Genomic DNA, 57,671 nt, shown 5'->3' on the forward strand with positions numbered 1-57,671 from the left:
CCATTTGGCGGGGCCCACAACTTTTTAAGTTCCCGCCGGCGGCCTGACGCGGGCGGGTCCGCGGCTGCGGGCCCGCGGCTGCACGGCCTGCCTCCGGCGGGCCCGCTTAGCGGCGGGCCGCCGTGGCAATGACCGTCACTGCGCGTTCCACTGCGTAAACGGGGTCCTTGGCGGCCCCCTTGACCTGTGCATCCGCCTCGGCCAAGACCTTGATGGCAGTGACCAGGGCCGGACCCGTCCAGTTCCCGGCGTCGCGGCGGGCGGCGTCAACCTGCCAGGGCGCCATGCCCAAGTCGCGGGCCAACTGGGCCGAGCTCCCGCGCGCTGAAAAGACCTTCGCCACTTGGCGGACCTTCATGGCGAGGGCCGCGACGAGGGGAACGGGATCCACGCCCGTGGCCAGGGCATGGCGCAGGGTGGACAGCGCCACTGGACCATTTCCGGCCAGCGCCGCATCGGCCACCCGAAAAGCCGTCGCTTCCACCCGTCCGCCGTAGTATTTATCCACATCGTCACTGGTGACCATGCCTGTGGTGTCGGAAATCAGCTGCGCGCAGGCGGCTGCAAGCTCTGAAAGGTTTGCCCCCACCGCCGCGACCAGGGCCCGCACGGCCACGGCGTCAATGCGCCGCCTGTGCAGGGTGAATTCGGCGCTGACGAACTGCGCCTTCTCGGCGTCCTTCTTCAGCGGCTGGCATTCAACCCGGGGGGCACCAGCGGCCTTGAGGGCATCGAGCAGCTTTTTCCCCCGCACACCCCCGGCATGACTGAGCAGCACGGTGGTCTCAGGCGCTGGATCCTTCAGATAGGCCAGGGCATCGAGCAGGAACTCATCATTCATGCCGGCGAGCCCGGAGACCTCTATGAGTTTGGGTTCGCTGAACAGGGAGGGGCTGGAAATCATGCCCAGCTGCCCGGCCGTGTAGTGTGCGGCATCCAAGGTGGTGAGTTCCAGCTCGGCATTTTGCGCCCGCAACTTGCGGCGCACCTCGTCCGCGGCGCGGCTGGCTAAAAACTCCTCCGGCCCGAACAACAGCACCACCGGCGCCACCGGAGCATCGCGCCAATTGGCTTCCGGCGCGGATCGCGGTGCCGGCGTCACTGGCCTGTGCCTGTCCCTGGATTCTTCACGCACTCCACTTTGCCATCCGCTCCCGCTATTTCCCAAGCTGCCCCCGTGCCGGCGGGTTTCTATGAACTCAACACCGCAAGGCTCCACCAGGCGGTGACGGCCGCGGCGGCGCCGGCCAGCAGGCCCCAGCCGTGCCGGCGCCACCGCGGCGGCAGCAGTGCCGACACCCGCCCGGCAACCGCCAAGGCGCGTTGTCGGTCCACCGCCGCCGCCAACGCCACCACCACGGCTGCCTGCCAGAGGGCCATCAGGGCGACCCCCTGCAGCCCTTCCGGCCAAGGCAGGCTCGATCCCGGCCACGCCGCCATGGTCCGGGCCACGGCGGACACCCACCACGAACCGGTGCCGGCCACTGCCGCGCAAAGGCCTCCCAGAGGCGGAATCACCACTGCCACTGCCAACCCCAGCGTTCCCACCGTGGTGACCAGCACCACCACCGGAGCGGCCAACATGTTTGCCGGCAGGGTGTAGGGCGTGAACCTTGCCTGCAGCAGGACAATGACGGGGGCGCAAAACAGCTGTGCCGCCAAGGGAATGGCCACGGCCTGCGCCAACCACAACGGCAGCCACACCGCAAGCCACCGCACGCAGCGCCTGCCCAGCAAATGCAGTCCCAGCGTGGCCAGCACGGACAAAATGAAGGCAAAGTCGGTGGCCAGCCACGGATCGATCAGTAAAAGCAGCACCACCACCACCGCCAAGAGGGCACCCACCCGCTTGGGCCGTCCGCTCAACAATGCCATGGCACCAATGGATCCCATCACTGCCGCCCGCAGCACGCTGGGGTCCGGTCCCACCACCAGCACGAATATGCCCAGACCCGCCAGGGATGCGGCAAAGGCCGCCCACCGGGGCGCCCGAATGGTGCGTAGCAGCAGCAGCAAGGACGCCAGCACCAGTGTGCAGTTGGCGCCGGAGACCGCCGTGAGGTGGGTGAGCCCCACCGTTTTCATGGATTCGTTCAGTGCCGGGGCAAGACCTTTGCGCTCCCCCATCACCATCCCCGGCAAAAGGCCCGCCACATCCGCATTGTGTGCGCCCCATACCCCCTGCACGGCTGCAAGCCAGGCAGCACGCACCGCCAGCACCGCCTGTTGCGTGCCCCGTGCCGTGGACACAACATTTTGCGGCACGGTTGCCGGATGCAGCGTGCCGGCGGCGGCACCCGCAGCAGCTTTGACGCTGCCGGCGGTGGTGGCCCTGTCCCCTGCCCGCAGCCCGGCCCATGCAGCATCGGCCACCACGGAGACGTCCTGGCTGCCTTGCACGGCGTGCCCGTCAACGGTGGCTTGGACTATTGCGGCGGTGAAGCGCACCTGCTGCTCCAGCTGTCCCGGTTCCGCGCTGCCGGCCCCCAGGAGGCGTGGGGCGTCCGTCAGTTCCAACACCAGCACCAGTGGCTGACCGCGCGCAAGGGCCTGTGCCAAGGGTGCGGTGGTGGAATTGAGGGTCCGGATTCCGGAGCTGAGCAGAACCGCACCCAGGCAGAGTGCGGCGAGCGCAATGGTTGGAGCCGACGCAGCCAGCGTTTCCCGCGCCTTGCCCCAGCGCCGCCGTCCCCCGCGGTGGAGCATGCGGCCTTGATGGGGACGACGCCGGCCTGCACGGCCGCCTTGGTGGTGCCGGTGCGCATTCAGGCCAGTGAAAAGCAGGCAGCCAAGCAGGGCTGCAGTGCCCCACCACAGGGCCGCAGCGCCGTCGGTGGGCCGGCCAACCACCAGCACTGCCGAGCCCCAGGTGGCTGCTGCCGCGGGCAGCAGCCGGATGTCCGGGCGCTGCCTCCGGGCTTGGTCCACGGCCTGTGCGCCGGGCCTGCCCAGGCGGGCAACCACAGCAGATGAGGTGGAGCGCGCATGCCCGCGCAGGATCCGCCGCAGGGATCCCGGCCCTCCCTGCTGCGGTTCACCCTGCCGGGGCCTTGTCGGTGCGCCCACGGCTGAGCGCGTATAGCGTGCCCAGTCAGGCTCTGGTCCCCTCATGGGACAGCCACCAGTTCCCGCAGCCCCGCCAGCAGTTTAGTGCCAATGCCCGGCACGGCCTGCAGCCCGTCCACAGCCGTGAAGGGCCCGTTGTCGGTGCGCCACTGCACAATGCGTTGGGCCAGGACAGGTCCCAGGCCGGGAAGCTCCTCCAGCGCCGCGGCTGTTGCTGTATTGAGGTTCAGCGGCGGGGCCGCTCCGCTGCCTGGGGCTCCCGGCGCACCTTTAGTGCCGGCACCGGGTGCAGCTGCCGCGCCGGCTGGCGGCTGTCCGCTTCCGGGCCCGGTCCCCCCGGCCGCCGCCTGCTCCACAGTGGGAATGAAGATTTGGGTGCCGTCGCCCAGTTCCGCAGCCAGATTCAAGGCGGCCAGTTCCGCTGTGGGCAGGGCGCCGCCGGCCTTCTCCACCGCTTCAAAGACGCGGCTGCCCGCGGGCAGCAGGAAAACACCGGGGGCTGCCACGGCGCCGGCCACATGGACCACCAGGATTCCGCCGCTGCCGGCCGTGGGAACCGCGCTGCCGGAGTCAGTTGCCGTGGCACCGCTGGTGGCTTCGCCCAGGGAACCATTGCCGGCAGTGCCGCTGGCCAGGGGCGGCACCGCCACCGCGCGCGCGGAGCCCAGCTGCTGGTAGGCCCCCTGCACTCCTGCCGATTCCACCCACAACACTCCCAAGGCGGCGGCAGCCATGGCGAGGATGACCACCACTGCACGCAGCGGAACCAGCCAGCGAAGTCCCCTCCCGCCCGCATCAGGCCCGCCCGTGCCCGGTTCCGCAAAATCCTGCGCCGTGGCGCCACGCCGTCCGTGCCGGCTGGCTTCCGCATCCTCGGCTCGGAAGCTGTCCCAGCCGCTGTCCCACCCCTTGCTGCCCATAGCGCGAGGCTAGGGCAGCGCGCTGGGCCGATCCACCCCTTCAGCCCAGGCTGTGTCCGTTCAGGGCGCCGGCGTCTGCTGTGGGGGAACCACGGCCGGGGGAACCGCCGGCGGGACCAGTTCCTCCGCCACGACCACCACCAGCACGCCCAACCCCGCATGCGCGGCAAGCACCGCGGGCAGGCGGGTCAACGTGGCTCCGGCGAGTCCCGGCGCCTGGCGTTGGAGTGCCAGGCCCAGCTCCCTGGCCTGCGGTTCATTGCCAAAGTGGTGGATGCTCAGCTGCGCCGCTGCCGCGCCACGGCCGGCAATGTCCGCCAGGACCAGTTCCTGCAGCCGTCCGATGGCCTTGGGGGCGCTGCGCACCTTTTCCAGGGGCACCACGGTGCCGTCGCGGATGCCCAAAATCGGTTTCAGGTCCAAAAAGGTGCCCAGCCAGGAGGAGGCCATGCTGATCCGGCCGCCCTTGCGCAATTGTTCGAGACTGGGGACATAGAAATAGATTCTGGTGGCATCGGCGCCTGCGCGGGCGGCTGCCAGCACCTCCGCCACGTCCCCGCCGCAGGCGGCACTGGCCACCGCCGATTGCACCCCCCGCCCCTGTCCCATGCCCACGGTTTGGGTATCCAGCACATGCACCGGAAGCGGGGCGCGGGCGGCGGCGACCTGGGCCGCTTCATGGGTCCCGGAAAGCTTGCAGGAGATGTGCACCGACACCACGGCCTCGTACCCTGCCGCGGCCGCCGCCCGGTAGGCGCTGTCAAACTGGCCCGGGGAGGGCCGGGACGTGCTCACGGCCGTCCCCGCCGCCAAGGCCAGGGAAATGTGGGACTCGAGTTCGGCGTCGTCCTCGGCATAGACATTGCCGCCAATGATGACTGGCATGGACACCACCGCCAGCAGGTGGTTCCGGCTGAACTCCTCCAGCCATGCCGCCGGCAGGGCTGCAGCGGAATCCGTCACGATGGCCACCTTGGGCACCGGCGCGCCGGCGCTGCCAAGAGTGCGCTGCGCCAGCTTGGGGCGCAGCCGCAACACCTGCGCCCGCAGCCAGGCGCGTCCTGCGGCTGATTCGCTCATGTGCCTCTTCCTTCCGCCAAGGTGTTGGCCCGCAAAGGCCATGGGCCCTGGAATTGTCTGGTTCACGCCAAAAAAGTGCCCTCCCGCCCTGGGGGGTGGGAAGGCACTTTTACACGTCTTGGTCCTTAGGCGGGAACTATATTGACCAGCTTAGGGGCACGCACAATGATTGTGCGGATTTCCGCGCCGTCCAGTGCCCGCACCACTGCTTCCGAGGCCAGGGCAAGCTCGCGCAGTTCCTGCTCACTGATCCCGGGGGACACTTCCAGACGGTCCTTGACCTTGCCCTTGACCTGCACCACCGCCGTGACGCTTTGCTTCACCAGCAGGGCTTCATCAACGGCCGGGAAGCCGGCATTGGCCACCGAGGCCGGATGCCCCAGCGCCTGCCACATGTCCTCGGCCGTGTACGGGGCAAAAAGGCTCAGGATGATGGCCACGGCTTCGGCGGCCTCCCGCACGGCGGGGTCGGCCGGACCTGCACCGGAGTCAATGACCTTGCGGGTGGCATTGACCAGCTCCATGAGCTTGGCCACCACCACATTGAACTTGTGGCTCTCCAGCAGTGCCTTGCCCTCATGCACCGTGCGGTGGGTCAGCGCCCGCAGGGCCGCATCACCGGTGCGGGGGTCGGTGCCCGCTGCACTGGCCACATCATTGCCCAGGCGCCAGGCGCGGGCCAGGAACTTGGCCGAGCCCGAGGGTGAAACGTCAGCCCAGTCGACATCGTCCTCCGGGGGGCCGGCAAAGACCATGGTGAGGCGCACGGCGTCGACCCCGTACTTGTCCAGCTGCTGGCCCAGGTCCACGCCATTGCCCAGGGACTTGCTCATGGCCTTGCCGCCATTGAGCACCTGGCCCTGGTTCAGCAGCGCGCTGAAGGGCTCGGTGGCGTCCAGCAGGCCCATGTCGTGGATGACCTTGGTGAAGAAGCGCGCGTAGAGCAGGTGCAGGATGGCGTGCTCAACACCGCCGACGTACTGCCCCACCGGCATCCAGTCGTTGACCTTGGCCGGGTCGAAGGGGCCGTCGGTGTAGTCCGGCGAGGTGAAGCGCAGGAAGTACCAGGACGAATCCACAAAGGTGTCCATGGTGTCGGTGTCCCGCTTGGCGGCGCCCCCACAAGTGGGGCAGGGAACATTGACCCATTCGGCCGCGGCTGCCAGCGGTGAGGTGCCCTTGGGTGAGAGCGCCTCGCCCCGGAGGTTCTCAGGCAGGCGCACGGGGAGCTGATCATCAGGGACCGCCACCTCACCACAGTGGGCGCAGTGGATGATGGGGATGGGGGTGCCCCAGAAACGCTGGCGGGACAACAGCCAGTCACGCAGGCGGAAGTTCACGAACTTCTTTCCCGTGCCCAGCTTTTCCAGCACCGCAATGGCGGCCGGGATGCCCTCGGCCTTGGACAAACCGTTGAGTTCCCCGGAGTTGATCAAGGTGCCCTCGCCGGTGGAGGCGATGCCGGATTCCGCCGGATCCTCCATCCCGGTGTCCAGCACCGCACGGACCGGCAGCCCAAAGGCCTTCGCAAAGTCCAGGTCGCGCTGGTCGTGGGCAGGGACGGCCATGATGGCGCCGGTGCCGTAGTCGGCCAGCACGTAGTCGGCGGCCCAGACGGGCAACTTTTCGCCCGTGAGCGGGTTGATGGCGTACCGGCCGGTGAACACGCCGCTCTTGGGGCGTTCGGTGGACTGGCGTTCAATGTCGCTCAGGGCCTTGACCTGTTCGCGGTACTCGCTCAGCGCCTCGGCGTGTTCGGCGGTGACCAGGTCCAGGGCCAGGGGGGCATCGGCTGCGACCACGAAGAAGGTGGCACCGTACAGGGTGTCCGGGCGGGTGGTGAAGACCGTCAGTTCCTGCTCCGGCTTCCCCTCCCCCGCCGCTTCAATGACGAAGGAGACGTGGGCGCCCTCGGAGCGGCCAATCCAGTTCTTTTGCATGGCCAGCACGCGGTCGGGCCACTGGCCCTTCAACGCATCCATGTCATCCAGGAGGCGGTCGGCGTAGTCGGTGATCTTGAAATACCACTGGTTCAGGGACTTTTTGGTCACCACCGTGCCGCAGCGCTCGCAGGCGCCGCCCACCACCTGCTCGTTGGCCAGCACGGTCTGGTCCTTGGGGCACCAGTTGACGGGGGAGTTTTTCCGGTACGCCAGGCCGCGCTCGTGGAAGCGCTTGAACAGCCACTGCGTCCACCGGTAGTACTCCGGGTCCGAGGTCTGCAGGCGGCGGGACCAGTCCACGGAAATGGCGTAACGCTTAAAGGACGCCGCCTGGGTGTCAATGTTGGTGTAGGTCCACTCGCTGGGGTGCGCGTCACGCTTGATGGCGGCGTTTTCCGCGGGCAGGCCAAAGGAGTCCCAACCGATCGGGTGGAGCACGTCGTAGCCCAGCTGGCGCCAGTACCGGGAGACCACATCCCCCATGGCGAAGGCCTCGGCATGGCCCATGTGCAGGTCCCCGGAGGGGTAGGGGAACATGTCCAGCACGTAGCGGCGTTCCCGGGAGCCGTCGTCGGCCGGGGTGAAGACCTTCAGCTCATCCCAAATGGCCGGCCACTTGGCCTCCATCGAGGCGAAACTGTGGACGAGCTCTTCGCTGCCCTCGTCACGGGGGGATTGCACGCTCACGTACCCTGCCTTTTCATTCATCTTTGTACTTCCTGCATCCATGGACCCCGCACACACGAAAGCCCCTTGACTCGGCAAGGAGCACACCGCTTGGGGTCTGCGGCCAACCAAGGTGTGGGGGCTTGCACATCCCCCCCACTTTAGCGCACTTGCAGGACGACGGCGGAAGCCGCAGCTGGTGGCATGCGGTGGCTTCCGCCGTCGTCCCGGCCAGGGGCGTGGTGCCTACAGCACGTCCTCGTCCACCCAGTCCATGGACTTGGTGACGGCCTTTTTCCACAAACGCATTTGGCGTTCGCGCTCGGCCGGCTCCATGGTGGGTTCCCACCGCTTGTCCTCGGACCAGTTGCTGGACAGCTCGCCCAGGTCCTTCCAGAAGCCCACGGCCAGGCCGGCGGCATAGGCTGCACCCAGGGCAGTGGTTTCAATGACCTTGGGACGGATCACCGGAACACCCAAAATGTCGGCCTGGAACTGCATGAGCGCCTCATTGGCAACCATGCCGCCGTCCACCTTCAACTCCGTCAGGTCCACGCCGGAGTCCGCGTTGACGGCGTCGAGCACCTCGCGGGTCTGGAAGGCGGTGGCTTCCAGCGCCGCCCGGGCAATGTGGTTCTTGTTGGCAAAGCGGGTCAGGCCCACAATGGCGCCGCGGGCGTCGGAGCGCCAATGGGGGGCGAACAAGCCCGAGAACGCCGGCACAATGTACACCCCGCCGTTGTCCTCCACGGCCGCTGCGAGCTGCTCCACCTCGGGGGCGGAGCTGATCATGCCAATGTTGTCGCGCAGCCACTGGATGAGGGAGCCGGTGACGGCAATGGAACCTTCCAGAGCGTAGTGCGGCGCGGCGTCGCCGAGCTTGTAGCCGACAGTGGTGAGCAGCCCGTTCTTGGAATGCACAATTTCTTCACCGGTGTTGAAGATCAGGAAACAGCCCGTGCCATAGGTGTTCTTCGCCTCGCCCTGGTTGAAGGCCGCCTGGCCAAAGGTCGCCGCCTGCTGGTCACCCAGGATCCCGGCCACCGGCACCTCGCGCAGCAGCTGGCTGCCGTGCACATGGCCGTAGACCTCGGAGGAGGACTTGATTTCGGGCATCATGGACTTGGGCACCCCAAAAATGTCCAGGATGTTCTCGTCCCACTGCAGGGTCTTCAAATCCATGAACAAGGTGCGGGAGGCGTTGGTGACGTCGGTGACGTGTACGCCGCCGTCGGTGCCGCCGGTGAGGTTCCACAGCACCCAGCTGTCGGTGTTGCCGAAGAGGAGGTCGCCCGCCTCGGCCTTTTCACGCGCGCCGTCAACATTGTCCAGGATCCACTTGATCTTGGTTCCGGAGAAGTAGGTTGCCAACGGCAGGCCCACCACCGACTTGAAACGGTCGGCACCGCCGTCGGCGGCCAGCTCGTCGACGATTTTTTGCGTGCGGGTGTCCTGCCACACAATGGCGTTGTACACCGGTAAACCGGTGTTTTTGTCCCAGACCACTGCGGTTTCACGCTGGTTGGTGATGCCCACGCCCACAATGTCGTGCCGGGTGAGGTTCGCCTGGGCCAGGGCGGTGCCAATGACCTCGCGGGTGTTGCGCCAAATTTCGACGGCGTCGTGCTCCACCCAGCCGGCCTTGGGGAAAATCTGCTCGTGCTCGAGTTGTCCGGTGGAAACTATGGCACCTTCATGGTCGAAGACAATGGCACGGCTGCTGGTGGTTCCCTGGTCAATGGCAATAACGTACTGAGACATCTTTGTATCCTTTGCTTGAACTTTTGCGGAGACTGTCGGAATTAGGCGGCAACGGCCAGAAGGTCGGGAAGCCACGCTGTCATGTATCCGCCCAGTGCTCCACCAATCAGCGGTCCCACCACGGGAACCCAGGCGTAGCTCCAGTCGCTGGAACCCTTGCCCTTGATGGGCAGCAGGGCGTGTGCAATGCGCGGTCCCAGGTCACGGGCCGGGTTGATGGCGTAGCCGGTGGGGCCACCGAGCGAAGCACCAATACCAACAACCAACAGGGCCACGGGGAGCGGGCCAAGACCTGCCACGCCGCCGCCGAAGTGCAGGATCACAAAGACCAGCACAAAGGTGCCCACAATTTCAGTGACGGTGTTCCAGCCGTAGCTGCGAATGGCGGGACCGGTGGAGAAGACGCCCAATTTCGTGGCGGCGTCGGGCTCGGCGTCGAAGTGCTGCTTGTACGCCAGCCAGCACACCACGGCACCGATGATGGCGCCCAGCATTTCAGCGCCGAAGTACACCATGGTGGAGGCAAAGCTTACTTCCACTCCGGGCGCATATTCCGCCGCGCCGCTGCTCAGGATGCCGACGGTGACGGCAGGGTTGAGGTGCGCGCCGCTCCTGGCGGCGACAAACACACCTGCCATGACTGCCAGGCCCCAGCCCCAGTTGACCATTAGCGTGCCGCCGGCATTGCCCTTGGTGCCCTTCAAGGCAACGTTGGCGACGACGCCGCAACCCAGCAGGGTGAGCAGCATGGTTCCCATCACTTCGGACAGGAACACGATTTCAAGAGACATCTTTGACTCCTTCTGTTTTTAGTTGTGTGCTTACAAACGCGCCTTGGGGCGCGTTCGACTTGAGCCCCTTTGCCCCCGGGGCCTAGGCAGTCAAGCTTTGTACCTGGACGCCGTGAAAGCGTTCCAGAATCCTGGTGGCCAGGGAGATCTCCTCCGCCACCTTGTCCTCGTTCCAGCCCAGCGGTCCTGCCAGGGCGGCAGCGGTCTCGGCCATGAGTTCGGTGCTGACCAGGCCGCGGAAGGCCAGGGAGGTGCGGCGGATGAACACATCGATGAGGTGCCCAATCTGCTCGTGGGCGGCCATGAACTCCACTTCGCGGTCGCTGAGCTCAGGGGTGGAGGAAAAGACCGTGTCCGTTCCCTGCGCCAGGAAGGCGAGCACATCAGTTGCCCGTGTTCCGTACCGGGTGAGCAGGACCTCGGCGCGGGCCGCATCGACGGACGCGGCGGTGTGCGCGGCAATCCAGGCTTTCACGCCGGCTTCGGTGGTGGGGAAGTCAGCGCCGCCGCCAATGGGCAGCTTAGCCGTGGAGGTCTTGCGTGCAGTGCCCAAAATGGCCAGCACGTCATTGCTCAGGTGCTCCGAGAGGGCCCGGAAGGTGGTCCACTTTCCGCCCACCAGACTCAGCACCGGCACCTTGGCCCCGGCAATGTCCATGTCCGCGCGCTCAATGCGGTAGTCCCGGGAGACAAAGCCCGGCGCGGTTTCATCGTGCCGCGGCAGGGGGCGCACCCCGGCGAAGCTGTAGACAATGTCATCACGGGTCACCAGCACGTTGGGGAAGACGTGCCCGACAAGATCAAAGAAGTAGTCAATTTCCTCCTCCGTGCAGATGGCGTCCTCGGTCATGTCGGCGTCGACGTCGGTGGTGCCCACCAGGACCCGGTCCCCCATGGGGTAGATCAGGACGATGCGGCCGTCGGTGTGCTCAAAGAAGATTTCCCGGCCGTTGCAGGCTGCCAGCAGCTCGGGATGGTCAAGGACAATGTGCGAGCCCTTGGTACCACCCATGAACCGGCTGCCGGCCCCCATGGCCGTGTTGGTCACATCCACCCAAGCCCCGGTGGTGTTGACGATGACGTCGGCGGTGAAGGTGGACTTCTCGCCCGTGAGCTGGTCGGTGAGTTCGACGCCGTCGTCCGTCACCGCCGTCACGGCCATGTAGTTGGTGGCGCGTGCCTGCGCCACGGCGGCGGTTGCATCCGCTGCCGCGCCGGCTTTTTGGCCGTCCTGCAGGACATCGAGGGTGAGGCGTTCGGGGTTGTGCACGGAGGCGTCATAGTAGGTGGCTGCATACTTCAGGTTCGAAGGAAGCTGCGGGAGCTCGGCGAGCGCCTTCTTGCGGCCCTTGAAGTCGTGGCGGGGCACGGTGCCGCCATCGCGGGAAAAGGCGTCGTAAAGGGTCAGGCCAATTTTGATCAGGAACGCGCCGCGCTCCTGGGGCTTGCCCTGCTTGTGCGTCAGGAAACGGATGGGGGCGCTGAGTATCCCCGAGAAGGTGCTGAAGATGGGGATGGTGGTCTGCAGCGGCTTGACGTAGTGGGGGGCAATCTTCATCAAGCCGTTGCGCTCCACCACCGATTCCTTGACCAGGCGGAACTCACCGTTTTCCAGGTAGCGGATGCCGCCATGGATCATGTGCGACGACGCGCCGGAGGCACCTTGGCAGTAGTCGCCACGTTCCACCAGGGCCACGTCAACACCTTGCAGGGCAAGGTCGCGGAAGGTGCCGACGCCGTTGATGCCGCCACCGATGATCAGGACCTTGGCGTGCGGACGTTCACGCAATGCCGCCGCCTGGGTGCGCACCACCGGCTGCAAGCCTTGGGATTGATCGTTTACGCCGGTGTTGCTGGGGATGCTCACTTTGACCTCTTTCGAGTCCAGTTGATTGCGTATGACACGCCTGTTCCCACTATTGTTTAAATAATTGGAAAATATAGTCAACACAGCTGCACAGATGTGCAGAAAGGGCGCAGATCACATGCCCGCAAAGCGGACCAAACAGCAGGATGCCCTGCGGGCTGCACAAATGTACTACTTGCAGGATCAGACCATGGATGCCATTGCGCGTGAACTGCGCACCTCCCGTTCCACCGTTTCGCGGCTGCTGTCCACGGCCCGTGAGACGGGACTGGTTCAAATTCAAATCAAGACGCCCTCGGACCGCGCCCCGGAACTGGAACGGCTCATCCGCCTGCGGTACGGCGTGGAGGTTCATGTGGTGCCCATCTCCGATGAACTCAATGAGGTGGAGGTCTTGGAACGCGTCAGCATGCAGGCGGCCCGCACCATTGGCCCGCTGGTGGATTCCAATGCGGTGGTGGGTGTGGCATGGGGCTCCACCGTGAGCACCGTCAGCCGCCACCTCACCCGCAAAGTCACCCACGGAACCACCATTGTCCAGCTCAATGGGGCCGGCAACACGCAGACCTCGGGCATTGCCTACGCCTCGGAGATCATCCGCCGCTTTGGCACCGCCTATGGGGCAAAGGTGGAACAGTTTCCCGTCCCGGCGTTCTTTGACCACGCCGAGACCAAAACAGCCATGTGGCACGAACGCAGCGTCAGGCGGATCCTTGACCTTCAGGACCGCATGACCATAGCCATTTTTGGTGTGGGATCCATTGATGCGGAAATACCCAGCCACGTCTATACCGGCGGTTACCTGGATGCGGCCGACATTGAGGGCCTGGAAGCCAGTGGCGTGGCGGGGGACGTGGCCACAGTCTTTTTCCGCAGTGATGGCAGCGACGACGGGATTGCGCTGAACGCACGCTCCAGCGGCCCCCGGCTGTCAAGCCTGCGCAAGGTCCGGCGTCGTATTTGCGTGGTGTCCGGGCAGCGGAAGATCAAAGGCCTGCGGGGAGCGCTGGCCGCCGGCTTGGCCACGGATTTGATTTTGGATGAAATTACGGCGCGGGAACTGGTGGCCCAGCACGGCCACGCCCCGGATGCCATCGGTGGATTCTTCAACGGCCTGGACAAAATTCAGGGCCTTGACGACATGCCCGGCCACCGGACGCACAGTGGCGGCGGATAGTGGCGGCGGTCCACGGCGGCGGTCCACGGCGGCGGTCAGCGGCCACAATGGGTAAAGTCAAAGGCATGCAACGATCCCCCCAGCACACTTTAAACAATGGCGCCGCCATCGACGTCCTCGGCTACGGCGTCTACAAGGTCCCGGCCGATGACTGCGAGGATCTGGTGTCCACAGCCATCGACGCGGGCTACCGGACCATTGACACTGCAGCCCTTTACGCCAATGAGGCCGGGGTGGGACGGGCCGTGCGCGCCGCCGAGGCCCGCGGCATTGCCCGCAATGACGTGTTTGTGACTTCCAAGGTCTGGAACACCGATCAGGGTTACGACGCAACGCTGGCAGCCTTTGATGCCAGCATGGCCGAACTGGGACTGGAATATCTGGATTTGTACCTCATCCACTGGCCTTGTCCGGAACGCAATTTGTTCATCCCCAGCTACAAGGCGCTGGAAACCCTCTACCACGAGGGCCGCGTGCGCGCCATTGGTGTGAGCAACTTTGAAGAGCCGCACCTGCAGCAGCTCCTCGCCGCCACCGACGTGGTGCCTGCTGTAAACCAGGTGGAGCTGCACCCCTGGCTGCCGCAAACCCGCCTGCGGCAGGTCCATGCCGAGCTGGGCATTGCCACGCAGGCGTGGAGCCCGCTGGGGCGGGGCGCCATTCTCACCGAACCGGCCCTCGTTTCACTTGCCGACGGCCTCGGGTGTTCAGTGGCCCAGCTGGTGTTGCGCTGGCATGTTCAATCCGGTCACCTGGCCATCCCCAAGGCCAGTTCCGCCGGGCGCATTCAGGAGAACCTGGACATTTTCTCCTTCACCCTCAGCGAAGACCAAATGAAGGCCATTGACGCCCTGGACAGTGATCGGCGCTCCGGCTCGCATCCGAACCAGGTGAACTGATTTGCTGTTCCGAAAATCTCCGACGGCGCCCGGCGCGGCCATTGCAGTTGATCTGGTAGAACGCGTGCATCAACGCAGCGCCACGGTGGACGGCGCGGCGGTGCAGTACTGGGAGTATGCGCCCGGGCCTGCCGGGGTGCCTGAGGGGCCCGGGGCGCCCGGGGCTGCCGGGGTGCGCACCATTGTCATGGTTCACGGTTTCCGTGGTGATCACCACGGCCTGGAGCGCGTGGTGGAGCTGCTGCCACAGCACCGGATCATCATGCCCGATCTGCCCGGTTTTGGTATCTCCGCCGCCTTCCCAAACTCCCCTCATGACATTTGCAGCTACAGCAGCTTTCTTGGCGGCTTTTTGGCCACCTTGCAGCTGGGACCCGAAACGGTGCTGCTGGGCCATTCCTTTGGCTCCATTGTGGCCAGCCACTTTGTGGCAGCCAACCCGAAACGGGTACATCCGCTGGTGCTGGTCAACCCCATTGCCTCACCGGCGCTGGAGGGCCCCAAGGGTGTCATGACAAAGCTGGCTGTTTTTTACTACTGGGCGGCGGCCAAACTGCCCGAACGTCTGGGACAGTCATTGTTGCGCAGCAAGGCTATTGTGCACATCATGAGCCTGACCATGGCAAAAACCCGCGAGCCGGCGCTGTTGTCGTTCATTCACGGCCAACACCATGCCTACTTCAGTGCCTTCGCCAACCGGGACATGCTCTTGGAAGCCTTTGAAGCTTCAGTGGCAGGCACCGTGCGTGAAGTCGCTGCGGAATTGGATTTGCCCACCCTGCTCATTGCCGGGGCCGAGGATGAAATCGCCACCTTGCCACAGCAGCACAAGCTGCTGACGCTCCTGCCGCAGGGGGAACTGGTGGTGGTTGAACGGGTGGGGCATTTGATCCATTATGAAACCCCGCAGCGTGCCGCCGAGGCCATCCTGGATTTTCTTGAAAGGCATCCCGCCCCGTGAATCAAGCCAAGTCCCCAGAAAAATTAAAGATAATCATGGACGCCCGCTTTACCCGCATGGACCACCATGACGGGATCAGCCGGTACGGCGCGAGCCTCATTGCCGCCGTCGCCCGTTTGGCGCAGGTGACCATGCTCATTCATGACGAACGGCAGTTGGCCCTGCTGCCCGAGCTGCCCTGGGTAAAGATTAATTCACCCTTGTCCCCCCTGGAGCCCCTGGTGTCCCGGCACGTGAACAAACTGGGTGCCGATCTCGTGTTTTGCCCCATGCAGACCATGGGAAGTTGGGGGCGGAAGTACCCGCTGGTGCTGACCCTGCATGATCTTATTTATTATGAGCACCCCACTCCCCCGGGCTTTTTGCCGGTGCCCGTGCGGGTGCTGTGGCGGCTCTATCACAAGGCATACTGGCCGCAGCGGTTCTTGTTGAACCGTGCAGACACTGTGGCCACCATCAGCCACACCACGCTTGGACTCATGCGCCAGCACCGTTTGACCAGCAGGCCCATCAGGATTGTGGGCAATGCACCCCAAAATGACCAGGCACCGAGGGATTCCCAGTTGGCCCCTGAGAAATCGCTGACCTATATGGGGTCCTTCATGCCCTACAAGAATGTGGAAACGCTCATCCACGCCATGGCCGAGCTGCCTGACTTCACCTTGAACCTGCTGAGCAGAATTACGCCCGAACGCCGCGCAGAGCTCGAAGCCCTCATTCCTGCCGGAGCATCCGTGGTGTTCCACAATGGTGTCAGCGATGCCCAATACAGCGAGCTGCTGCTGCGCACCACCGCGCTGGTCTCCCTGTCCAAGGCCGAGGGCTACGGGCTGCCCTTGGTTGAGGCCATGGCCCTGGGAACTCCCGTGGTGGTGGCGGATACGCCCATTTTCCGGGAAGTGGGTGGCACCGCGGCCCGTTACGTGCCGGCCGATTCAGCCTCCGGCTTTGCCGCCGCCGTTCGGGAGCTGGCAAAGCCGGAAGCATGGGCTGCCCGCTCGATCGCTTCAGTGGCCCAGGCAGCCACATTCACTTGGGACGACTCGGCCAAGGAATTGCTGGCCATTGCGCAGCAGCTGCGTCGGCAGCATGGCCCTGACCGGCCTTGATGGTTTGCCGATAAAAAGGCTGGCGGCCGCGGACGCCACTGCCCATCCGCAGCTTCAGCCACCTCGGGTAGACGGGGCGTCCGGCGGGGACATACTCGGCCGGTTGGTTGTTGCCACTGGGCGATTCCCACACAATCGTCCCATCGGGCTGGGGACGGGGCGTCCACCCGCGAAGCTTGATGCCGGTGCGCCATGGCTCCGCCCAACGACGGGGATTTCCCAAGCGGTCTTTGTCGTCCGCGAAGTGCTTTGGATGATGGTGCCGGGGACAGGCGGGACGAAGATTGGCCATGGTCGATTTCCCGCCAAGCTCAAAACTGCGTACATGATCCAGTTCCGTGTCGAGCACAGGGTTCGTGCAGTTCGGGAAATAACAGCCTCCTGACAGCGCCTGCAGGACTGACCTCTCCGCATCCCTGAGCTTGTATCGATCGGGCTCCCTGGGCAGACTCTGCCCGGTCAGCGGATCCGTGAGCACCCGCAGAAAGGTATTTGCCCCCGCGAGCAGTTTCCGGGCCAAGGCTGCCGGGACCGGGCCCGCAGTTTTGTCATCCAGTTGGCCCCGTTCGTCCGTAAGGCCCAGCAAACCCAACAACGGCACCTGCACCAGGATCAAAGCCTTGGGCAGGGGCGGGTCAACGAGGATCTTGTGTTTCCCCAGGAGTCGGAGCTGGTCCATGAATTCACGCTGCGGGTTTTCACTGATCCCATCGACCACTCCGTCCACCCAGCCGGATCCATCACCGAGCAACAGCCCCTCCAACGGGACATCGGCAACTGCTGTGCCCGCGGATTCCCGTGAAGCCGACGGTGCATGCGCCGCCGGTCCCTGTCCCGCGGGTGACTGCTGCCTTGACTGCTGGCCACGCTGTGGTGCCGTGGAAATATGCGCCCAAGGCGGTTCCTCATCGTCCAGATCGTCAAGGATTGTGGTGCAGGAACTGTTCGGCTGCTCTCCATCATCCGCAGCCGCCCGGGACGAAGTGGCAGGACAGCCATCATCCTTTGCACCAGGGCCGTCCGGGGCACCGGTGCCGGCATGGGCGCCAGTGCCGCCCGGGGCACCGTAGCTCCCGTAGATGTCAGCAGACGTCTGCTGACCCATCAAAAGGATGGAGGCGACGTCCACCCGGAGCTGATCCAAAGTACGGTACTCGCGGCAGTCCACACCCGTGCCGTGGGCATCTGCATCCCGCTGCCGTTCCACAGCTTGCACCTTGATGGCACGGGCTGTGCGGGTGCAGTGGACCATGATCGCATTGGCCGCGATGGTGGGCAGATGCAAGGTCAGCCAGTTCATGCCGTCGCGCCCCGGCTCGTTGCTGATCCGCCGGCTTCGAAAAGCTTCGCGCGTCCGGGCATCCAAGGACTGGGGGAACAATGATTCCCGGGCCCGTCGGGCCTTGCCGGCAAAGCGTGAGGCGGTGGTGCCCTCAGCGAGCCGCAACAGCTCACCTTCAAATCCGTCAAGTTCCGCATCCATTACCGACGGCGTTTCCCGCAAGGTTTGGAGTTCCTGCAGCACCGTGCACACGTGGCGCCAGGACAAGCTTCCGGCCTCCAAGGCCGCACGGGGCGCCGCCCGGCGCCCCAATTGCTGGGCATGCGCACCGAGTCCGGCGGCTGTACGTTCCGGGATCTGCAAGGCCGCGGCAATTTCGGCCACACAACCAGTCTCCGCCATCCCCGTTTGATAGGTGGTCAGTTCCGTGGCAGATGATTCAAGGGCCACGGCCCCCAGAACCCGGACCACAAGCGCCGCCTTGCACGCGGCCAATGAATTTTCCATGCTGCGCACCATGTTCAAGGCCGACATTCCCGCTGCGATCACCTCACGGGCCACGCCGGCCCTTGACGGAGGTTCGGGGTCGGGGACGGGGAAGCTCATAAACGGGGGCAATCCGGCCAACAGTTGGTCATCGGCGGTGAAAGTGGCCACCGCCGGAAAAGTGAAGGCCGCAAGGACCGAGGCCACATCCTGTGTGGCTGCATCGTCCCGTTCCGCGGGGCCCTGCACCAGCTTTCCCATAGCTACAGTCTACGCTCGATGTTCGCAAACATAAATAGCAACTAGTATATATTTGCTAATTATTTGGTTCGGCTAAGGAGCGGCTTTAGAGGACGTCCAAGCCATCGCAGCGGACCTGCACGGGGGAACCCACCTTGCGGGCCGCATTTGCTGCCTTCAGGGCGCGCATGCTGGCCGTGACGCCAGCGGCCATGGAGTAGGGGAAAAGGACAATGACGCGGTAGTCCGGGCCGCCCTTTTCCCCGGCGGCACCCGCGGCACCGGTTGCACCGGCGGCACGGCCTGCGATTTCCGCCGCGGTGGGCCCCAGTTGGACTGCTGCCGGCCCTATGACGCGCACGGCGTCCGGAAGCGCCAGGGCCGCGGCAAATGCCGCCACGTCCTCCTCCCGGCCAGTGAGCGAAGCCAACCGCATGGCAGGAGGCAATCCCAGCTGCTGACGCTGACCAAATTCCCGCTCCGCATGCCCGGAAGGATCCCACCGCACCAATGCGGAGACTTCCGGAGATTCCTCGGCCGTCACCACCACAATGCCGCCATCCTTCGCCGATCGGACAAGGGCTGCCGCGTTGAGCCAACGCCGCAAAGTCTCCTCACCCGCCCGCAGGGACTCACGGCGCAGCATGGAGTCCCCGTCCAGCAGCAGCGCTGCTGCGTAGCCGTGCGGGGCAACCGGCTCAGCACCAATGGTGGCCACCACAATGGCCGCCTTGTCCGGAACTGTGGTCTTGATATGGTCGCCCGAGGAGGAAACCACCGGGACCGAGGGAAAAGCCCGGCCCAGTTCTTCGGCCGTACGCAACGCACCCACACTGATGGCGCGCAAGCCCCGGAATCCGCAGTGCGGGCAACTGTAGTCCGTCTCGGCCTGGCCACACCATTTGCAGACAACCATGGCTGTAATTGATCCCTGCGCCCGGGCCTGCATCAGCGGCCCCACGCAGTGCCGGCAGCGGGCCACCTCACGGCAACGTTGGCAGGCCAGCGCGGGGGCGTAGCCTGTCCGGGCCACCTGCACCAACACGGGTCCAAATTTCAAGGCGGCCCTGGCAGTCTCCCAGGCCCGATGCGGCAGCCGGGCCAGGGCGGCGGCAGGGTCCCGCTCCTGTTCGTAGGAATCCTGGGTGCTGACAACCCTGGCCACGGTTTTGCGGACCGCAGGCCGGGATGCCGTGAGTTCCTGCGCCCATCCTGTCGCCACCAGGCGCTGGGACTCGCTGCTGCGGCCATGGCCGGCCATCAGCACTGCCGTTTGCTCCACTTCCGAGCGCAGCAGCAACACATCCCGGCTGTGCTGATAAGGGGCCCGGCGTTCAATATGCAGCTCATCCCCATCGTCCCAGCAGCACACCAGGCCCAGGTCCTGCACGGGCGCGTAGGCTGCGGAACGCGTTCCAATGACTATTTGCACATCCCCGGCCAGGACGCGAAGAAAGTTGGCGTAGCGCACGCTCGGACCGTCGTCGGAAGTGAGCTTGACGAAGCTGTCCTGCGGCAACATCTTGGCGAAGGCCCGGTCCAGGAGCTCAAGGTCGCGCAGATCCGGCACCACCACAACGGCTCCGCGTCCGGAGAGCCGGCAGGAGGCCACCGCTTGGGCCAGTTGATGGTGCCAGGAGTTCGGACCGAAGCCATGCAGCGCGCCCAGGACTGCCTTGGGGTTCTCCCCCACGGCCAGCCGGGTAAGAAAATCCGTGGCCTGCGGGTAATCAGCAAAAAGTGGTGGCCCGGGCTTGATGGCCGGAACGTGGGCGGCAGCGTGCTCAGACTTCTGCTGCAGGTGGATTTTTTCCAGGCTGGCCACGCGCGGTGGCACGGCAACCCGGAGAATGTCGGCAACAGTGCCGCTGTAGCGCGCGGCAAGCCGCTGGGCCAATTCCAGAATGTGGGGTGTCAGCACTGGCACGGCGGAATACACCCGGCTCAGGGGCACCAACCGTGCGCTTTCAGACTCGGCGGCCCTCTCCACCAGAAAGCCGTTGAGGTCCTGGCCGGAAAATTTGACCCGCACACGCACTCCCGGGCGGGCCTGGGCGTCCAGTTCCAACGGAACCGAATAATCAAAGAGCCTGTCCAAATGGGGCAGCGGGGAATCAATGACCACCCGTGCCACCGGCAATGACGGGGCCAGAACCACCCCGCTGTGGGGATCGGCAACGCGTTCCTTGGCCACGAAGCCGCTCAGCAGGCTCAGTTGGACGCCCTGCTGCAACTGGGCCTGTTCCGGCTGCTCCGCGGCATCGGCCGGAGGCCGTGAAGCACCACGGAAGTCCCCCTTGCCTGCCTCCATGACGTCCTCCTCACTCACCATCGACCCCAGGCACTGGAGCCAGGCGTCGCACCGCATCTGGCCCTAAAACAAGCTAAGCACAGCCCACCGACATTACCCGGTGGACTGTGCTTGCTGTGGATAAAGCGGCCCTTAGGCGTTGAACCATGCCTTGAGCTGATCCACCCGGTCCAGGTATTCCCAGCTGAAATCGGGATCGTCGCGCCCAAAGTGGCCGTGCGCGGCCGTTTTGGCATAAATGGGGCGCTTTAGATCGAGGCTGTCAATGATGGCCATGGGCCGCAGATCGAAGATGGCGGCAATGGCCGCCTCAATGCGGCGAGGATCCACCGTTTCAGTGCCGAAGGTTTCCACGTATACGCCCACCGGACGTGCCACGCCAATGGCGTAACCCACCTGGACCTCGGCCCGGGAGGCCAGACCGGCGGCCACCACATTCTTGGCAACCCAGCGCATGGCATAGGCCGCGGAGCGGTCCACCTTGGACGGGTCCTTGCCGGAGAACGCGCCGCCGCCATGACGGGCCATGCCGCCGTAGGTGTCAACAATGATTTTGCGTCCAGTCAGTCCGGCATCGCCCACGGGACCGCCCACCACGAAGGGGCCGGCGGGGTTCAGGTAGGTCTGCACAGTTGAAACATCCAGCCCCGAGGCCGCCATGACGGGCGCCACCACGAATTCCTGCAGATCCGCGCGCAGCCGATCCAGGGAGGTCCCCTCGGAATGCTGGCTGGAAATGACCACGGTGTCCACCGAGACGGGGGTTTCGCCGTCGTAGCCAATGGTCACCTGGGTCTTGCCGTCGGGGCGCAGGTAGGCCAGCTCGCCCGATTTGCGCACGTCGGTGAGGCGCTCGGAGAGGCGGTGCGCCAGGTAGATGGGGGTGGGCATGTAGGAGGCGGTCTCATTGCTGGCGTAGCCAAACATGAGGCCCTGATCGCCTGCGCCCTGGGTGTCGTACTTGTCCACGGCGGTGCCTTCACGGACCTCGAGGGCGTTGAACACGCCGTCGGAAATGTCCTGGGACTGCTGGCCAATGGAGACCGAAACACCGCAGCGGGCACCGTCGAAACCGTTGGCCGAGGAGTCGTAGCCAATGTCCAGGATGGTGTTGCGCACAATCTGCGGAATTTCGACATACGCGTTGGTGGTCACCTCCCCCGCCACGTGCACCAGGCCCGTGGTGGCCATGGTTTCCACAGCCACCCGGGAATCGGGGTCCTCGGCCAGCAGTGCGTCAAGGATGGCGTCGCTGATCTGGTCGCAAATCTTGTCTGGGTGGCCTGCCGTCACGGATTCGGACGTAAACAGGCGCAGGGGGTTCACTAAAGTCACTGTTCCACTCTACTGGTGATGGTGCGTTGGGCCGTGGGGCCCGTGACACGGCGGGTCATGCGTGAAGCAAGGCGGGGCGCGCAGCCCTCAACCGGCGCCGAGCCGTTGGGCTATGACATGGACGACGGCGTCAGCCACCTGCCGCTTCGATCCCGCCGCCTGCACCGGGCTGGCCCCGTCCAGGGCAAGAATCTCCACATGGTTGCTGTCCTGGCCAAAAACCTTCTCGGTGCCTGCGGCAGTGGGACCAACTTCATTGACCACAAGCAAATCGCAGCCCTTGCGCTGGAGTTTGGCCTGCGCGTAACTGCTCGCGTCGCCCTGGTCGTCACCGGTTTCCGCGGCGAAACCCACAATGAGCTGGCGCTGGTTTTGCGCCGCCCGGTGCGCGACCACCTCAATGAGGATGTCGGGGTTGCGCACCAGCATAATCACGGGATCCGCCACATGGTCACGTTTTTTGATCTTGCCCGTGGAAATGGTGGCGGGGCGGAAATCCGCCACGGCCGCAGCCATGATCACGACGTCGGCACCAGCCGCCGCCGCGAGCGTCGCCGAGCGCAGTTCCAGGGCAGTCTCAATGGTCTGCACCTTGGCGCCCGCCGGGGCGGGAACCTCCATGGGGGCGTGGATCAAGGTCACGGTGGCTCCGGCGGCCAGGGCGGCCTCGGCCAGGGCCGTGCCCTGCTTGCCGGAGGAACGGTTGCCCAGGTAGCGCACCGGATCCAGTGGTTCCTGGGTGCCGCCGGCGGTGATGAGCACCCGCACACCGGCCAGGGCGCCGTGCCCGCCGCCGTCCGGGTGCCCGGGCGCAGGTGCGGGGGGTGCGGGTACAGGTGCGGGCTCGGGTGCAGGTGCCAGCGTGGGTGCGGGTGCGGGTTCAAGTGCAGGTGCAGGGGCGGCCACTGCCAACGGGGCGGGCTCCGCTGCGGCAGGGGCGCCCACCGTTTCCGCGGGCATGGCCGGCTGCACCAACGCCAGGGCTGCAGCCAGGATCTGCTCCGGTTCCGGCAGGCGCCCCGGCCCGGAGTCGGTGCCTGTGAGGCGTCCGGAGGCCGGGTCCAGCACGAAGGCGCCGCGGGCGCGCAGGGTGGCAACATTGGCTGCGGTGGCAGGGTGCTGCCACATTTCAGTGTGCATGGCGGGGGCAAACATTACCGGGCCGCGGGCCATCAGCAGCGTGGTCGTGAGCAGGTCATTGGCATGCCCGCCCGCGGCGCGGGCCAACAGATCGGCGGTGGCAGGTGCCACCACAATCAAATCCGCCTCATGTCCCAGGCGCACATGGTTCACCTGGTCCACGGCGTCGAAAACATCATTGCTCACGGGCCGCCCGCTCAACGCCTCCCACGTGGCGGCGCCCACAAACTTGGTGGACGCCTCCGTGGGGATGACAGTGACCGTGTGTCCGGCCTCCGTAAAGAGGCGCAACAGCAGCGCAGACTTGTACGCGGCTATTCCGCCGCCCACGCCCAGAACAATGTTCAGCTTCGACACCGTATTGATTCAGTCGCGCCGGTTAAACGATTTCAGCGGGCTTGGATTCCAACAGGCCCTCGTCAATTTCACGGAAGGCGATGGAAAGGGACTTCTCGTTCAAACGGGTGTCAACAAGTGGGCCGACGTATTCGAACAGGCCCTCGTGGAGCTGTGCGTAGTAGGCGTTGATCTGGCGTGCGCGCTTTGCACCAAAGATGACCAATCCGTACTTCGAATCGGCGGCCTCAAGCAGCGAATCGATGGGGGGATTGATGATGCCTTCGGGGTGTGTAGTCAATTGCTTCTCCAAAAAATCGAATGGTGTGGTGCTGTTTAAACAGTGTGGCGGGGCGCAAGCCCCATGAGCTCAACCAGCGCGGCTGCTGCCCGGCTGACCTCGTCATTGACAATGACATAATCAAATTCCGGTGCGGCAGCAAGTTCCAGTTTAGCCGTTTCCAAGCGGCGCTGCTGTTCCTGCGTGCTTTCAGTGCCGCGGCCCACCAGCCTGCGGACCAATTCGTCCCAGCTCGGTGGTGCAAGGAAGACGAAATCCGCCTCCGGCATGGCTTCCTTGACCTGGCGTGCGCCCTGCAGGTCGATTTCCAACAACACCGATTTGCCGTTGGCCACTGCGGCCTCGACGGTGCTGCGCAGGGTCCCGTAGCGGTTGACGCCATGCACCACCGCCCACTCCAGCAGCTGCCCCGCCTCCACCAGGGCATTGAAGTCCCCGGCGGATTTGAAGAAGTAGTGCACGCCCTCCTCCTCGCCCGGCCGTGCCTGGCGGGTGGTGGCGGAAACCGACAACCACACATCCGGATAGTTGTCACGGATGAAGGTGGAGACGGTGCCCTTGCCCACAGCGGTGGGACCGGCAAGAACCGTGACACCGCTGCGGGGCTTGATGCGTCCGGTGCTCTCCACGGGGACGGCAGGCGTGCTCACGCCGTGCCCGCCAGGTACTCCAGCAGGGCCCGGCGTTGATGCACGCCCAGTCCACGCACCCTGCGGGTTGGGGCTATCCCCAGCTCGCTCATGATCACGGTTGCACGTACCTTTCCAATGCCCGGGAGGGCTTCCAATAATTCACACACTTTTAATCGATCAAGGGCTGGTTCACGTGCTGCCGCGCTGAGCACGGCGGCCACGCTGGTGTGTCCTGTTTTGAGATCGAGTTTGGTTTGAGACCGAACGGCCCGGGCGGCAATGGCCTTGGTCCGTGCGTCCGCACGCTCCTGCTGTGACAGCTGCGGCAAGTTCACGAACTTATCTCCCCTAACGACGTCAGTCCCCGGTGCGGATTTCGAAGACAGCGTTGCATCGAACTTATCCGCACCGGGGTGGCAAATCAATCTGGAGCAGCGCGCTTAAAGTTCGCGCAACGTTTCCACTGTGGCCGCACGCAGGGCTGCCACGGTGGGTCCGGCCGCCAGGATGCCGCGGCTGGAGGTGGCCAGCACCGCCGGATGGGCCGCACCGAAGGAGCGCCTCAGGTCTGCGCCGGTGGCCCCCTGGGCGCCCAGGCCGGGCGCCAGCAAAGGTCCGTGCACGGACCTTAGGTCAATGCCGAGCTGTTCCAGCGCCGCGCCCACGGTGGCGCCCACCACCAGGCCCACCGAACCCAGCGCATCCTGGGCGTGGGGCTGGTTTTCCACTCCGGCGGCGGCCACAATGCGTTTGGCCACCGAATCGCTGCCGCCCACGTGCTGGACGGAGGCGCCCTCCGGGTTGGAGGTCAGGGCCAGCACAAACACGCCGCGGCCGTTCCGGGCCGCAAGGTCAAGTGCCGGCCGCAGGGACTCAAAACCCAAATACGGGCTCAGGGTCACGGCGTCGGCGGCCAAGGCCGAACCGTCCCGCAGCCAGGCGTCGGCATAGGCTGCCATCGTGGAGCCGATGTCGCCGCGTTTGGCGTCGGCAATGCTGAGCACCTCCGCCTGGGCACAGGCGGCCAGGATCTCCTCCAACACTGCCAGCCCCGCCGAACCGTGGCGTTCGTACAGTGCCACCTGCGGCTTGACGGCGGCCGCCAGGGGCGCCACGGCCTCAAGCACCGTGTGCGAGAAGCTCCGCAGGCCCTGCACTGAATCGTCCAGACCCCAGGCGGCCAGCAGGGCCGGGTGGGGGTCGATGCCCACGCACAACTGCCCGCGGGCAGCCATGGCGGCGGCCAGGCGGGTGCCAAATCTCTGCCCGCCGCCGTCGCTGCTAGGCATTTTGCCCGGCCTGTCCCGCTGCCAGAACCAGCGCATGCTCCTGCAGGCTGGTGACGTCCCATTGGTAGGAACGCAGTGCCTCCATGGCCTGCACGGCCACATTGAACTCCGCCACGGTGGTGATGCAGGGCCTGCCGTTGGAGACGGCTGCGGCGCGGATTTCATAGCCGTCGCCGCGGGCCTGGCCACCGGAGGGGGTGTTGAAGATCATGTCGATCTCGCCATTGTTGATCAAATCAACAATGCTTTGATCGTCGGAATTGGCGCTTTCCTGGCTGATCTTGCGCACGGTGGTGGAGGCAATGCCATTGCGGCGCAGCACATCGGCGGTGCCGCCGGTGGAGACAATTTGATAGCCCAGGTCAACCAGGCGTTTGACGGCCATGATGATGGAACGCTTGTCACGGTTGGCCACCGAGACGAACACCGTGCCGCCCACCGGCAGTGCGTTGTTGGCGGCCGCCTGGCTCTTGGCGAAGGCCGTGTCGAAGTGCTTGTCAATGCCCATGACCTCGCCGGTGGAGCGCATTTCAGGGCCCAGCAGGGAGTCCACCACGTGCCCTTCAACCGTGCGGAAGCGGTTGAAGGGCAGCACAGCTTCCTTCACGGCCACGGGAGCGGAATCGGGCAGGGTGCCGCCGTCGCCCACTTCGGGCAGGATGTGGTGGACGCTGCGCAGGTGGGCAATGGACACGCCGACGCCGATGAGCGCGGCGGCCTTGGCCATTTGCACACCCGTTGCCTTGGAGACGAACGGCACGGTGCGGGAGGCACGCGGGTTGGCTTCCAGGACGTACAGGATGTCGGCGGCCAGCGCGAACTGGATGTTGATCAGGCCGCGCACGCCCACGCCTTCGGCAATGGCGCGCGTGGCCGCCCGGACCCGCTCCTGGACATCCTTGCCCAAGGTGATGGGGGGCAGCACGCAGGCGGAGTCGCCGGAGTGGATGCCGGCTTCCTCAATGTGCTCCATGATGCCGCCCAGGTACATGTCCTTGCCGTCAAAGAGCGCATCGACGTCAATTTCAATGGCGTCCTCCAGGAACCTGTCAATCAGGACCGGGTGCGCTTCGGTGATTTCAGTGGCGTTCTTGATGTAGCGGGAGAGGTTGGCTTCGTCGTAGACAATCTCCATTCCCCGGCCGCCCAGCACATAGGAGGGGCGGACCAGCACGGGGTAGCCAATTTCATCGGCAATCTTCTTGGCGTCGTTGAAGGACACGGCCGTGCCGTTCTTGGGTGCAATCAGCCCGGCCTCGTCCAGGACACGGGAGAACATGCCGCGGTGCTCGGCCAGGTCGATCGCTTCCGGGGAGGTGCCCAGGATGGGGACACCGGCGTCGGCCAGTTCCTGTGCCAGCTTCAGCGGCGTCTGGCCGCCCAACTGCACGAACACGCCCATGACGCCGCCGGTGCGCTCCTCGGCCGCAATGATCTCCAAAACGTCTTCAAGGGTCAGCGGCTCAAAGTACAGGCGCGTGGAGACGTCGTAGTCGGTGGAGACGGTCTCGGGGTTGCAGTTGACCATGACCGTCTCATAACCGGCCTTGCGCAGGGCCATGGAGGCATGCACGCAGGAGTAGTCGAACTCGATGCCCTGGCCGATGCGGTTCGGCCCGGAGCCCAGGATGATGACGGAGGGCTTTTCATGCAGCGCAATTTCATCCTCCTCGTCATAGGAGGAGTAGTGGTACGGGGTGTAGGCGGCGAATTCAGCGGCGCAAGTGTCCACCGTCTTGTACACGGGGCGGATGTTCAGTGCCTGCCGGACGCCACGGACCACTGCCTCGGTGTTGAAAGTCAAGGCTCCGATCTGGGCATCGGAGAAGCCGTGGCGCTTGGCCAGTTTAAGCATTTCCGGGGTCAGGGCGGTGGACGCACGGATGGTGGCGGAGACCTCGTTCAGCAGCACCAGCTGGTCCAGGAACCAGGGGTCAATGCCGGTGGCCTCGTACAACTGCTCAATGCTGGCCCCGCCCAACAGCGCCCGCTGCACCTGGGAGAGCCGTTCGGTGGTGGGGCGCTTGGCGGCCTCAATCAAGTCCGGCACATCCAGGGCATTGATGGAGGAGAACTCCAGGCTGGCACCCTTTTGCTCCAGGGAGCGCAGTGCCTTTTGCAGCGCCTCGGTGAAGTTGCGGCCCATGGCCATGGCCTCGCCCACGCTCTTCATGGTGGTGGTCAGGGTGTCATCCGCCGCCGGGAACTTCTCAAAGGCAAAGCGCGGAACCTTCACCACCACGTAGTCCAGCGCCGGCTCAAAGGAGGCCGGCGTCTTCTGCGTGATGTCATTGGGGATCTCATCCAGGGTGTACCCGAGGGAGAGCTTGGTGGCGATCTTGGCAATGGCAAAGCCGGTGGCCTTGGACGCCAGCGCGGAGGAACGCGAAACCCGCGGGTTCATTTCAATGACGACGACGCGGCCCGTGTCAGGCTCAATGGCGAACTGGATGTTGCAGCCGCCGGTGTCCACACCCACTTCGCGGATGATCGCAATGGAGATGTCGCGCAGCTTTTGGTACTCGCGGTCCGTCAGCGTCATGGCCGGGGCCACCGTGATGGAGTCGCCCGTGTGGACGCCCACCGGGTCGAAGTTTTCAATGGAACACACGACCACGACGTTGTCGTTCTTGTCGCGCATCATTTCCAGCTCGTATTCCTTCCACCCCAGGATGCTCTCTTCGAGCAGAACCTCGGTGGTGGGGCTGTACTGCAGGCCCTGGCCCACAATGCGTGCCAGGTCGTCCGGGGTGTAGGCCAGGCCCGAGCCCAGCCCGCCCATGGTGAAGGAGGGCCGGACCACCATGGGGTAGCCCAGGTCCCCGGCGGCGGCAAAGGCCTCGTCCAGGGTGTGGATGATGTGGCTGCGGGCGCTCTCGGCGCCGCAGCGCTCCACGACGCCCTTGAACTTTTCCCGGTCCTCGCCAAGTTCAATGGCGGCAATGTTGGCGCCAATGAGCTCCACATTGTATTTTTCCAGCACGCCGTTCTTGTCCAGCGCAATGGCGGTGTTCAGGGCCGTCTGGCCACCCAGGGTGGGCAGCACGGCGTCGGGACGCTCCTTGGCAATGATCTTCTCCACCACCTCGGGGGTGATGGGCTCCACATAGGTGGCGTCGGCGAATTCGGGATCCGTCATGATGGTGGCCGGGTTGGAGTTGACCAGGATGACCCGCAGGCCCTCCTCCTTCAAAACCCGCAGGGCCTGGGTGCCGGAGTAGTCAAACTCGGCGGCCTGGCCAATCACGATGGGGCCGGAGCCGATGACCAAAACTGACTTGAGATCTTCCCTCTTGGGCATTACTTGTTTTCCTGGCTCTGTGCGGTCTGGCTCTGTGCGGTCTGGTATTCGGTCATCAGCGTGATGAACCTGTCAAAGAGGTAGGCGGCGTCGTGCGGACCCGAGGCTGCCTCGGGGTGGTACTGCACGGAAAAGGCTGGAATGTCCAGGCAGGACAAGCCCTCCACCACTTGGTCGTTGAGGCTGATGTGGCTGACCTCCACGCGGCCAAAGCGTTCCTCCGGGGCCCGGGTGGGGCCGTCCAGGGGGGCGTCGACGGCGAAGCCGTGGTTCTGGCTGGTGATTTCCACCTTGCCCGTGGTGCGGTCCAGCACGGGCTGGTTGATGCCGCGGTGGCCGTAGCGCAGCTTGTAGGTGCCAAAGCCCAGCGCACGGCCCAGGATCTGGTTGCCAAAGCAAATGCCGAAATACGGCACGCCGGCGTCCAGGAAGGCCCGGACAAACTCCACCTGGCGGTCGGCCGTGGCGGGGTCCCCGGGACCGTTGGAGATGAACACGCCGTCGGGGTTCAGTTCCTGGGCCTGGTCAAAGGTGGTGGCGGCCGGCAGCACATGCACGCGCACGCCGCGTTCGGCAAAGCGGGCCGGTGTCATGGACTTGATGCCCAAATCCAGCGCGGCTATGGAGAACAGCGGCTCGCCCGCCCAGCCATGCGCGGAAGGTTCGACGACGTAGGCCTCCTTGACGCTGACTTCCTCGGCCAGGCGCAGCCCGGCCATGGACGGCTGCGCCAGGACTTCGGCCAACAGCTGCTCCTGGGGGCGGGCGGCGTCGGACCCGGAGAAGATCCCGGCCTTCATGGCGCCGCGCTCGCGCAGGTGGCGGGTGATGGCGCGGGTGTCCACGCCCTGGATGCCGACCACGCCCTGGGCGCCGAGTTCGTCCCCCAGGGAGCCTTCGCTGCGCCAGTTGGAGGCGCGGCGGGCGGCGTCGCGGACAATGTAGCCGGCTGCCCAGATCCTGGTGGACTCATTGTCTGCCTGGTTGACGCCGGTGTTGCCAATGTGGGGGGCCGTCTGGACCACCAGCTGGCGGGCATAGGAGGGGTCGGTCAAGGTTTCCTGGTAGCCGGTCATGCCGGTGGTGAAAACCGCCTCGCCCAGGGCAGTGCCCTGCGCCCCGTAGCTGCTGCCGCGGAAGGTGCGGCCGTCTTCCAGAACCAAAAGTGCCTGTGCGGGCATGATTGCATCACTCATTTTCAACTGTTCTTTCCATTGCTGTCTGTGTCGCTGCCCTGGGGCAGCAATGCCTGCAAAGCTTCAAGAAGCGGACGCTTGGCGCCTGCCTCGGTGGTTCGGAAGCCGGTGTCGACGGCGGTGCTCCCCAGCGTCCAGCCAATCACCACCAAACCGTCCTGCTCCACAAATTTACCGGCCATTCCGGCCTGGGTGGTGATTTCCGTCAGCGCCCCCTGGGCAATGAAGAGGTCCGGGGCGCCGCGGCGCTCAATCAACACGGCATCGGCATGCACGTGCACGGTGGCCGGGGTGCGCACTCCGAGGCCGTGCACCGCCATGCGCTCCAGCCAGTCCCCGGCGGCGGTGGTCACCACATACTGGCCCGGAACGCTCAGCGCCGCGGGGCTCAAATCCGCCGGGACGGCAGGAAGCCCGCCCAGGGTGCCCTGGCGTTTGAGCCGGCCGCGCCAGCCCCACCACATCAGGGCGAAAACCACCGCTATGACGGCCAGGGTGAGCAGGCCCGGCAGGATCCGCTCGTCCATTTAGTTCACGCCCGCACGGTAGGGGCTGTGCAGCTTCGCATCCAGCACGGTGGGGTGGCCGCGGAAGAACGTGGCCTGGACCCGTCCCGGCAGCTGCAGCCCGGCGAAGGGTGAATTGCGTCCCTTGGTGGCCATGGCATGCGGGTCCACGTTCCAGCGCGCCGCGGGGTCCACCAGCACAATGTTGGCCGGCTCCCCCACTTCCAGGGGACGGCCCTGGTCAGGGAGTTGGCCAATGCCGGCCGGGGCGGTGGAGGTGACGCGGGCAAAGTCGGCCCAGCCCATCAATCCGGTCTCGATCATGGTTTCCTGCACCACTGACAGCGCTGTTTCCAGCCCTGTCATGCCCATGGCTGCCGAAGCCCATTCGCATTCCTTGGCCTCGCTGGGGTGCGGGGCGTGGTCGGTGCCCACAATGTCAATGGTCCCGTCGGCCAGGGCCGCGCGCAGGGCATGCACATCGGCGTCGGCACGCAGCGGCGGGTTGACTTTGTACACGGGGTTGTAGCTGCGGACCAGTTCCTCGGTCAAGAGCAGGTGGTGCGGGGTGACCTCGGCGGTGACGGCAATGCCGCGCTCCTTGGCCCAGCGGATGATCTCCACCGAACCGGCCGTGGACACGTGACACACGTGCAGGCGCGAGCCCACGTGCTGGGCCAGCAGCACGTCGCGGGCAATGATGGATTCCTCGGCAACCGCCGGCCAGCCGGTGAGGCCCAAATCCGCCGACACCGCACCCTCGTTCATTTGCGCGCCCTCGGTCAGGCGGGGCTCCTGCGCGTGCTGGGCAATCACGCCGTCGAACGCCTTGACGTATTCCAGCGCCCGGCGCATCATGACGGGATCGCTGACGCAGATGCCGTCGTCGGAAAAGACCCGGACGCGGGCGCGGGAATCGGCCATCGCGCCAAGTTCCGCCAGCTGCTTGCCGGCCAACCCCACGGTCACCGCGCCGACAGGGCGCACATCCACCCAGCCGGACTCGATCCCCAGGCTGTGGACCTGCTCCACCACGCCGGCGGTGTCGGCAACGGGCGAGCTGTTGGCCATGGCGTGCACGGCCGTGAAGCCGCCCAGGGCGGCGGCGCGGGTGCCGGTCTCCACCGTTTCGGCGTCCTCGCGGCCGGGTTCGCGCAGGTGGGTGTGCAAATCCACCATGCCCGGCAGTGCCACCCAGCCTGCGGCCTCAATGACGGTGGCGCCTTCGGTGGCGTCGGCGGGCAGTTCGGGGCCCACCGCGGCAATGATGCCCCCACGGATCAGGATGTCCGCCGTGGTGGCGCCCAGCAGGGACGCGGAGCGGATTAAGTAACTCGCGGAAGTCATGGAAGGTCCTTTGCTGGCGTGGCGGCGGAAAAAGTGGTGGGTGCGGGATCGCGCAGATCCCCTGACAACAGCAGGTACAAAGCTGCCATGCGGACTGAAACACCGTTGCGCACCTGGGCCAAAATGGTGGAGCGCGGCGAGTCGGCGGCTGCGGAGGATATTTCCAAACCGCGGTTCATGGGGCCCGGGTGCATGATGATGGTGTCCTTGAGCTGCAGGGCATCGAGCTTGGCCAGCCTGGCGTCGTCGAAGCCCCAGCGGCGGGCATACTCGCGGGCGGAGGGAAAGAAGGAGGCGTTCATCCGTTCGGCCTGCACCCGCAGCATCATCACGGCGTCCACCCCTGCCTCCAGCGCCGCGTCCAGGTCATAGCTGACCGCGCACGGCCAGTGTTCGACGCCGACAGGAAGCAGGGTGGGCGGGGCCACCAGCGTCACCTGGGCGCCCAGGGTGTGCAGCAGCCAGACGTTGGAGCGGGCCACCCGGGAATGCAGCACATCCCCGGCAATGATGACGCGCATCCCTGCCAGGTCGGCCCCCACCGAGGGCGTGCCCTGGAGCCTGGCCCAGTGCGCGCGCATGGTGAAGGCGTCGAGCAGGGCCTGGGTGGGGTGGGCGTGGGTGCCGTCGCCGGCATTGATCACTGCGGCATCAATCCAGCCGGAGTTGGCCAGCTGCGCCGGCGCGCCGGAAGCCCAGTGCCTGATGACCACGGCGTCGGCACTCATGGCTTCCAAGGTCTGGGCCGTGTCTTTCAGGGATTCGCCCTTGGAGACGGAGGAGCCCTTGGCGCTGAAATTGATGACGTCGGCGGAAAGCCGTTTCGCGGCCGCCTCAAAGGAGATGCGGGTGCGGGTGGAGTCCTCAAAGAACAGGTTCACCACGGTGCGGCCCCGCAGTGCCGGGAGCTTCTTGATTTCCCGCTCCCCCACGGCGGACATTTCCTGGGCGGTGTCAAGGATTTGAATGGCGTTTTCGCTGCTGAGCTGTTCAGTGGACAGCAGATGCCTCATGCGCCGGCCTCAATGACTACCTGCTCGGGCACCGTGGCACCATCAATTTCATGCAGGCGCACACGCACCCTTTCACTGGAGGAGGTGGGGAGGTTTTTGCCCACATGGTCGGCGCGGATGGGCAGTTCGCGGTGCCCGCGGTCCACCAGGACCGCCAGGCGCACGGCCCGTGGCCGGCCCAGATCGACGAGGGCGTCAAGTGCCGCCCGGATGGTGCGCCCGGAGTACAGCACATCGTCCACCAGGACAATGATTTTGCCGTCAATGCCGGCCGCGGGCAGCTGGGTGCGTTCCGGGGTGCGGGTGGGGTGGTGGGCCAGGTCGTCGCGGTACATGGTGACGTCCAGCTGGCCCACAATGGCCGCCGGGTCCAGCCCCGGATCGCCGGCGGCAAGTTTTGCGGCCAGGCGTTGGGCCAGGGGGAAGCCGCGGCGGGGAATGCCCACCAGCAAAAGGTTTTCGGCGCCCTTGTTGGCTTCCAGGATTTCGTAGGCGATGCGGGTCAAAGCCCGGTCAATGTCTGCTGCGCTGAGAACCACGCGGGAGACTGGCTGTGGGGTCGGCTGGCCGTCCCCGGACGCTGCGGAGGGGTGCTGCATTTTTCTCGCGTCCCCTTTCCCCGCCTCACAGGACGGAATTAAAAGGTTGAATGCGTACACCTAAAAAATACCATAGGGCCAGGACCGGGTGCGCCGTGGGCGCGGCTGTCCTTGGTGCCGGCCGGCGGTGGCCCTAGTGTTTAAGGCATGAACGAACCCGGCCAGAGGCCAGAACCCGCAGCCGGCGCACCCCAACAACAGCCGCACTATGCCCAGGCGCCCGTGCAGCAGTTGGCGCCCGCACACGTCCAGGGTCCGCAGAGCCCGGGACAGGGCCCGGAATATTGGGCGCATCCGGCCCCCGCCCAGGGCAAAGGCCGGCGCGCGGGGCTCAAGGCCGCGAACATCATTTTGCTGTGCGTGTTCTCTCTTGTGGCAGTGGTCACGCTGGCCTTTTTTGCCGTGTCCATTGGTGCCAACGTCTTTTTGATCTGCGGCGCCCTGGCACTGCTGCCGCTGGGCATTTGCGTGCTGACGCTGCGGTGGATTGACAAGTGGGAACCGGAACCACTTTCGGCCATGGTGCTGGGGTTCTGCTGGGGTGCGGGCATGGCGGTAATCACCACCTTGGTCATTGGCAGCTGGGTCCAGCCGCTGCTGATGAACGGCAGCGGCCAGGCCGACGCCGACATGGTGGGCGCGGTGGTGCAGGCGCCGCTGGTGGAGGAACTGTGCAAGGGTGCAGGACTGCTGCTGCTGTTCTTTCTGCGCCGGCGCACCTTTGACGGCCCCATTGACGGGGTGGTGTATGCGGGCATCATTGCCGCCGGCTTCGCCTTCACGGAGAACATTTTGTATTTTGGACAGGCCCTGAACGAGGCCGACGGCGCGGTGAACGGCCTGGTGGGGATCTTCCTGCTGCGCGGGATCATGTCCCCCTTCGCCCACGTCATGTTCACGGCCACCCTGGGCCTGTGCGTGGGATGGGCGGCACGCAATGGCGGCACCCTCATGGTCCTGGGCGCGTGGCTGGTGGGGATGGTTCCAGCCATGGCCCTGCACGGGCTGTGGAACGGGACTTCGTTCCTGGGTGCCAATTTCTTTGTGGTGTACGTGGTGCTGCAGGTGCCCCTGTTTGTGGTGTTCATTGTGGGGATTGTCTTCCTGCGCCGTTCCGAGGCGAAGCTGACCCGCCGGCGGCTGGCAGAATACGTGCCCTCGGGCTGGTTCACCCCGCAGGAGGTGCCCATGCTGGCCACCGGGGCCGGCCGCCGCAGGGCGCTGCACTGGTCCAAGACCTTCGCGGCCGGGGCGTTGATGAAGGAGTTCATTCGCCTGGCAACGCGGCTGGCCTTCACCCGCCAAAGGCTGTTGGTGGACTCCCGCGGCGGCGTGGGTGGCGCCGGACGGTTTGCGCGCGGGCAGGAGCAGGAGTTGAGGCTGCTGCACAGGATCACGGCAGTGCGCACCGAGCTGCTGCGCAGGCATGGCGCGGCGCTGTGGCAGGCACAGCAGCGCCAGCAGGCCCGGCTCTGGCAGCCGGAGCAGGGGATGCAGCACCGGCAGCCCCCGCACCAGCCCTAGGCCCGGTCGGGTGCGGGCCGGGCCGGGTGCGGGCCGGGTCGGGCGCGGGCGCGGGCGCGGGCCGGACACAAAGGTGGCCCGCGGCGGGAAAAGGATTCCGCCACGGGCCACCAGGGTGTGGGTGCGTGCTAGGCCAGCAGACTGGGCTTCATTTGCTGCAGGCGTCCCAAAAGTCCGTTGACGAACTGCGGGGAATCGTCGGTGGAAAGCATCTTGGCCAATTCCACGGCCTCGCTGACGGCCACGGCGTCGGGAACATCGTCGTTGTACAACAGCTCCCAGGAGCCCATCCGCAGGATGATGCGGTCCACAGCGGGCATGCGCTCCAGCGTCCAGCCCTGGGAATAGGTCTGCAGGTACTCGTCAATTTGCTCGACCATGGCCGTGACGCCCTGGACCAGCTCAACGGTGTAGGGGTTGATGACCTGGTCCATTTTTTCGCGGCGCGCCGTCAATGCAGACATGGCAGTGACCTCGCGCTGCTCGGCTTCAAACAGGATCTCCAGTGCGCGGCGGCGGGCCTTGCTGCGCGCCGAATTGGTTTTGCCCGTGGGGCTGTCTTGACTGCTTGCCACTACTCGCTGACACGTCCCAGGTAGCTGCCGTCGCGGGTGTCGACCTTGACCAGGGTGTTGTTCTCCACGAACAGGGGCACCTGGATCTCGTAGCCGGTCTCCACTGTTGCGGGCTTGGTGCCGGCGGAGGAGCGGTCGCCCTGCAGGCCGGGTTCGGTGTAGGTGATGCGCAGCTGCACCGACGGCGGCAGTTCAATGTACAGCGGGTTGCCCTCGTGCAGGGCAATGGTCACCGTGAGGTTTTCCAGCATGAAGTTGGTGGCGTCACCAACGGTCTTGCCCGAGACGGTGAGCTGGTCATAGTTGTCCAGATCCATGAACACAAAGTCTTCACCGTCCTGGTACAGGTACTGGAAGTCGGAGCGGTCAACGGTGGCCGTCTCAATCTTCAGGCCGGCGTTGAAGGTCTTGTCCACCACCTTGCCCGAGAGGATGTTGCGCATCTTGGTACGAACAAACGCGCCGCCCTTGCCCGGCTTGACGTGCTGGAACTCGATGATGTTCCAGAGCTGTCCTTCAAGCTTGAGAACGGTGCCGTTCTTAATGTCGTTGGTGGTTGCCACAATAGCCTCTTAGCGTATAAGTGTTATCAAAAATCCATTGACCATACTACCGCACCCAGCCAAGGAGGACGGCATGATGTGTGCCACTGGCGGCGGGATCCGCCGGCTCATTCCCTCTCGGCCAGGTCCAGGGCACGTTTGAGGGACACGGTGGCGGAGTAGATTGCCGTCGCGTCGGACCCGGAGGCCACCCGAATTTCCAAGGAGGTGGCAAAGTTCTTGGCGGCGGCCTCAAACTGTCCATTGCTGAAATGCACCTTCCCCAACTGCTGGAACAGCCAAGGCTCCTGGGGTGTGCCCGCCACTGCCGGGAGCAGGCCGCGCAACACCCGTTCGGCCCGGTCATAGTTCTTAGTGGCACGCAGGATTTCAGCATCCAGGACCTGCAGCCGGATGGATTCCGGATCCGCCAGGCGGGCATTGGCCGCGGCATCGGCGGCCTCCCCCACCTGCCCGCGGGCCAACAGCACAAAGATGTGGTCCCCGGCGTCGTTCGACTGCGCCAGGGCTGCACTGCAGGCCTCTTCATCGACCACTTCCGGCAGCAGCGTCTCCGGGTTCACTGCCGTGCCTGGGAAGCCCGCGGAGGGCCAGTCCTTCAAACCCATGCTAGGAGGCAATTTCCTGGTAGGCGGCAAACAGCAGGGAAGGATCGGGCACGTCCAGGATGCTGGGCCTGCCAATGCCGTCCAGGACCACGAAGCGCAGCAGGTCCCCGCGGGTCTTTTTATCCCGCTTCATGCCATCGAGCAGCGCCTGCCAGCGGTCGCGGCGGTACGTCAACGGCAAGCCCAGCAGCTCAAGGATGCTGCGGTGGCGGTCGGCGTCGGCGTCGCTGAGCCGGCCCACACTGCGGGCCAGTTCGGCGGCAAACATCATGCCCACGGACACCGCCGCGCCGTGGCGCCAGGAATACCGTTCGGTCAGTTCAATGGCGTGGCCCAGGGTGTGGCCGTAATTGAGGAACTCCCGCTGTCCGGCCTCCTTCAGGTCCGCGGAGACCACGGCGGCCTTCACGGCAATGGCCCGTTCAATGAGTTCACGGAGGACCGCCGAGGTGGAATCCCGCACGGCCTCCGGATTGGCCTCAATGAGGTCAAGGATCACGGGATCGGCAATGAAGCCGCACTTAATGACCTCGGCCATGCCGGAGATGAGTTCATTGGGCGGCAGCGTGGCCAGGGTGTCCAAATCCACCAGGACCCCGGCCGGGGGGTGGAAGGAGCCCACCAGGTTTTTGCCCTCGGGGGTGTTGATTCCCGTCTTGCCGCCCACGGCGGCGTCCACCATGCCCAGCAGCGAGGTGGGCATGTGCACCACCTTCACCCCGCGCAGCCAAGTGGCGGCCACAAAGCCGCCCACATCGGAGACTGCGCCTCCTCCCACGGTGACAATGGCGTCGGAGCGGGTGAAGTCGTTTTTGCCCAGCACTTCCCAGCAGAAGGACGCGACCTGGATGTGCTTGCCTTCCTCGGCATCGGGGATTTCAGCCGTCAGCGCCGTGAACCCGGCCGCCTCCAAATCGTCCCGCACCGCGTCGCCGGTCAGGCGCAGGGCACGGGGGTGGATGACCAAAACCCGTTTGACGCGCTCCCCGAGCAGTCCCGGCAGCCGGGACAGCAGCCCGCGGCCCACCACGACGTCGTAGTTGTCCTGCGGGGCCGAACCGCTCACCTTGATCACCGTATGGGGTGTGGGCTGAGCATTGCCGGGGGTTTTCGAAGTTTCCGAAGTGGCGGGGGTGTTCACTTTATGGGTTCTCTTTTCTTGATTCTTCAGCCAAAAGGCCAAGGAGCAATTCAACGAGTTGCGGCACGCTTTTGTGGCCTACATCCACTGTGATGTCCGCCAAACGCGAGTACACGGGGCCACGCAGCGCCGTCAGGCGCTGCCAGGTGGCCACGGGATCCGCGGCAAGCAGCGGCCGGTTGGTGTTGCGCGTGATGCGTTCCTTGACGGTGTCGATCTCCGCCTGCAAATACACCACCGTGGCCTTGGCCAGCAGCTGCTGGGTGCCGGAGTCCAACACCGCCCCGCCCCCCAGTGACAGCACCAGCAACCTGGGCTGCGGGGCATCGAGGACGTCGGCAATGGCCCGGGCCTCCAACTGGCGGAAGTGGTGTTCGCCCTTGGCTGCAAAAATGCGGGGCACCGGACCGTGTTTGGCCACAATCTTGTGGTCCGAATCAATAAAGTCCAGCTTCAGCACACGGGCCAGCTCAGCACCAATGACTGATTTGCCCACGGCCATTGGACCAACCATGACAATGGGGCGGCGGGGCGTGAAGTCCGGCGCCCCGGCCGGTTCCCTGCCCGTGGTCATCAGCGCCCCAGCGTATCCAAATTCGCAGGAATGGCTGCCAGGTAGCTGTCCATGTTGCGTTTGGTTTCGGCCATGGAATCGCCGCCAAACTTTTCCAGCAGGGCCTCGGCCAGCACCAGTGCCGTCATGGCCTCGGCCACCACGCCGGCGGCCGGCACGGCACACACGTCCGAACGCTGGTGGTGGGCCTTGGCACTCTCCCCGGTGGCCACGTCAATGGTCCGCAGCGCCCTGGGCACGGTGGCAATGGGCTTCATGGCGGCCCGCACCCGCAGCAGGCCGCCAATGCTCATGCCGCCCTCAATGCCGCCTGCGCGGTTGGAGGCGCGGATGATGCGGCCGGATTCGTCCCGCACAATTTCATCGTGCGCAGCGGAGCCGCGGCGGGCGGCTGTGGCAAAGCCGTCACCCACTTCCACACCCTTGATGGCCTGGATGCCCATCAAGGCACCAGCGAGGCGTGAATCCAGCCGGCGGTCCCAGTGCACATAGCTGCCCAGTCCAGGCGGCAGCTGGTAGGCCAGCACCTCCACCACGCCGCCCAGGGTTTCACCTTGTTTTTGGGCGGTGTCAACCTCTTCAACCATGGCTGCGGAAGTGGCCGCGTCGAAGCAGCGCAGCGGATCGGCGTCGAGGGCGGCAACATCGGCAAAGACCGGCAGCGCGGCTGTCTCCGGTGAGGCGATTCCGGCAATCTGGACGGTGTGGCTGAGCAGCTCGACGCCGACCGCGGACAGCATCTGCGCGGCCACAACGCCCAGGGCCACACGGGTGGCGGTTTCGCGGGCGCTGGCACGTTCCAAGACGGGACGGGCCTCGTGGAACGCATACTTCTGCATGCCCGTGAAGTCGGCATGTCCCGGACGCGGGCGGGTCAGCGGGGCGTTGCGGGCCTGGCCTGCCAGTTCTTCGGCGTCAACCGGGTCAGCTGACATGATGGCTTCCCATTTGGGCCATTCGGAATTGGCGATCTGGATGGCCACCGGGCCACCCTGGGTCAGGCCATGGCGCACGCCACCCAAAATGGTCACCACGTCCTGCTCGAATTTCATGCGCGCGCCACGGCCGTAACCGAGCCGGCGGCGCGCCAGTGCGTCCTGGATGTGGGCGCTTGTGAGCTCCACACCGGCAGGGACGCCTTCAATAATTCCCACGAGTGCCGGGCCATGTGACTCTCCGGCTGTCAACCAACGCAACATACTCTCTATCCTGCCATGTTCTGCTCGTGGGGAAGCCGCCGATCAATGCCAAGTGCATCGCACATCACATTGATGACGTCCCCTTCCTGTTCTGCCACCGCCGGGCCGTACCCTCCGGCGCCGGCAAATAATTTGACCTGCTCCACACCCTGGTACAGCAGCATTTCAATGCCCGCCACCACCACGCCGCCGCACGCTTCCCAGGCCCGCGCCAGGGCACTGGGCCAAGGGTCGTAGGCCACATCCAGCAACAGCGCGCCGTTCACGCCCACTGCCCGGCGGGCAAGTTCCGCGGCCAGCTTGTCCGCAGCATGCGGGGGCAGGGTGGAAATGACCACATCGAATCCGGCCAGGGCCGCGGCGGCCCCGGCAAAGGGCGCCACCTCCGCTGTGCCGCCCCACCGGCGTGCCACCGCAAGGACGTCACCACCCTTGGACTCCGTGCGCACAAAAGCGGTGGTGTGCACGGCCTCCAGCTGCGCCAGGGCGGCCGCCGCGGCAACGGCTGTGCCCCCGCCGCCCAGGATCGCGGCGCGGGGCCGTTCCCTGACCCCCGCATGGCGCAGCGCATTGGCGATGCCCGGCACGTCGGTGTTCTCACCCAGCAGCCGAATGTTCCCGGCGTCGTCGGTGGAACAGACAATGGTGTTGACGGCGCCGAGCGCGGCAGCGGTTTCCGTGTGGTCGTCCACCAGCGCAAAGGCCTCGTTTTTCAGTGGCATGGTCACCGACAGCCCGTACCACTGCCCGTCGCTGCGCACCTGCTGAAGCAGCTGGGCCAGCTGGGGCAACTGCACGTCCAGGGCGGTGTAGTCATAGCTGGCGCCCAGGAGCTTGTAGGCGGCACGGTGCAGGGCCGGTGACTTGGAATGCCCAATGGGGTGTCCCAGCACTGCCCCCTTGAGCAGTTTCTCCACTTACTTGCACTCCCCCGCATTTGCCTGGCACCAGGCGCTGTACTTGGCCACATTGGCCTGGTGTTCGGCGTAGCTTGTGGCAAAGAGCGTCTCGCCGGTCTTCAAGTCCACCGTGACCCAGAAGTAGTAGGGGTTGGATTCGGGCTGCGCGGCGGCCACAATGGCCTTGCTGCCGGGCGAGCCGATGGGCCCCACGGGAAGTCCGGGATTGGCGAAGGTGTTGTACGGGTTGGACTTGTCGGCCCGCTGTGCCGGCGTGAACTCGTAGGACTTGATGCCCAGTCCGTACACCACCGTGGCATCTGATTCCAGGAAGCCGCGGGTCTCGGCGTTGGGGTTGTTGATCCGGTTTTCAATGGCGCCGGAAATCTTGGCGTAATTGGCCTCGTTGCCCTCAAATTCAATGATGCTGGCAATGGTCAGCACCCGGTACTGTTCGGCCGGGTCCGTCACCTGCGCATCCGTGAGGGCCTTTTTGGTCAAGTCCACCATCTGGGTCAGCACGCCCTTGGCGTCGAGTTCAATGGGGAAACGGTACTCACCGGGCGCCAAATAGCCCTCCAGGTTTTTGGCCTGGGCGGGAAGGTCGAATTCCTGTGGATCGTTGGCCAGTGCCTGAAAGTCCGCACGGGGCAGGCCCGTGCTCTTGGCCAGCAGGTCCAAAACCTCGTTGATGCGCAGGTTCTGGGCGACGGCGGCGTAGTGGACCTTGTCGTCGCTGACGGCCAACAGCACACTGACGGCGTCGGAGGCCTTCATTTGGGATTTCATGGAAAACGTTCCGGGCTGGATGGAGCCTGTTCCGCCGGCTTCGTTGAGCGCCTCCAAAAAGGCCTTTTCACTGGCAACCACGTCCAGGGACTTCAGTTCGGTGGCCACAATGCGGCCGGTGGCACCTGCCCCCACCACCACTTCAACCTCACCGGTGCCGGGACCGGGATAGTCGGCCACCTGGAAGCCGCCGAGCATGGGGCGCACCATTTGCACCACGAAGAAAACCACAGCGCAAAAAGCCACGAAGATGACAAGGAAGGCAAGGCTGCGGCGGCGTTTGCGCACGCGCTTGGACACCCGGCTGCTGCGCCGGCTGGGAAGGTCTTCGTGGCGTTCGAGAAAGGACTCCTCGGCCGGCACATACTGCCCGCCTTCATAGGCCTGCTCATGGTGCGCATCGTAATAGTCCACAGGCTCCGGATGGGCCGGCTCAAAGTCAGGCTTCTCGGGGGGCGTGCCGTCGTGGTCGGGGTGCTGGCCGCGGAAAGTTTCGCTCATGGTCTATGCGCCTTCTCGCCCGGCACAGCTGTTGGTGTGGAAATGGTGGAAACCTCTTCGTGTTCAATGGACCCGGGATTCCCCATACCATCCGGGTTGGGTACGCGCACACGTTCGCCGACATTTGCGTTGCGTGCCTTTTGCATGTCAAGGGCGTGCTGCAGTATTTCCACGGCAGCCACCTGATCCACCACCTTACGGTGTTCGCGGCTGCTCATGCCAGCTTGATGCAGTGACTGGTGGGCGCTGACGGTGGTCAGGCGCTCATCGATCAAGTGCACCGGGATGTCAAGTCCGGCCTCGGCGAGCAGGGTGGCCAGGACGGCGGCGTAGCTGCGGGCCATCTGGGCCGAAGCTTTCTCCTCGCCCTTCATGGTGCGGGGCAGGCCAACGAAAATTTGGCACGCCTGGCGGGCCAGCGCCTCCTTCAGAACAACCTTCACATCGCTGTTCTTCTTCACATCCCGGCTCAGGGTCTTCACGGGAGTGGCCAGAATTCCGCCGGCGTCGCAGCAGGCCAGGCCAACGCGGACCATGCCCACGTCCACGCCCAGTTTGACTCCCTGCGGGTAACTTGCCTCCGACATCCAGGCCCCTAAGCCCGGCGGGCCACGGCGTCGTGGACGGCTGCCAAGGCCGCGCCCACGGCGTTCGCGTCGGAGCCGCCGCCCTGGGCCATGTCGGGCTTGCCGCCGCCGCCGCCGCCAAGGATTCCGGAGGCCAGCTTGACCAGATTGCCGGCCTTGATGCCCGCCTCCCGGGCGGCCTCGTTCGTGACAACCAGAATGACGGGGCGGGCATTGCTGACGCCGGCTGCCGCCACCACCGAGGCCGCTGAGCCCAGCCGGTTGCGAAGGTCCAGGGCAAGTCCGCGCAGCTCATCGGCGCCAGCGACCTCGCCGGCGTCGTGGGCGATGAGCCGGACGCCATTGGCGTCCACCGCGGTGCCCACCAGGGTGGCGGCGGCGGCGCTGAGCTGGGCCCGGCGCAGACGCTCAAGCTCTTTTTCGGCGTTCTTGAGCTTGCTGAGCGTGGCTGCCACGCGCTCCTGCAGCAGGTTGGCGGGGACCTTGAGCATGTCGGTGAGTTCGCTCACCAGGGCACGCTCGGCGGCCTGGTGGCGGAAGGCGTCCATGCCCACGAAGGCTTCCACGCGGCGGTTTCCGGAGCCCACCGACTGCTCCCCCAGCAGGGTCAGCGAGCCGATGCGCGAGGTGCTGTCGACGTGGGTGCCGCCGCACAGCTCCCGCGACCAGGCGCCGTCGATCTCCACCACACGGACCTCGGAGCCGTAATTTTCCCCAAACAAGGCCATGGCGCCCAGGGCCTTGGCAGCGTCCAGGTCCATGATTTTGGTGTCCACGCGGTAGTTGTTGCGGATGGCAATGTTGGCCACTTCCTCAATTTCCGAGCGCGTGGCCGGGCTCAGGCCCTCGCCCCAGGAGAAGTCGAAGCGCAGGTAGCCGGCCTTGTTGAAGGAACCGCGCTGCAGCGCCTCCGGGCCCAGGATCTGGTGGAGGGCTGCATGCACAATGTGCGTGCCGGTGTGCGCCTGCTCGGCGGCGTGCCGGCGTTCCCGGTCGACGGCGGCACGCACCAGCGCATCCGCCGGCAGCTCCCCTTCGCGCACAATGGCCTTGTGCACGCTCAGGCCCTTGACGGGGCGCTGGACATCCAGGACCTCCACCACAAAGCCGTCGCCCGTGATCAGCCCGGTGTCCGCGGCCTGCCCGCCGGCTTCGGCATAAAACGGGGTGGCGTCCAGAACCAGGGAAATTTCATCCCCGGTGGCGGCGTGGTCCACCGCTGCACCGTTGGCGAGGATCGCGCGGACGCGGCCTTCACCTTCCAGCTCGGTGTAGCCGGTGAAGACGGTTTCGCTTTGGGCCAGCAGTTCATGGAACACGGACAGGTCGGCGTGGCCGCTCTTTTTGGCTTTCGCGTCCTTTTGGGCGCGTTGGCGCTGCTCCAGCATGAGGGAGCGGAAGCCGGCCTCATCCACGGCAAGGCCCGCCTCGCCGGCCATTTCCAAGGTCAGGTCAATGGGGAAGCCGTAGGTGTCGTGCAGGGCAAAGGCTTCGGCGCCGGAGAGCGGGGTGTTGGCCGCCTTGGATTCCAGCACCGCTTCCTCCAGACGGGCGGTTCCGCTGGCAATGGTGCGCAGGAAGGACTTTTCCTCGGCGTAGGCAATGCGCGAAATCCGGGCAAAGTCTTCCGCCACGACCGGGTAGGCGCCCTTCATGGCGTCGCGGGAAACCGGCATGAGCTCGGGGAGCACAGCCGTTTCCACGCCCAACAGGCGCATGGCGCGCACGGCACGGCGGATCAGGCGGCGCAGCACATAGCCGCGGCCCTCATTGGAGGGGGTGACGCCGTCGGAAATGAGCATCAGGGAGGAGCGGATGTGGTCGGCCACCACGCGCATGCGCACATCATCGGTGTGGTGCGCATCCGCGGGGTCCTCGGTGGAGGTGTAGCTCTTCCCGGACAGCTCGGCGGCCTTGTCCAGCACGGGACGGACCTGGTCCGTCTCATACATGTTCTCCACGCCCTGCAGGATCATGGCAAGACGTTCCAGGCCCAGGCCGGTGTCAATGTTCTTGTTCGGCAGCTCGCCGACCACATCGAAGTCCACCTTGGAGCGGACATTGTCAATCTGGTACTGCATGAACACCAGGTTCCAGATTTCAATGTAGCGGGTCTCGTCGGCAACGGGGCCGCCGTCAATGCCGTATTCGGCGCCGCGGTCGTAGAAGATTTCCGAGCAGGGCCCCGCCGGCCCCGGCTGGCCGGTGGACCAGTAGTTGTCCTCCTTGCCAATGCGCTGGATCCGGTCAACGCTGACGCCCACCTTGTCACGCCAAATGGCCAGCGCCTCGTCATCCTCCTTGTACACGGTGACCCAGAGGCGGTCCACGGGCAGGCCGAATCCGCCCTCGGCCACGGGCGTGGTGAGCAGTTCCCAGGCGTAGGGGATGGCGGTTTCCTTGAAGTAGTCGCCGAAGGAGAAGTTGCCGCACATTTGGAAGAAGGTGCCGTGGCGGACAGTCTTGCCCACCTCGTCAATGTCTCCGGTGCGGATGCACTTTTGCACGCTGGTGGCCCTCTTGTAGGGCGGGACTTCGCGGGCCGTCAGGTAGGGAATGAAGGGAACCATGCCGGCCACGGTGAACAGCAGCGACGGATCAGTTGACACCAGGGAGGCTGACGGCACGGGGGTATGTCCCTTGCTGGCAAAAAAATCTATCCAGCGGCGTGCAATGTCATGGGATTTCATTAGCCTGGTGGCTCCTTCAATAGTTGTTGCCGGCGGCCGTGGGGCCTGCCCGTGCAGTGGTTCCGCCGCGTGGGCGGGCCAAGGATTCTTCTTCGTGTGGTGTTTCTACTGCGCCTGGTGGCGCCCGCCAGGCTGCTGCTGGTCCACGCCCAACGCCACCCGCAACTCGGATTCGCGCTGGTCCATGTTCTCGCGCAGGGCATCGGCAAAGTCGTGGACCGCGTCACTGGCACGTCCCACGGCACGGTTGAGGCCGTCAGGGCCAATGGCGCCCCGGGCTGCGGAAATTTTGCGGGCCGCCACCACTCCAAGGGTGATGCCCACGCCCAGCCAAAAGATCTTCTTCATCACTTATGTCCTTTGTGGATGGTGAATGCTTGAAAAACAGCTGCGTCTCAGCGGCTGCGCCTGGCACGGCGGGGCTTGCTGCGGCCCTCCAACGCCTGGCGGACCCCGTAGGAGAAGGCTGCCACCTTGATCAGCGGGGAACCAATGGTTGCCGCGATCAGGGCCGAAAGAGCTGAGATGTTTGCCGTGGCGTCGGAGACGTTGTTGGAAATGCCATCGACCTTGTTCAGCTGGGTATTGGTGGTGGCCACCGTGGCCGTGACCTCGTCAATGAGCGGGGTGGTGCCGTCACCAATTTGCTTGATGGTGGTGCGGATTTCATCAAACACCTTGCCAAGCTTGAAGATGGGCACCGCCAGAAGGGCCACGAGCACGGCGAACACGCCTGCTGCAATTAAACCTGCAATATCGCCACCGCTCATGCGAGCCGCCTCGTTTCGCTTTGCTCATTGGCAGCTGCCTGCCATGTACCTGACTTTTGGGTATTCCCCAAGCCACCTTAGTGCACCGGGGGAAGTAAATTGCTGACAAAACAGCCCGCGGCGTTTGCCGCGGGCTGCCTTGTGTTTCAAGCTTTGATGATTCGCAGCTCCACTTCGCCAATGATTAGCGTGAGTAGAATTCCACAACCAGCTGCTCTTCACAGGTTACGGGAACCTCAACACGCTTGGGCTTGCGAACCAGGCGGGCCTGCAGGCTCTCCAGCTTCACATCCAAGTATGCCGGGACGGCGGGGAGCACGTCGCGGTGGGCGCCGGCTGCAGCAAGCTGCAGGGGAACCATGGTCTGGCTGCGCGGGTGCACGTGGATCAGCTGACCCTCGGCAACGCGGAACGACGGACGGTCCACGCGGGCGCCGTCGACCATGATGTGGCGGTGCACAACCAGCTGGCGGGCCTGTGCTGTGGTGCGGGCAAAGCCTGCACGCAGAACCAAGGCATCCAAACGGGTTTCCAGGATCTCAACCAGGTTCTCACCGGTCATGCCCTTGGTGCGCTTGGCTTCTTCGAATGCACGGGTCAACTGTGCTTCGCGGATGCCGTACTGGGCGCGCAGACGCTGCTTTTCGCGCAAGCGTACTGCATAGTCGCTGTCCTGCTTCTTGCGGGCGCGGCCATGCTCGCCGGGGCCGTACGGGCGGCGCTCCAGGTACTTGGCGGCCTTGGGAGTCAGGGCAATGCCGAGGGACCGCGAAAGGCGGGCCTGACGGCGGGCACGTGTGTTGTTAGCCACTTGTGTCCTTCCAATATGTGCAATAAGTGTGGTCTCTGGCCTCCAGTGTGGAGAGTTGGGGCTATTGCGGCCCATCGCTGCAGCACCTGGGCATGTACACCAATCCCCGCCAAGGCAGGCAAAAAAGCCGCAATTGCTTCGTGATGATGTGCATGGAGCCAGGGCTTGCCAGTGCGCCCACCAGTCTACCACCGCCCGGGGCTGCTACTGCGCCCGGGCGGGCCCTTAGGCCCGGCCGGTGCCCCGGATCAGGGCGCGCAGCCGTTCCACCCTGACGCCGAGGTCCCGCTCCATGCCGTTGTGGGTGGGCAGGTAGTAGTTGCGGCCCACCAGGTCATCCGGTGGATATTGCTGTTTGGCGATGGAGTGGGGCTCGTCGTGGGAGTAGATGTACCCCTTGCCGTGTCCCAAACCTTTGGATCCCGCATAGTGCGCATCCCGCAGCGGGTTCGGCACCATGGTGCCCTTGCCGGCCCTGACATCGGCCACCGCTGCGTTGATGGCGTTGTAGGAGGCGTTGGATTTGGGGGCCGTGGCCACGTGGACCACTGCCTGCGCCAAAATCAGCCGGGCCTCGGGCATGCCAATGAGCGCCACCGCCTGGGCGGCCGCCACGGCCGTCTGCAGCGCTGTGGGGTCCGCCATGCCCACATCTTCGGAGGCGGCAATCATGATGCGCCGGCTGATGAAGCGCGGGTCCTCCCCCGCTTCCAGCATCCGCGCCAGGTAATGCAGCGCCGCGTCCACGTCCGAGCCCCGCATGGATTTAATGAAGGCGCTGATGATGTCGTAGTGCTGGTCCCCGGCCCGGTCGTAGCGCACGGCGGCGGCATCAATGGCGCGTTCGGCAATGGCAAGGTCGACCACCACGGCCGGCCCGGCACCGCCGGACGCGGGGGCGCCGTCGTCGGTGGATTCTTCCCCGGCGTCCGCGGAAGGGCCAATTGCGCCGGACTCAAGATCCGACAGCGCCACCCCGGCGGCCGCCTCCAAGGTGGTGAGGGCACGGCGGGCATCCCCGCTGGCCAGCCGGACCAGGTGGTCCAGGGCCTCGTCGGTGACGGTGACCAGCCCGTCCAGTCCGCGGGGGTCCACAATGGCACGTTCCAACAGCCCCTGGATGTCCGCGTTGGTGAGCGGTTGCAGCGTCAGCAACAGCGAGCGCGAGAGCAGCGGCGCCACCACGGAAAAGGAAGGGTTCTCGGTGGTGGCGGCAATGAGCACCACCCAGCGGTTCTCCACCCCCGGCAGCAGCGCGTCCTGCTGGGCCTTGTTGAAGCGGTGGATCTCGTCCAGGAACAACACGGTGGTGCGGCCATGCAGATCCCTGTCGGTCAGGGCCTGATCCATCACCCGCCGCACATCCTTGACGCCTGCCGTGATGGCCGACAGTTCCACAAACTTGCGCCCCGGGCCGCGCGCTATGACATGCGCCAAGGTGGTTTTACCCGTTCCGGGTGGCCCCCACAGCATGACCGATGCGGGCCCGGCCGCGCCTCCCGCGCTGCCTCCGGCAGCCAGCATCTGCAAGGGGGATCCGGGACCGAGCAGATGCTGCTGGCCCACCACTTCGGACAGGCTGCGTGGACGCATGCGCACGGCCAACGGACTGCGGGGCCGGGTGGAGCCCCGGCCGCCCGCGGTGGGGGCGGCGGCGTCGTCCGCATCATCCTGGCCATGGAGGGCACTAAAGAGGTCGCTCACCCCCCTAGGCTATCCCCCGGTAGTCTGGCTGCGTGAACCCTGCCCGCCGCACCACCTTTGTCCCCGCCGAACGCCTCGGCGCCTGGGTGGGCCGCTTTTGCGCCGCCCATGGCGGTCTTGCCGCCATAAAAGACGGTGACGACGGCGTGATGGTGCGTACGCACGACGGCACCGTGGCGTTGCTGGCACCGCCGTGGCCCGACGACGGGCGTCCAGGGCGTGGAGTGGATCTGTTGGAACGGCTGGCTTCCCTCGCCGCCCAGGAACGCCGTCTGGCTGTGTTGCTGGCACGCCGCGGCGGCTATGCGGTGGGTGTGGCGGCGGCGGGGAAGCTGCTGGCACACAAGGTGGGAAGCGCATCGGTGCGCTCCCGGGGCGCGGACCAGGCAGCTGCCCTGGTGCAGCGCGCAGCGCAGGAGGCGGCCAAGGTCCTTGCCGGCGGGGGTTTTGAGTATGTTGCCACGGGCGGGGACAAGGTCCTGGTGGACAAGGTCCTGGACTCCCCCGCGCTGGCCTCCGTGCGCGGCAGGCCCCGTCTGGCGCCGGTGGCCGTGCCGGAGCCCGGCATGAAGGTGCTGCAACAGGCTGCCGCCGACTTTTGCGCCGTCCGCGTCACAGTCATTGACGCGGCAAAATAGCGGCCCACGCCATCATCGCCAAATTGGCGGTGCCACCTGGCGGCAGGCTGTCCCGGGCAGGTGGCCAGTGACCGGCACCTTTGAATGCGGCAGCGGCAGAACCAGGGCGTTTTTGTCATTTTCAGAGGCAGACTGCACGCGCTCCGTGGGCGGACCGGTCTGGGGGACTGCATGGGAGCATGGTGGAATGTCTATTTTCGATCTTCGTCAGCTGCCGGCAGGCTACGTGGAATTGCATGATGCACGGCGGCAGCGCCGTTGGACGGTCCAGCTGGAGCCGTTCGAGATTGGCGCCAGTTCCGTCACAACCGCACAGTACGCGCAAGTGATGGGCAATAGCCAAACCGGCTCCCCGACACCCCTGGTGGACATCAGTTGGTTGGACGCCATCAGGTTCTGCAATGCAGCGTCAATGCATGAGGCACTTTCCCCTGCCTACATCTTCGAGGCAGGCGAGGTGGCATGGCGGACCAACGCCTCCGGGTACCGCCTGCCCACCGAAGCCGAATGGGAATACGCGTGCCGCGCCGGCACAGTGGGGCCACATTATGGCCCCCTTGACGCCATTGCTTGGACAGCGCATGACGGGCTGGAGCACCCGCAGGAAGTTGGCCAAAAGCTACCCAATGCCTTCGGGCTCCACGACACCCTTGGAAACGTCTGGGAATGGTGCTGGAATCTGCTCGATCCGGCCCGCTACGACGATTACCGGGTCTTCCGTGGGGGAGGTTTTGCTGATAAGTCATGGAGTGTGCGGGCTTCCACGCGTCGCGGTGGCGCGCCTGGAATGAGCCATCCAGACCTTGGCCTGCGTTTGGCGCGTGGTGCCTTCGCCGAGGCATTGGCAGCCCAGGGCTGGTCGGCCGGGGCAGATGCCGAACGGGGAAAGATCACTGGCATGCTGCCCTCCGGGTGGACGCCCCGGCGGAATCAACTCCGACCAATGCAGGGCAATGTGAACGCACAGCGGTGAGTGCCTGCGCAGGATTTCCCGCCCGCGGGCGCCAGACATGGTCACCATGTTTGGACAGCAGCTGTTCGGCCATGGTGGCCGTGCCTGCACCCTTCCTGCCGAGTGGACCCTTACAGGCGGCGGCCATACTTTTTGTTTGCGCGTTACTACTGGCCAGCATCCTTTATGGAGCAGCCAAGGGCACCAAAGCAGCGCAATGCACCCTGGCGGTGCATTGGCCGGAACCGCCCTTGTTCACGCCACCGTTGCCGCGTCGCCCCTGGCAATCCATTTGTGAACGCTGCACCGCAGCTTGTTCGGCAGTGGGGACCGGCGGCTTCCACCTTTGGCCGTACGAGGTGGGAACGGGTTACCAGGGGTTCAGCGTTGTCCCGCTGCCCAGCGGCCCGCGCCCAACCAACCAAGCCGTAAATAACCGACGGCGATCGGCGGATTCAGGCTGCCCGGGGCGGTGGCAAGCAACTGCGGAAGCCCCCAGGTGACATAATTTTCCGGCCAATCCAAAGGGGTGCAGCCCGCTCCAGTCAGGAAAATCCAGTGGCGTGCCACTGTCTGTCTGGCACTGCCCGCAGCTGCTTCAACACCGGACACGTGTTAAAAAGCGACAGGCTGTTGCGGTGGGGCAAGCTGGTCAATGATTTTCTGAAGCGTCGCCGCACCTGCGGCCAGGTCAATGACTTCCAAGTCGGTGGTGACGGTCGTAGCCAGGCAATCCCGAACTCTTATGTGCGCAGAATCGCGCCTCTTGAGTTCCCTAAGTTCCCGGGACACTTCCACAACGGTGAAAGTTCTTGCACCCCCTGAGGGCTCAAGCGTGTCGTAAAGCGCTGGCTGAAACTGAAACGATCCTAAACCCGGGGTGAGAATTCCTTGGTCCCAGATGGATTCCAAAGATCCTGGACGGGCTTGGGGGTATCGAATATAGGCCAGGAATTGGCCTTCCGCTGCCAGTTTGCGTTCCTTCCTTCTTCGCATGCCTTCGGGGACAAACCACCAAAGGGCCATGAATCCGGTCCATACAGCTGAATGCAGTGCGGCCTGTCCGAGCGTTCGATGCCAAACCGTCAGAAGCGACAGCTGAAGGAGAAAAACGACCAGAACGCATAGGCAAGCAACAACAACGCGATGCTTCTTCATCCATGGCCTCATGTGGCCAATGGTAGTCACAAGCTTGCTATGGTTGCCCATGGCCTTCGGCAGGGCTCATCTGCTGCCGTTGGAGGGCCGCGCAAATGAATACGGGAATTCGTGGCCGGGACTTGTGAAGAATGCAGTTTCGGTGTGGGTTGCGCCCTTCTTATGATCAGCTGCCATCCCTGGAAAGCTGGCCACATTCAGTTTGATGCTGGCGGAGGGTGCGGACACCATGACCGGAGAGACAACGGCCTGCGTTTGACTCCGGCACGCGGCGCGTCGGAATCGTCGCTGGCGCTTCCGCCCCCACCGACGGGCCCAGCGCCCACTGGGGATCGCCTCGCGGAAGTGCCACCGCAGCGCAGTGGGCAGCTACTGTAGGTTCTCGCTTTGGACGTCACTTTTCTCAGTTCGTGTCACCAGTCGCATATGTAGGATCCAGCGCTACAGGTCACCAATCCGGATTTCATGTCACCGGTCATTGGCCTGGCCGTGGCCGTCAGCAACATTCAGAATCCTTGGCTATCCACATTCCGCCTGCCCGGAGGGGAACGGTGAGCGGGACACCCCTCAACAGTGGGCGTGCGAAGATTAGTTCCTCCTACTCCATCCCCAAGATATGTTGCGCTGCTTTTGTCCCTTTGGCGGCCCCGTAAAAGACGCCAGCTAGGAGCAAGCCGCAACCTGCCAGTATGACTGTCGCCTGTAGAGGTTCGCTCGGTAGGAATGGTGCAAGCACCGTGATGGCCATGCCGGTATAAGCGCCCATAAGCGTCGGTTTTTTCGCTGCTCGATGTCCGGCAAGCCAGGTCTGCTCGTTCGCCATGATGGCAGGGGTCCTGATTCCTGCTATCCCATTGATGCCAATGCGGCCATCAGCGCAACGAACGACAACAAGAATAAGTAGCAGGTAGCAGGCTACGAGCATGAGTACGGCGAAGATCACGCTCCTACCCTAAGGAAATCGCATCCTGAGAAGGTAATCAGAATTGGCCATGCTCCCTGCATAAATGTGCATTCCGGGCCCGCAAGAGGAACTTCAGTGGGAATTCTGATTGCTTACAGGCTGAATCCAGACGATCCTAGAGTCCACAGGGGAACAACAACTGCAGAGACACCCAGCGCTGCCATAAGCCATCGCAGGACGATTACTTTTCGTTCTGGTCGAATCGCGGCGCTGGCTGCTAACAATGCAGAGAAAAGACTGAAGATGACAACAGTTCCCCATATTGCGGGACTGAAGCGCGCATCCGGACTGCAGCTGGCTGGTGCCGGGTAGATGGCAGGGGGCAGATCGTCGGCAGTTGTTGGGCCGTCCAGGTGAGCCACAGTGAGGCTGCGGACACGACTGCTGCGCCAACGGTTCTGTGCCAGATCGGACGGGATCCGGTCGCAGCGGCAGGTTGGATCATGGCTTCACCATAACGGCTCAGGCGGGCCGCTTGGTACTACTGCGATAAGTTCCCGTTATGTTGGACAGACACGGCCGTTTCGGAATGGGCCAGTCCGTAATCGGAACGTGGAGTGGGCGCGGGCAATTCGGTTCATTGGGCAACTATGAAGGGACTGTGTCCGTTGGTGAACCCCATTTGATAGTCAGATATGGGTTTCCCGGAAAGCGCTGGTCATGCGTGCTGCTATGAAAGTCATTCAAAGTGGAATCTATGGGTGACGTTGTCTGTGTTCCGCAGTTGCAGCGGAACCTACCATCAGGCCGCCAACGAGTAGAACGCAACCAAGGCCTCCGATAGCAAAGGGAAGAATTAGAGAAGGTGGCGATGAACGAAATGGCCCAGCTTCATCCACTCAGGTTCCAAGCTCGGCACCGTAAATGGCCAGTAGCACCAGGATGGCAAGTCCGATCGCAGCGGTAAGCCAACCCCAAATAATTTCTCGCACAATAAGGGTCTTCCACACCGATGCTCAAACTCTGTCGAAGTTATCGCCGGATAAACAATAAACCGACGCTTCCCCTAACAAGTCATTGCCGAATGTCCAGAAGGGCGTCGCGCGATTCGTTCCCTGCGCGAGGGCTTCGACGTCAGTCGGGGGTGTAGGGGCTGATCTCCAGCTGGTCAACCCCGTGATCGTGCAATGCCTTGACGACACGCTGTGTGGCGATGAAAACAAAGTTCTGAACCTTCTGACCGTAGATATTCTGGATGTCAGACCCCGGGGACGGATCGGTCGCGAAGCCGGTATATCCCTCGACAGTTGAGCCGGCGTGGTCACGAACCTCGACGTCGAAGGTCCGGTAACCGGTGACCTCAGCGGCGCGAAGTGCCCCGATGAAACGAGGGGAGGCAATCTTCAACGCCATCCCACCAGTCCACAGCAGGTCACCGTACTTCTTGCCACCGTTGTAGGGAGCAAGCCATACCGGGAACGGAAGCTCTTCAGGACGCCAGTCCACGATGAACGGGTAGACACTGGTGACACCGTCAGGCATGTACCAGGGATCTCCGGTGATCTTCGGCTTACCTTCTCCGCAGACGCCGAGCCACACGTCGTTGCGTCTTGATCTGGCCTCTATGCGAAACCACTCAGCCATACGCTCACCTTTCAGCAACGGAAGTGCCTCGAGTATATGACCCTCATCGATGTGTTGAACTGAAGGATGAGGGTCGCTCCCGCGTTCGGTGTGGATTGCAGCGATAAATGGTGGCTTTTTCGCAACGCTGAATGTCACCCCCTGGTGCCCGCGGGTCGAACGTCGTGCGGGACAAAAACCCATGCCGGCCAGTTACTGAGTAGCATCAGGCTAAGCAGAGACCCGGAGGATGGCGAAATGTTTGAGCGCCTTACGGATCGAGCTCGGCGTGTTCTTGTGCTGGCCCAGGAAGAAGCCCGCATACTCAACCACAACGGTTTCGGTACGGAGCACATTCTGCTTGGCCTTATTCGAGAAGGCGGCGGTGTTGCCGCGAAGGCACTTGAAACCTCGAATGTGCACCTCTGCGATGTCCGGAAACAGGTGTTGGCAAACGTTGAGGAAGGTCAGCTGACCTCCGATGGGAGTATCCCCTTCACTTCGCCTGCCAAGTCGGTGATGAAGTTCTCACGTAGCGAAGCACGGATGCTCGGACACAAGCACATTGGCACCGAGCACATCCTGTTGGGTTTGATCCGCGGGGGCGACAGTGCAGCTGTGCAAATATTGGTGAAGCTTGGGGTTGATCCGAACAAGGTCCGCCAACAGATCATTCGCATACTCGCCGGTTATCAAGGCGATAGCGATGATGGTGAGGACTGACCGTAAATGGAACGGTCACCGGGCAACTTCTCCCCGCCACAAAAACCACGTAGACGGCAGGCTGGTTCTGCACCGGGCGAGCCTGCCGTCGTTGATTTCGAAGGAGCTACCGCTTTAGCTCTTCGACTATGCTGTTGCCGGTTTCCGGACGTGACTCCCAAGCCCACGTCTCATGGAAACGTACCCGACCGTCACCAAGAACCTCGATAACCGATTCACAAACTCCGGTTGAGGTTTCCTTGTTGGTACCAAGGTGCGCATAGCGAAAGTTCAATTTCTCGGCGTTTCGAGTTCCGACGAGATAGCCGCGGATAACCGCACCTCCTGAATACTCTGCCCAAATCACGTCGTCTTCCTGGTGATAGGTGAATGTGGTGGATTGCCCGACTTCGCCGGTTGCGGAGTTCTCAACTCCTGCGAATACTAGACCGTCAAGGGACACAGTTTCGGCTTGGGCCGCTGCTTCAATGCTCATGATCCGAACCATAGCAACGGTTTGAGCAGGTAATTCCTATGGCCGTCTTATTGTGACGAGTTGAGTCATGGGATCTAGGTCAGCGATGTCAGCGAAACTGATGAGACGGGCGGGCTGGGAAACTGGGTGACCAACAATCCTTCTTCACCACAGAACCGGTCGCGCCCCGCAAGCCGGTCCTCCAACGGTACGCACCCAGCCCTGACCTGCAGATTTAGAAGCTTCTAGATTCAAAGGAATGTTGACCGTCCCGCAAAATCCGTCCGGTGACTTGTCCGAAGACGGGGCGCGACACGCGGTACAGAGTTGCAGGCATACGGGCCCATTCCCTTGGCTCCAGCAAAGCTGGCCCAACGCTCGCTAGTGCCCACCTGATTCCCAGCAACTTAGTCATCCCGTTTGGGATCATGCGTAACGATTTCCATCAACCACGATGCGCCTAGGAAAGTGACACGAAACTGGGGATTTCGGTGATTCTGGCCTGCACTTCGGCCCAGGTCAGCGCGATTCCATGGTGACAGCCGGCTCGGGATCCCACAGCTACGGCCCATACCAGCCTTTGCCGCGATCAATGCTTTCCCGCGCCTTCCTCAACGCTTCCGCGGTTTCAGGGTCACTGCCCTGGATGTCGTCGGCGTGCCGATCCAAACCCCGTAATGACCGGAAAACCACCGGCAACAGACAGAGGATGCAAATCCCCGCAATGATCAACAGCGAAAGCAAATCCAAGGCAATACCCTCCTATGGCCGTCTGTCCCAATCCAGGCTTTTCACTCATGCGCGGTGCCACCAGAAGAGCACATGAGCGGGTGCTGCACCGCCCTCCCCTGCTGGGTCCCAAGTGCGGAACAGCCCTTTTGACGAACGTGGCTTTTGCTTAAAATCCCAGAAGATAAGCCCCTACCGGCGCCACCCAATCACCGGCCGGGCGTTGCATGTTCCCGCCCACCGGACCTTCACAGGCGGAGACGCCGGCACGCCCACCCTGTTTTCTCCAAAACCTGAAAATACATGATCCGTCCCCCAGCCGCCGGATCTAAGCGCCAGGGAAGAAAGCTAGTGCTTGGTTTTTGCTTTGAGGGCCTCGGTATCGCGGCCGGTCCAAATCTTCACAACCGCCCATCCGACGGCGGTGATGGGCACGGAGAGCACGGCACCAACAAGGCCTGCCAGCACGGTACCAATTGTCAGCGCCAGCAGGATGACCAAGGCATGCAGGTTCAAGGCATGCGCCATCACCACGGGCTGCAGGAAGTTGCCCTCCAGCTGATTCACCAGGACCACCACGCCGAGCACGATCAGAGCGACGACGGGGCCGTTGGCCACCAGCGCCACGAGCGTGGCAACGATGCCGGCAAACGTTGCACCGACCATGGGGATAAATGAAGTGATGAAGACGATCACCGCAAGCGGCAACGCCAAAGGCACCTGCAGGATCCACAGCGCAATGCCGATTCCCGCGGCGTCGACCAGGGCAATAATGGCTGTGCCGCGGATGTAGCCGCCCAAGGTCTCAACGGTCCGCGCGCCGCTGGCCCGCCACTTGGCCTCATAACTGGCCGGAATCCAGGAAAGGAAGAAAGCCCAGATCCGGTCGCCGTCCTTGAGGAAAAAGAACAGGATCACCAGCAGCAGCACCAGGCCGGTGAAGAAGCTGCCAGCGGCGGACAGCCCGGTCAAGGCACCTGCCCCGAATTGGCTGCTGGTCAGAAAGTCCGTCACGGCATTCACGCCGTCGTCGATCTGTTGCTGGTTGATCTCCAGCGGCAAATCAGCCAGCATGCCCTGCAACTGTTGAAAGCCTTGGACGGCCTGGTCCACCAGCCCCGGCCACTCGGCCCGAACGGCGAAGACTATCCCCGTCCCCACGCCGCCGATGACCACCAAGGAGCCTAAAAACACTGTCCACGCGGCGAGCATGGCGGACATGACCCGGCGGGCCAAACGCACCAGCGGCCAGAGGGCGCTGGAGAGGATCAGGGCTATCAGCAGCGGCAGCACGGCCAGGCTGACCTGGGACAGCCCAAAGACCGCCACACCAGCCAGCGTCAGAACCAGCAGCACCTGGGCCGCCCGGATTGCGGTGCGCCCCAGTGGGTTCGACCAAAGCAGCGCCACGCGCTCGGCCGGTGCCCTCCCAGCATCAGGCGGACCTGGGGTGGCCGCCTTTAGCTGCCGGCCGGCGGCACTTGGCGGCGTGGCCGGAACGGCATCACGGGCAACGGGCCGGCGGAAAATACGAAAGCTCATGTTGTGGCCTCTGGTGTCATGGTTTCCACTCTAAGGCCTGGAGCGCCGGCGGACCTCCCTTGTGCACGGTGAAGCAGGCGAGGCGGTGCCCCACAAGCCCCGGACGTCAGGAACATGGCGGCAGTTCAGCTGTGTGCCTGCGTTCCAAACCACCGGGGCCCACGGCACGAATTACAGCTGTCCACAACAGATGCCAGCGCACGCCAAGTCAGACCCGGGCCTCAAAGCCGGCTGCAACCCGCAGTGGCGCCTGCCGGTAATGACAGCGGCCGGCCTCGGTAAATCCGGCCCGGGTATTCAGCTGTTGGGCCCTTGCATTGGCGGCAGTGACCATCAACCACAATTCACGCACCCCCAAGTCCCTGCCTGCCGCAACAAGTACGCCAAGAATGTTCCCCGCCATGCCCCGCCGTCGCGCATCAGTGTGCACCGCCATGGCATAGATGCCCCCCCAGGCCC

The 57,671-nt window shown here is 64.6% G+C and carries 50 protein-coding genes and 1 pseudogene (1 of these 51 running past the window's edge); 8 read left to right on the plus strand and 43 right to left on the minus strand.

The features are described 5' to 3' along the window. Positions 1 to 106: 106 nt before the first annotated feature. The 8 genes from holA to ACFUCV_RS01995 form a co-directional block, all read right to left on the minus strand. Positions 107 to 1,102: a DNA polymerase III subunit delta gene (gene holA, locus ACFUCV_RS01960; RefSeq protein ID WP_380811485.1), complete on the minus strand. Its 996-nt coding sequence runs from the start codon at positions 1,100 to 1,102 to the stop codon at positions 107 to 109. Between the two features lie 89 nt (positions 1,103 to 1,191). Then, positions 1,192 to 3,111 (minus strand): ComEC/Rec2 family competence protein, encoded by a 1,920-nt coding sequence (locus ACFUCV_RS01965; protein ID WP_380811487.1) that lies wholly within the window; start codon positions 3,109 to 3,111, stop codon positions 1,192 to 1,194. Further along, positions 3,108 to 3,986, minus strand: a complete 879-nt coding sequence (locus tag ACFUCV_RS01970) for a ComEA family DNA-binding protein (protein WP_380811489.1) — start codon at positions 3,984 to 3,986, stop codon at positions 3,108 to 3,110. Before ACFUCV_RS01970 ends, ACFUCV_RS01965 begins: the two co-directional genes overlap by 4 nt. A gap of 60 nt (positions 3,987 to 4,046) precedes the next feature. After that, positions 4,047 to 5,066 (minus strand): DegV family protein, encoded by a 1,020-nt coding sequence (locus tag ACFUCV_RS01975; RefSeq protein ID WP_380811491.1) that lies wholly within the window; start codon positions 5,064 to 5,066, stop codon positions 4,047 to 4,049. 125 nt (positions 5,067 to 5,191) lie between these two features. Further along, positions 5,192 to 7,717, minus strand: coding sequence for a leucine--tRNA ligase (gene leuS / locus ACFUCV_RS01980; protein ID WP_380811493.1), 2,526 nt, complete (start codon positions 7,715 to 7,717; stop codon positions 5,192 to 5,194). Positions 7,718 to 7,921: 204 nt separating this feature from the next. After that, positions 7,922 to 9,436 carry a glycerol kinase GlpK gene (gene glpK, locus ACFUCV_RS01985; protein ID WP_380811495.1) on the minus strand — a complete coding sequence of 505 codons (1,515 nt, stop codon included), beginning with the start codon at positions 9,434 to 9,436 and terminating at the stop codon, positions 7,922 to 7,924. Between the two features lie 41 nt (positions 9,437 to 9,477). Beyond that, the gene (locus ACFUCV_RS01990) at positions 9,478 to 10,227 is read right to left on the minus strand and encodes an MIP/aquaporin family protein (protein ID WP_380811497.1); all 750 of its coding nucleotides are present in this window, start codon (positions 10,225 to 10,227) and stop codon (positions 9,478 to 9,480) included. Between the two features lie 82 nt (positions 10,228 to 10,309). Then, positions 10,310 to 12,094 carry a glycerol-3-phosphate dehydrogenase/oxidase gene (locus ACFUCV_RS01995; protein WP_380811499.1) on the minus strand — a complete coding sequence of 595 codons (1,785 nt, stop codon included), beginning with the start codon at positions 12,092 to 12,094 and terminating at the stop codon, positions 10,310 to 10,312. Positions 12,095 to 12,212: 118 nt separating this feature from the next. Between ACFUCV_RS01995 and ACFUCV_RS02000 the strand changes: the two genes are divergently transcribed. From ACFUCV_RS02000 to ACFUCV_RS02015, 4 genes are all read left to right on the plus strand, one after another. Beyond that, positions 12,213 to 13,271, plus strand: coding sequence for a sugar-binding transcriptional regulator (locus ACFUCV_RS02000; protein WP_380811501.1), 1,059 nt, complete (start codon positions 12,213 to 12,215; stop codon positions 13,269 to 13,271). Between the two features lie 65 nt (positions 13,272 to 13,336). Further along, positions 13,337 to 14,170, plus strand: a complete 834-nt coding sequence (locus tag ACFUCV_RS02005; RefSeq protein WP_380811503.1) for an aldo/keto reductase — start codon at positions 13,337 to 13,339, stop codon at positions 14,168 to 14,170. Between the two features lie 64 nt (positions 14,171 to 14,234). Next, complete coding sequence (locus tag ACFUCV_RS02010) at positions 14,235 to 15,131, plus strand: alpha/beta fold hydrolase (protein ID WP_380811505.1); 897 nt, start codon at positions 14,235 to 14,237, stop codon at positions 15,129 to 15,131. A gap of 35 nt (positions 15,132 to 15,166) precedes the next feature. Then, the gene (locus ACFUCV_RS02015; RefSeq protein ID WP_380811507.1) at positions 15,167 to 16,240 is read left to right on the plus strand and encodes a glycosyltransferase family 4 protein; all 1,074 of its coding nucleotides are present in this window, start codon (positions 15,167 to 15,169) and stop codon (positions 16,238 to 16,240) included. Here ACFUCV_RS02015 and ACFUCV_RS02020 read toward each other — a convergent pair. The 14 genes from ACFUCV_RS02020 to pyrR all read right to left on the minus strand — a co-directional run bounded on the left by ACFUCV_RS02020 (position 16,161) and on the right by pyrR (position 33,554). Next, on the minus strand, positions 16,161 to 18,269 hold the full coding sequence (locus ACFUCV_RS02020) for a hypothetical protein (protein WP_380811509.1): 2,109 nt from the start codon (positions 18,267 to 18,269) through the stop codon (positions 16,161 to 16,163). The genes ACFUCV_RS02015 and ACFUCV_RS02020 overlap by 80 nt on opposite strands. 85 nt (positions 18,270 to 18,354) lie before the next feature. Continuing rightward, positions 18,355 to 20,559 (minus strand): primosomal protein N', encoded by a 2,205-nt coding sequence (locus ACFUCV_RS02025; protein ID WP_380811511.1) that lies wholly within the window; start codon positions 20,557 to 20,559, stop codon positions 18,355 to 18,357. A gap of 132 nt (positions 20,560 to 20,691) precedes the next feature. Then, on the minus strand, positions 20,692 to 21,894 hold the full coding sequence (gene metK, locus ACFUCV_RS02030; protein WP_380811513.1) for a methionine adenosyltransferase: 1,203 nt from the start codon (positions 21,892 to 21,894) through the stop codon (positions 20,692 to 20,694). 87 nt (positions 21,895 to 21,981) lie between these two features. Further along, positions 21,982 to 23,382, minus strand: coding sequence for a bifunctional phosphopantothenoylcysteine decarboxylase/phosphopantothenate synthase (locus tag ACFUCV_RS02035; RefSeq protein WP_380811895.1), 1,401 nt, complete (start codon positions 23,380 to 23,382; stop codon positions 21,982 to 21,984). 31 nt (positions 23,383 to 23,413) lie between these two features. Further along, positions 23,414 to 23,671: a DNA-directed RNA polymerase subunit omega gene (rpoZ, locus tag ACFUCV_RS02040; protein WP_380811515.1), complete on the minus strand. Its 258-nt coding sequence runs from the start codon at positions 23,669 to 23,671 to the stop codon at positions 23,414 to 23,416. 35 nt (positions 23,672 to 23,706) lie between these two features. Further along, complete coding sequence (gmk, locus tag ACFUCV_RS02045) at positions 23,707 to 24,321, minus strand: guanylate kinase (RefSeq protein WP_380811517.1); 615 nt, start codon at positions 24,319 to 24,321, stop codon at positions 23,707 to 23,709. Next, the gene (gene mihF / locus ACFUCV_RS02050; protein WP_380811519.1) at positions 24,318 to 24,638 is read right to left on the minus strand and encodes an integration host factor, actinobacterial type; all 321 of its coding nucleotides are present in this window, start codon (positions 24,636 to 24,638) and stop codon (positions 24,318 to 24,320) included. Before mihF ends, gmk begins: the two co-directional genes overlap by 4 nt. Positions 24,639 to 24,743: 105 nt before the next feature. Then, the gene (gene pyrF, locus ACFUCV_RS02055) at positions 24,744 to 25,592 is read right to left on the minus strand and encodes an orotidine-5'-phosphate decarboxylase (RefSeq protein ID WP_380811521.1); all 849 of its coding nucleotides are present in this window, start codon (positions 25,590 to 25,592) and stop codon (positions 24,744 to 24,746) included. Further along, the gene (gene carB / locus ACFUCV_RS02060) at positions 25,585 to 28,893 is read right to left on the minus strand and encodes a carbamoyl-phosphate synthase large subunit (protein ID WP_380811523.1); all 3,309 of its coding nucleotides are present in this window, start codon (positions 28,891 to 28,893) and stop codon (positions 25,585 to 25,587) included. The genes pyrF and carB overlap by 8 nt, the downstream gene beginning before the upstream one ends. Next, positions 28,893 to 30,089, minus strand: coding sequence for a glutamine-hydrolyzing carbamoyl-phosphate synthase small subunit (carA, locus tag ACFUCV_RS02065; protein ID WP_380811526.1), 1,197 nt, complete (start codon positions 30,087 to 30,089; stop codon positions 28,893 to 28,895). The genes carB and carA overlap by 1 nt, the downstream gene beginning before the upstream one ends. A gap of 2 nt (positions 30,090 to 30,091) precedes the next feature. Then, positions 30,092 to 30,616: a hypothetical protein gene (locus ACFUCV_RS02070; RefSeq protein ID WP_380811528.1), complete on the minus strand. Its 525-nt coding sequence runs from the start codon at positions 30,614 to 30,616 to the stop codon at positions 30,092 to 30,094. Beyond that, entirely contained in the window at positions 30,617 to 31,942 is a 1,326-nt protein-coding gene (locus ACFUCV_RS02075; protein WP_380811530.1) for a dihydroorotase, read from the minus strand. It lies immediately after the preceding gene. Then, positions 31,939 to 32,955: an aspartate carbamoyltransferase catalytic subunit gene (locus ACFUCV_RS02080; RefSeq protein ID WP_380811532.1), complete on the minus strand. Its 1,017-nt coding sequence runs from the start codon at positions 32,953 to 32,955 to the stop codon at positions 31,939 to 31,941. Before ACFUCV_RS02080 ends, ACFUCV_RS02075 begins: the two co-directional genes overlap by 4 nt. Next, positions 32,952 to 33,554 carry a bifunctional pyr operon transcriptional regulator/uracil phosphoribosyltransferase PyrR gene (gene pyrR / locus ACFUCV_RS02085; RefSeq protein ID WP_380811534.1) on the minus strand — a complete coding sequence of 201 codons (603 nt, stop codon included), beginning with the start codon at positions 33,552 to 33,554 and terminating at the stop codon, positions 32,952 to 32,954. The genes ACFUCV_RS02080 and pyrR overlap by 4 nt, the downstream gene beginning before the upstream one ends. Before the next feature lie 147 nt (positions 33,555 to 33,701). On the opposite strand from pyrR, the gene ACFUCV_RS02090 reads away from it, so the two are divergent. Beyond that, positions 33,702 to 35,078: a PrsW family intramembrane metalloprotease gene (locus ACFUCV_RS02090; RefSeq protein WP_380811536.1), complete on the plus strand. Its 1,377-nt coding sequence runs from the start codon at positions 33,702 to 33,704 to the stop codon at positions 35,076 to 35,078. A 128-nt stretch (positions 35,079 to 35,206) separates the two neighbouring features. On the opposite strand, the gene nusB is transcribed toward ACFUCV_RS02090, so the two are convergent. The 14 genes from nusB to ACFUCV_RS02160 form a co-directional block, all read right to left on the minus strand. Continuing rightward, on the minus strand, positions 35,207 to 35,653 hold the full coding sequence (gene nusB / locus ACFUCV_RS02095) for a transcription antitermination factor NusB (protein WP_380811538.1): 447 nt from the start codon (positions 35,651 to 35,653) through the stop codon (positions 35,207 to 35,209). Then, entirely contained in the window at positions 35,653 to 36,216 is a 564-nt protein-coding gene (gene efp, locus ACFUCV_RS02100) for an elongation factor P (protein WP_380811540.1), read from the minus strand. Before efp ends, nusB begins: the two co-directional genes overlap by 1 nt. 107 nt (positions 36,217 to 36,323) lie before the next feature. Beyond that, positions 36,324 to 36,824 carry a tetratricopeptide repeat protein gene (locus ACFUCV_RS02105; RefSeq protein WP_380811542.1) on the minus strand — a complete coding sequence of 167 codons (501 nt, stop codon included), beginning with the start codon at positions 36,822 to 36,824 and terminating at the stop codon, positions 36,324 to 36,326. A 1-nt stretch (position 36,825) separates the two neighbouring features. Next, complete coding sequence (gene aroB / locus ACFUCV_RS02110; RefSeq protein ID WP_380811897.1) at positions 36,826 to 37,899, minus strand: 3-dehydroquinate synthase; 1,074 nt, start codon at positions 37,897 to 37,899, stop codon at positions 36,826 to 36,828. A 67-nt stretch (positions 37,900 to 37,966) separates the two neighbouring features. Continuing rightward, complete coding sequence (locus ACFUCV_RS02115) at positions 37,967 to 38,539, minus strand: shikimate kinase (protein WP_380811544.1); 573 nt, start codon at positions 38,537 to 38,539, stop codon at positions 37,967 to 37,969. Then, positions 38,539 to 39,738 (minus strand): chorismate synthase, encoded by a 1,200-nt coding sequence (gene aroC / locus ACFUCV_RS02120; protein ID WP_380811546.1) that lies wholly within the window; start codon positions 39,736 to 39,738, stop codon positions 38,539 to 38,541. The genes ACFUCV_RS02115 and aroC overlap by 1 nt, the downstream gene beginning before the upstream one ends. Positions 39,739 to 39,743: 5 nt before the next feature. Next, a complete protein-coding gene (locus ACFUCV_RS02125) occupies positions 39,744 to 40,655 on the minus strand; it encodes a shikimate dehydrogenase (protein ID WP_380811548.1) in 912 nt (303 codons plus the stop codon). Further along, the gene (mltG, locus tag ACFUCV_RS02130; RefSeq protein WP_380811550.1) at positions 40,656 to 41,927 is read right to left on the minus strand and encodes an endolytic transglycosylase MltG; all 1,272 of its coding nucleotides are present in this window, start codon (positions 41,925 to 41,927) and stop codon (positions 40,656 to 40,658) included. After that, positions 41,924 to 42,514: a Holliday junction resolvase RuvX gene (gene ruvX, locus ACFUCV_RS02135; RefSeq protein WP_380811552.1), complete on the minus strand. Its 591-nt coding sequence runs from the start codon at positions 42,512 to 42,514 to the stop codon at positions 41,924 to 41,926. The genes mltG and ruvX overlap by 4 nt, the downstream gene beginning before the upstream one ends. Before the next feature lie 8 nt (positions 42,515 to 42,522). Continuing rightward, positions 42,523 to 45,204, minus strand: a complete 2,682-nt coding sequence (gene alaS / locus ACFUCV_RS02140; protein WP_380811554.1) for an alanine--tRNA ligase — start codon at positions 45,202 to 45,204, stop codon at positions 42,523 to 42,525. Between the two features lie 105 nt (positions 45,205 to 45,309). Further along, positions 45,310 to 45,552, minus strand: coding sequence for a hypothetical protein (locus tag ACFUCV_RS02145; protein ID WP_380811556.1), 243 nt, complete (start codon positions 45,550 to 45,552; stop codon positions 45,310 to 45,312). 47 nt (positions 45,553 to 45,599) lie between these two features. After that, positions 45,600 to 45,974 (minus strand): DUF948 domain-containing protein, encoded by a 375-nt coding sequence (locus tag ACFUCV_RS02150; protein ID WP_380811558.1) that lies wholly within the window; start codon positions 45,972 to 45,974, stop codon positions 45,600 to 45,602. A gap of 184 nt (positions 45,975 to 46,158) precedes the next feature. Further along, positions 46,159 to 46,785 (minus strand): 30S ribosomal protein S4, encoded by a 627-nt coding sequence (rpsD, locus tag ACFUCV_RS02155; protein ID WP_380811560.1) that lies wholly within the window; start codon positions 46,783 to 46,785, stop codon positions 46,159 to 46,161. 225 nt (positions 46,786 to 47,010) lie between these two features. Continuing rightward, a complete protein-coding gene (locus tag ACFUCV_RS02160) occupies positions 47,011 to 48,489 on the minus strand; it encodes a replication-associated recombination protein A (protein ID WP_380811562.1) in 1,479 nt (492 codons plus the stop codon). A gap of 32 nt (positions 48,490 to 48,521) precedes the next feature. Here ACFUCV_RS02160 and ACFUCV_RS02165 point away from each other — a divergent pair, with 32 nt between their 5' ends. Next, positions 48,522 to 49,127 carry an acVLRF1 family peptidyl-tRNA hydrolase gene (locus ACFUCV_RS02165; RefSeq protein WP_380811564.1) on the plus strand — a complete coding sequence of 202 codons (606 nt, stop codon included), beginning with the start codon at positions 48,522 to 48,524 and terminating at the stop codon, positions 49,125 to 49,127. 187 nt (positions 49,128 to 49,314) lie between these two features. Next, complete coding sequence (locus ACFUCV_RS02170) at positions 49,315 to 50,100, plus strand: formylglycine-generating enzyme family protein (RefSeq protein ID WP_380811566.1); 786 nt, start codon at positions 49,315 to 49,317, stop codon at positions 50,098 to 50,100. A gap of 594 nt (positions 50,101 to 50,694) precedes the next feature. Here ACFUCV_RS02170 and ACFUCV_RS02175 read toward each other — a convergent pair. The 3 genes from ACFUCV_RS02175 to ACFUCV_RS02185 form a co-directional block, all read right to left on the minus strand. After that, positions 50,695 to 51,237 (minus strand): hypothetical protein, encoded by a 543-nt coding sequence (locus tag ACFUCV_RS02175; protein WP_380811568.1) that lies wholly within the window; start codon positions 51,235 to 51,237, stop codon positions 50,695 to 50,697. Positions 51,238 to 51,835: 598 nt separating this feature from the next. Further along, the gene (locus tag ACFUCV_RS02180) at positions 51,836 to 52,180 is read right to left on the minus strand and encodes an SdpI family protein (protein WP_380811570.1); all 345 of its coding nucleotides are present in this window, start codon (positions 52,178 to 52,180) and stop codon (positions 51,836 to 51,838) included. A gap of 1,095 nt (positions 52,181 to 53,275) precedes the next feature. Next, complete coding sequence (locus ACFUCV_RS02185) at positions 53,276 to 53,785, minus strand: hypothetical protein (protein ID WP_380811572.1); 510 nt, start codon at positions 53,783 to 53,785, stop codon at positions 53,276 to 53,278. Between the two features lie 237 nt (positions 53,786 to 54,022). On the opposite strand from ACFUCV_RS02185, the pseudogene ACFUCV_RS02190 reads away from it, so the two are divergent. Further along, a pseudogene (locus ACFUCV_RS02190) lies at positions 54,023 to 54,478 on the plus strand (Clp protease N-terminal domain-containing protein); the annotation flags it as partial. A gap of 115 nt (positions 54,479 to 54,593) precedes the next feature. Here the strand turns inward: ACFUCV_RS02190 and ACFUCV_RS02195 are convergent. The 4 genes from ACFUCV_RS02195 to ACFUCV_RS02210 all read right to left on the minus strand — a co-directional run. Continuing rightward, positions 54,594 to 54,962 carry a hypothetical protein gene (locus tag ACFUCV_RS02195; protein ID WP_380811574.1) on the minus strand — a complete coding sequence of 123 codons (369 nt, stop codon included), beginning with the start codon at positions 54,960 to 54,962 and terminating at the stop codon, positions 54,594 to 54,596. 540 nt (positions 54,963 to 55,502) lie between these two features. Beyond that, positions 55,503 to 55,691 (minus strand): hypothetical protein, encoded by a 189-nt coding sequence (locus tag ACFUCV_RS02200; protein WP_380811576.1) that lies wholly within the window; start codon positions 55,689 to 55,691, stop codon positions 55,503 to 55,505. Positions 55,692 to 56,018: 327 nt separating this feature from the next. Beyond that, positions 56,019 to 57,212, minus strand: a complete 1,194-nt coding sequence (locus tag ACFUCV_RS02205; protein WP_380811578.1) for an AI-2E family transporter — start codon at positions 57,210 to 57,212, stop codon at positions 56,019 to 56,021. Between the two features lie 208 nt (positions 57,213 to 57,420). Next, on the minus strand, positions 57,421 to 57,671 hold the end of the coding sequence (locus ACFUCV_RS02210; protein ID WP_380811580.1) for a GNAT family N-acetyltransferase. 355 nt of this gene lie beyond the right edge of the window; only the last 251 of its 606 coding nucleotides appear in the window; its start codon lies off the right edge, out of view; it ends in the stop codon at positions 57,421 to 57,423.

Source organism: Specibacter sp. NPDC057265 (assembly GCF_042668835.1).
GTDB lineage: Bacteria > Actinomycetota > Actinomycetes > Actinomycetales > Micrococcaceae > Specibacter.

Coding starts and splice junctions, on each gene's coding strand:
- ACFUCV_RS01965 (WP_380811487.1), bottom strand. CDS start 3,111: ATGAGGGGACCAGAGCCTGACTGGGCACGCTATACGCGCTCAGCCGTG.
- ACFUCV_RS01970 (WP_380811489.1), bottom strand. CDS start 3,986: ATGGGCAGCAAGGGGTGGGACAGCGGCTGGGACAGCTTCCGAGCCGAG.
- ACFUCV_RS01975 (WP_380811491.1), bottom strand. CDS start 5,066: ATGAGCGAATCAGCCGCAGGACGCGCCTGGCTGCGGGCGCAGGTGTTG.
- leuS (WP_380811493.1), bottom strand. CDS start 7,717: ATGAATGAAAAGGCAGGGTACGTGAGCGTGCAATCCCCCCGTGACGAG.
- glpK (WP_380811495.1), bottom strand. CDS start 9,436: ATGTCTCAGTACGTTATTGCCATTGACCAGGGAACCACCAGCAGCCGT.
- ACFUCV_RS01990 (WP_380811497.1), bottom strand. CDS start 10,227: ATGTCTCTTGAAATCGTGTTCCTGTCCGAAGTGATGGGAACCATGCTG.
- ACFUCV_RS02000 (WP_380811501.1), top strand. CDS start 12,213: ATGCCCGCAAAGCGGACCAAACAGCAGGATGCCCTGCGGGCTGCACAA.
- ACFUCV_RS02005 (WP_380811503.1), top strand. CDS start 13,337: ATGCAACGATCCCCCCAGCACACTTTAAACAATGGCGCCGCCATCGAC.
- ACFUCV_RS02015 (WP_380811507.1), top strand. CDS start 15,167: ATGGACGCCCGCTTTACCCGCATGGACCACCATGACGGGATCAGCCGG.
- ACFUCV_RS02020 (WP_380811509.1), bottom strand. CDS start 18,269: ATGGGAAAGCTGGTGCAGGGCCCCGCGGAACGGGACGATGCAGCCACA.
- ACFUCV_RS02025 (WP_380811511.1), bottom strand. CDS start 20,559: ATGGAGGCAGGCAAGGGGGACTTCCGTGGTGCTTCACGGCCTCCGGCC.
- pyrF (WP_380811521.1), bottom strand. CDS start 25,592: ATGCCTAGCAGCGACGGCGGCGGGCAGAGATTTGGCACCCGCCTGGCC.
- carB (WP_380811523.1), bottom strand. CDS start 28,893: ATGCCCAAGAGGGAAGATCTCAAGTCAGTTTTGGTCATCGGCTCCGGC.
- carA (WP_380811526.1), bottom strand. CDS start 30,089: ATGAGTGATGCAATCATGCCCGCACAGGCACTTTTGGTTCTGGAAGAC.
- ACFUCV_RS02070 (WP_380811528.1), bottom strand. CDS start 30,616: ATGGACGAGCGGATCCTGCCGGGCCTGCTCACCCTGGCCGTCATAGCG.
- ACFUCV_RS02075 (WP_380811530.1), bottom strand. CDS start 31,942: ATGACTTCCGCGAGTTACTTAATCCGCTCCGCGTCCCTGCTGGGCGCC.
- ACFUCV_RS02080 (WP_380811532.1), bottom strand. CDS start 32,955: ATGAGGCATCTGCTGTCCACTGAACAGCTCAGCAGCGAAAACGCCATT.
- pyrR (WP_380811534.1), bottom strand. CDS start 33,554: ATGCAGCACCCCTCCGCAGCGTCCGGGGACGGCCAGCCGACCCCACAG.
- ACFUCV_RS02090 (WP_380811536.1), top strand. CDS start 33,702: ATGAACGAACCCGGCCAGAGGCCAGAACCCGCAGCCGGCGCACCCCAA.
- ACFUCV_RS02105 (WP_380811542.1), bottom strand. CDS start 36,824: ATGGGTTTGAAGGACTGGCCCTCCGCGGGCTTCCCAGGCACGGCAGTG.
- ACFUCV_RS02115 (WP_380811544.1), bottom strand. CDS start 38,539: ATGACCACGGGCAGGGAACCGGCCGGGGCGCCGGACTTCACGCCCCGC.
- aroC (WP_380811546.1), bottom strand. CDS start 39,738: ATGTTGCGTTGGTTGACAGCCGGAGAGTCACATGGCCCGGCACTCGTG.
- mltG (WP_380811550.1), bottom strand. CDS start 41,927: ATGAGCGAAACTTTCCGCGGCCAGCACCCCGACCACGACGGCACGCCC.
- ruvX (WP_380811552.1), bottom strand. CDS start 42,514: ATGTCGGAGGCAAGTTACCCGCAGGGAGTCAAACTGGGCGTGGACGTG.
- alaS (WP_380811554.1), bottom strand. CDS start 45,204: ATGAAATCCCATGACATTGCACGCCGCTGGATAGATTTTTTTGCCAGC.
- ACFUCV_RS02145 (WP_380811556.1), bottom strand. CDS start 45,552: ATGAAGAAGATCTTTTGGCTGGGCGTGGGCATCACCCTTGGAGTGGTG.
- ACFUCV_RS02150 (WP_380811558.1), bottom strand. CDS start 45,974: ATGAGCGGTGGCGATATTGCAGGTTTAATTGCAGCAGGCGTGTTCGCC.
- ACFUCV_RS02170 (WP_380811566.1), top strand. CDS start 49,315: ATGTCTATTTTCGATCTTCGTCAGCTGCCGGCAGGCTACGTGGAATTG.
- ACFUCV_RS02175 (WP_380811568.1), bottom strand. CDS start 51,237: ATGAAGAAGCATCGCGTTGTTGTTGCTTGCCTATGCGTTCTGGTCGTT.
- ACFUCV_RS02185 (WP_380811572.1), bottom strand. CDS start 53,785: ATGGCTGAGTGGTTTCGCATAGAGGCCAGATCAAGACGCAACGACGTG.
- ACFUCV_RS02195 (WP_380811574.1), bottom strand. CDS start 54,962: ATGAGCATTGAAGCAGCGGCCCAAGCCGAAACTGTGTCCCTTGACGGT.
- ACFUCV_RS02205 (WP_380811578.1), bottom strand. CDS start 57,212: ATGAGCTTTCGTATTTTCCGCCGGCCCGTTGCCCGTGATGCCGTTCCG.